The sequence below is a fragment of the Pseudomonas sp. NPDC089547 genome (assembly GCF_050280665.1).
Classification (GTDB): domain Bacteria; phylum Pseudomonadota; class Gammaproteobacteria; order Pseudomonadales; family Pseudomonadaceae; genus Aquipseudomonas.
This window is the reverse complement of the sequence record NZ_JBNNVS010000010.1, coordinates 55,344-111,109: the sequence shown is the minus strand read 5'-3', so window position 1 is coordinate 111,109 and position 55,766 is coordinate 55,344. Positions and strand designations below refer to the sequence as shown.

Genomic DNA, 55,766 nt, shown 5'->3' with positions numbered 1-55,766 from the left:
CCCAACCCCACATGATGGCAATGGTGCCCAGGCCCAGCGCACCGGCCATCCAGCCGGAGCCTGTGCTTTCCTGTGGCAGGGCTGCGGCAACGGTGGAGGGGAATTCCAGCAGGTTCTGCAACCCGGAAGGCTGCGGCGCCGTATCGAACATCACATGCACCTGCGACAGCACGATCAGCACGCCAATGCCCGCCAGCATGCCATACACCACCGCTGGCGCAGTGACGCGGAACCAGCACCCCAGGCGCAGGCGCCCGGCCAGCAACTGCAAAAGCCCCGCCAGCAGCAAGATCGGCCCGAGCATGGCCATGCCATGCTGGCGCACCAACTCGAACACCAGTACCGCCAGGCCGGCAGCGGGGCCGCTGACCTGTAGCGGCGACCCGGCAAGGAAACCCACCACAATGCCGCCGATAATGCCGGTGATCAGGCCCTTCGCCGGCGGCATGCCCGAGGCAATCGCGATACCCATGCACAACGGCAGGGCCACCAGAAAGACCACCACCGACGCCAGCAACTCGCGCGGCAGGGCCGCTTTCAACTGTGTAATGTTCACCGTGTTTCTCCTTTCTTAGTCGCACGGCCATTCCCCTGGCCGTGGGCACGTTTGCCCCTGACAAACGCGCAGGCGCGGGCCGCCAGCAGGCGTGCCGGCAAGGCAGTCAGGGAATTCAAGGCAGCAGAAGGCCGCGCCACACCCCTACAGGGTGCAGCCGGCTATCAAGGTTCTAGCGGTGGATGGGTCGCTTAGTAGCGGCCTCTCGGGGTGGCGCAGGGGACTGGCTCGCCAGCAGCCAAAGGCATGAAGCTGTCGCTGGCGGCGTCGTAGGCTTCGATTTTGCTGGTCTCGATGTCGTACACCCAACCATGGATGAACAGTTCGCCAGCGGCCAGGCGCGAGGCCACCGAAGGGTGGGTGCGCAGGTGGTGCAGCTGGGCGATGACGTTTTCCTTGGTCAGCACCTGCATCGTTTCGTGTTCGCTGCCGCACGAGCAGTTGTTCTCGACAACGGTGCGGGCCACTTCGGCGTGGCGCAGCCAGGCTCCGACGGTCGGCATCTTGTCCAGCGAATGCGGGTTGAGCACCGCGCGCATCGCGCCACAGTCAGAGTGGCCGCAGATGATGATGTGGTGCACTTTCAGTGCCAGTACGGCGTACTCGATGGCGCTGGAAACGCCGCCGTTCATCTGGCCGTATGGCGGTACCACGTTACCTACGTTACGGGTTACGAACAGGTCGCCTGGCGAGCTCTGGGTGATCAGCTCGGGGACAATGCGCGAGTCGGCGCAGGTGATGAACATGGCGCGCGGTGTTTGCGCAGTGGCGAGCTTCTTGAACAGCTCTTGCTGATCGGGGAAGACGTCATGGTGAAAGCGCAGAAAGCCATCGACAATGTGCTTCAGGGCGGCATCGGCGCTCTCCGCGGGGACCTGCGGAACGACCTTGGATGGGTCCTTGACGGGCATGATTCATCCTCTTGACGGTGTGTAGGTAAATCCATTTTACCGGTGAAAGATTCTGGCTATGCAGGGATTTAGATGACACGCACGGGCCATAGATCACAGTCGGTGTGGACTGATTTCCTACGCTAGCGGGGAAAACTTAACTGAAACTTAATTCGAAGGCTCTAGAACGGGTGTTCCAGATGCAAAAGGCGGGAAATGGATAATAGCAAAAAAACATCAAACGCCAATATGTATTAGCGCAATTATTAACTTGGATTAGTCAGATTCCGGGCTGGCAACAGGCCCCCTGTAGGAGCGGCCTTGTGTCGCGATGGGCTGCGCAGCAGCCCCCTCGATCTCACTGTATCCGAGATGTTGGGGCTGCTACGCAGCCCATCGCGACACGAGGCCGCTCCTACAGAGGTCGCGTAAGTATTGAATTTAAAACAGGGGCATCTGCCCGCCGGGCGGGCAGAAGGCCGAGCAGTCCAGCCCCTGCGCTTCCCGCCCTTCAAAGTCCAGGCGCTTCATGGCTTTGGCAAAACGCTGCGCCAGCAAATCGGCAAACACCCCTTCACCGCGCATGCGCGCACCAAAGCGGCTGTCATACAGCTCCCCCCCGCGGCTTTGGCGGATCAGGCTCAACACATGCGTCGCCCGTTGAGGGTAGTGGTCTTGCAGCCACTGTTCGAACAGCGGCGCCACCTCCAGCGGCAGGCGTAGCATCATGTAAGCCGCGCTCTGTGCACCCGCATCCTTGGCCGCTTCCAGCAGGCGCTCCAGCTCGCTGTCGTTAACCATCGGAATCATCGGTGAACACAAGACGCCCACGGGCACACCTGCCTCACGCAACACCCGGATGGCCCGCAAACGGGCCTTGGGCGAAGCCGCACGTGGTTCCAGCACTCGCTTGAGGTCGTCGTCCAGTGTGGTCAGGCTGATCATCACCCGCGCCAGGCGTTGCCGGGCCATCTCAGCCAGCAGGTCAAGGTCGCGCAGCACCAGTGCACCCTTGGTGACGATGGTCACCGGGTGTCGAAACCGCAGCAACACTTCAAGCAGGCGCCGGGTCAGCAACTGCTCGCGCTCGATCGGCTGGTAGGGGTCGGTGTTAGAGCCCAAATTGATCGGCGCGCACACGTAGCCAGGTTTGCTCAACTGCTGCGCCAGCACCTCGGCGGCGTTGGTCTTGGCAATCAGCTTGGTCTCGAAATCCAGGCCGGGTGAAAGGTCCCAATAAGCGTGGGAGGGCCGGGCATAGCAGTAAATACAGCCATGCTCGCAGCCGCGGTACGGGTTGATGGAGCGATCGAAGGGCAGATCAGGTGAGGTGTTGCGGCTGATTACCGTCTTGGCCGTCTCGATCCGTACCTCGGTGCCTTGGGTTTGAGGCACTTCTTGATACCAGCCGTCGTCCTCCACCACAGAATGGCTCGGGGCAAAGCGATTGTGCGGATTGTTCGCTGTTCCACGGCCTTTTAACGGTGCTGGAGAAATCATGACCCACCCCGGATACTGGTTTTATATACAGTATCGTGTGCATCGCTATCTTTCCAGCACCTCCGGTCAGCGGGGGTCATTTCAGCCCATGCCAGCGCAGGTAGGGTTCCTGGCTCGCTGGCCTGCCAAGAAATGCTTCAATGCTTTTGTTCAGTGGGCGGGATGCTCCGGGGGCGAACAGCGTCTCCTGAAGTGCCCGGCCTGCAGCCCGGTCAAGCAAGCCTTCAGACTCGAAGCGGGTGAACAGGTCGAAGGCGTACACATCGGACCACAGGTACGCGTAGTAGCCCGCATCATAGCCCTCCACCAGGTAGTCGAAGGCATGCGCCGGGTGTTCGAAGTCGTGCACAGGCCAATAGCCACAGCGCTTACGGGCTTCATTCAAGCGCTGCTCCAACGACCGGCCATCATCAGGCGTGCCGTGCAGATCCAGGTCGAACAGCGCCAGGCTCAGCTTGCGCGCGATCTCCTCCACGCCCAGTTGGCGCAAGTCATCCAGGGATTGTTTGGCCGAACGCCGGGTGAGCAGGCTGCCATCGCGCAGGGGCGAAGAAATCGACACAAGGTAATCTGCATCCCAGACCCAGCGCTCGAACAGCTTGCCAAACAGCTCCACACCATCGCTACCCAGTTCGGTAACACTGGACATTACATGGGTGGTGGTGCGTACCAGCAAATGGTGCAAGGCATGGCCAAACTCATGGAACAGCTTGCGCAGTGACTGGTGATCCAGCAATGGCTGACCATCAGCCAGTGTTTGCGGCAAATCACAGTAGACCACCACCGACGCTGCCTGGTAGATCCCCTCTGCATCCACCCGGCGGTTGCGTATGTACGTGGTGAACACCGAGTCTGGCTGCTTACCGGGATGCTGCATGGCGTCCAGATACAGGAAACCTATGAAGGCATGGTCCTGCCATACCTCGAAAGCTTGCACACTGTCGTGCCAGGTTCCCAGCGGCTTGGCCACTAGAGCTACGCCCAAGAGCTGTTGCGCCAGCTGCTGTAAAGCAGTGATGACAGCATTCAGCGGAAAGTACTCGCGCAAACTTTCGGTGGCCCGGCCGCTGCGCGCCGAGGCCTGCAGGTAGAGCATATCCCAAGGCTGGAGATCCCCCAGCCTATCGGCAGTGCTCTGGCGCTGCAAATCCGCACGCCACTGCAACATCACCGGCCGCACATGGCCGGCCAGGTCGTGTAGAAAACTGTGCACCTGGGCAACCGACCCCGCACTCTTGCGCTGCAAGCTCAATTCCAGGTGGCTGGCAAAACCAAGCAGTCGGGCTTTTTCCTCAAGCAGCCGGGCCAATTGCTCCAGGTAGGTGCGGTTATCCAGTTGAGGCTCCAGGCTGACGCCGCGAGCGTGATACGCACGGTACGCCCGCTCGCGCAATACGCGGTTGTCGGCATGCTTGAGCACTGCTTCAGTAGCCACGCTTTCGCACGCTATCAGCCAGCCCTGCTCACCTTCTTCCTGAGCCCTGGCGGCCAATTCATCGCGAACCCGTTGCGGGATACCACCAAGCTCGGCCTCATCGGTAATCACAAACCCCGGCCGGTTGATATTGGCGCGAAACGCCTGGCGTGCCGCGCCGATCAGCGCTTGAAGTTCTGTGAGCCGTGCCTTGCCCGTGCTGTCGAGCAATGCCCCGCTGGACGCGAACTTATCGAGATGCCAACGCAAGATTGCGCGTTTTCCGGCATCCAGATGCTTGCCAACTTCGCTTTTGGCCAAGCGCTCGTACAAATGCTGCAACTTGCTGTTGATCAGCTTCTGCTCCAGCTGCGCCATGGCCTGGCCATAGAACCCAATGATCGCGTTGGCCCAGTCCACGCCCCTGCCTATCAAAGGTGTGGTTGCAAAAAAAACCGCCAGCAGTTGGCTATCCAACTCATCAACCGCCAGCACCAGTTCATCCCAGGTAGGCATGGCCTGCTGCCCGGCAACGATTCGCTCGATACCTTGCGCATGCTGCAGCAGCACGTGGTCGAACGCAGCCGCCATGTTTTCGAGGGTGATTGCCGGGTAATCGACAGGGGTATGGCTTTTTTGCAGAAGCGGGTTGCCCATGGTGAAACACCTTGCTCGCAGGAAGAGCAGGTGAGCGTGCATGGCCAGTGGGCGGAGGGTGGCCTGACTATCTACCACCCGGGCATGGCGCCCGGGCGGCACAACAGACTTACTCGGTCGGTTTCTTCAGCTTCGGGTTGGGGAAAAACTGCACCGTCTGCACCTTGGCCGGCGCCGCTTTGGGCGCAAGGTGGTTAACCCGCGTACCCAGCTCTTTAGGCACCGACAAGCCCTGCTCGTTGAGGGTGTCGGTAAAGCCGCAAGCCACGCACTCGCGGTGCGGTACACCGTCCTCGTTCCACATCATCAGCTTGTCAGGCTCGCTGCACGCCGGGCATACCGCCCCGGCAATGAAGCGCTTCTTGGTCTTGTTCACAGCAACCTCGCTCATGCCGCAGCGCTCTCGGTGAGGCCACTGTGGCGCAGCAACGCATCGATGGAAGGCTCACGCCCACGGAAGTCGACAAACAGCTCCATTGGCTCGCGCGAACCACCGCGGGCCAGGATCGCCTCACGGAACGCGCGGCCGGTTTCGGCATTCAGCACGCCTTCTTCCTCAAAGCGCGAGAAGGCGTCTGCCGAGAGCACTTCGGCCCACTTGTAGCTGTAGTAGCCAGCTGCGTAACCGCCCGCAAAAATGTGCGCAAAGCTGTTAGGGAAGCGGTTATAGGCCGGTGGACGCATGACCGACACTTCGTCACGCACGCCTTCAAGCACTTGCAGCACGCTGCGGCCATCGCCATGGGTGGCATGCAGTTCGAAGTCGAACAGCGAGAACTCCAGCTGGCGCACCATCATCATGCCCGACTGGAAGTTCTTTGCCGCCAGCATCTTGTCCAGCAGGTCCTGGGGCAAGGGAGCACCGGTTTCGTAATGGCCGGAGATCAGCGCCAGGCCTTCCGGTTCCCAGCACCAGTTTTCCATGAACTGGCTCGGCAACTCGACCGCATCCCACGCCACGCCGTTGATACCGGATACACCGGCATGCTCGATGCGGGTCAGCATGTGGTGCAAGCCATGGCCGAACTCGTGGAACAGGGTGGTGACTTCGTCGTGGGTCAGCAGCGCCGGCTTGCCGGGTGAGGCCGGGGTGAAGTTGCACACCAGGTTGGCCACCGGGCTTTGCAGTTGGCCGGCAGCAGTGCGGCGGCGGTCACGGGCGCCGTCCATCCATGCACCGCCGCGCTTGTTGGCACGGGCGTAAAGGTCGAAGAAGAAGCGGCCGACGTGCTGGCCGTTTTCCTTGATCTCGAACAGGCGTACGTCCGGGTGCCAGCTGTCGAAGCCCTTGAGCTCGGCGATTTCGATGCCGTACAGGCGCTGCACGATGTTGAACAGGCCACCCAGCACCTTGTCGATCGGGAAGTAGGCGCGCAGGGCTTCCTGCGACACGCTGTAGCGCTGCTCGCGCAGCTTCTCGCCAAAGTACCCGGCGTCCCAGCTGGCCAGCTCAGGGCAGCCTTGTTCGGCGGCGTAGGCCTTCAGCTGCTCCAGGTCCTGGGCGGCAAACGGCTTGGAACGTTTGGCCAGGTCACGCAGGAAGCTCAACACCTGGTCGCTGGACTCGGCCATCTTGGTGGCCAGGCTCAGCTCGGCGTAGTTCTTGTAGCCCAGCAGTTCGGCCAGCTCCTGGCGCAGGCCAAGGATTTCCTGCATCACCGGGCCGTTGTCGTTCTGGCCGGCGTTCGGGCCCTGGTCCGAGGCACGAGTGCAGTAGGCGGCGTACAGCTCTTCGCGCAGGGCGCGGTCGCTGGCGTAGGTCATGACCGCGTAGTAGCTGGGGAATTCCAGTGTGATCAGCCAACCGTCGAGGCCTTTGGCCTGGGCAGCGGCAGCCATCTGCGCTTTGGCCGAGTCGGTCAGGCCGGCCAGCGCGGCTTCGTCGGTAACGTGCTTGGTCCAGGCCTGGGTGGCGTCGAGCAACTGGTTGGAGAATCGGCTGCCCAGCTCACTGAGCTTGCTTTGCACTTCGGCGTAGCGCTGCTGCTTGTCTGCCGACAGGTCGATACCCGACAGGCGGAAGTCACGCAGCGCATGCTCGAGAATAGTCTTTTGCGCCACGTCGAAACCGGCGGCTTCGGGGCTGTTGATCAAAGCCTGGTAGGCATCGAACAGCGCACGGTTCTGGCCCAGTTCGGTAGAGTAGGCGCTCAACGCCGGCAGGCACGACTCGTAGGCCTCGCGCAGTTCTGCGCTGTTGCACACCGCATTCAGGTGGCTGACCGGGCTCCAGGCAGCGCCCAGGCGGTCGTTCAGTTCGTCCATGGCCAGCACCAGGCCAGCCCAGGTAGGGGCCTTGCCCTGCTTGTCGAGGATCTCGGCAATGGCTTTACGGTTGTCGGCCAGGATCGCTTCGATCGCCGGCAACACGTGTTCGGCACGGATTTGCGAGAAGGGCGGCAGATCGTGGGATTGCAGAAGCGGGTTGTTCGCAGTCACGGTTTGGATACCTTGGCAGAAGAAACACTGCCCCATCTTAATTACAATCGACGCCGACCGCAGCAGGCAGCCTGCCTATCGGCACAGATGAGAGACGCTATCATGGCCATCCGAAGCTTCCAGCAACACACTCCGAAAGTTGGACTACGTGCCTTCGTCGACCGTTCGGCGGTGGTGCTGGGCGACGTGGAGATCGGTGAAGACAGCTCGATCTGGCCCATGACCGTGGTGCGCGGCGACATGCACCGCATCCGCATCGGTGCGCGCACCAGCGTGCAGGACGCCAGCGTGCTGCACATCACCCACGCCGGCCCGTTCAACCCGGACGGTTTCCCGCTGATCATCGGTGACGAGGTGACCATCGGCCACAAAGTGATGCTGCATGGCTGCACGCTGGGTAACCGCATTCTGGTCGGCATGGGCAGCACCATCATGGATGGCGCCATCGTCGAGGACGAAGTGATCATCGGTGCCGGCAGCCTGGTACCCCCAGGCAAGCGCTTGGTCAGTGGTTACCTGTACATGGGCAGCCCGGTGAAACAGGCCCGGCTGCTGAACGACAAGGAGCGCGCGTTCTTCTCCTACAGCGCCGGCAACTACGTGAAGCTCAAGGACCAGCACCTGGCCGAAGGCTACGACCAACCTGAATGACCGCATTCGCGGGCACGCCCGCTCCCACAGGGATAGCACAAGGCCTGAGGCCGGCGCTGTACCTGTGGGAGCAGGCGTGCCCGCGAAGAAGGCCACAACGCACTCAAGTGGACCCCGTACATGCACCAGCAAAACATCCTGTTCGACCTAGACGGCACCCTGACCGACCCGCGCCTGGGCATTACCCGCTCGATCCAGTATGCATTGGCCAAGCTGGGCATCGACGAGCCGGACCTGGCCCGCCTCGAGCACTTCATCGGCCCACCCCTGCTGCAAGCCTTCATGCAGTTCTACAGCTTCGACGAAGCGAAGGCCTGGGAGGCGGTCAACTTCTACCGGGAGCGCTTCCGCGTCACCGGCCTTTACGAAAACCTGGTGTTCCAGGGCGTGCCGGAGTTGCTCGAAGCCCTGAACGGGCAGGGCCGCACGCTGTACATCGCTACCTCCAAGCCCTGGGAATTCGCCCGCGAAATCGCCCGGCACTTTGCCTTCGACCATCATTTCAAGGTGATCTACGGCAGCGAGCTGGACGGCACGCGCACCAACAAGGTCGAGCTGATTCGCCATTTGCTGGATGAAGAAGGGCTGGACCCGGCGCAGACGCTGATGATCGGTGACCGCAAGCATGACCTGATCGGGGCCCGCAGCAATGGCTTGCAGGCAGTGGCGGTGGGGTATGGGTTTGGTAGCCGGGAAGAGTTGATGGCCGAAGAACCGGCTTTCCACTTTGCGACCCTGGCCGAGATGCATCAGGCATTTATCAAGGCTTGATGGCCCTGGGGGCTGCTTTGCAGCCCATCGCGACGCAAGGCCGCTCCTACAGGGAATCGCGTCAACCCATGCTACCCGGCCCCTTGTAGGAGCGGCCTTGCGTCGCGATGGGCCGCAACGCGGCCCCAAAATCTCACTGGCTAACCATCAACCGCTGCAACGCGACTTTCCTTTGCGCAATTGGCAACCGCCCCAATTGCTCGACCCGCTCATAAAACCGCGCCCAGTCTCCGTCAACCTCACGAAACACCGTCGCAAACGCCGGCACCCACTGGTCATACAGCCCAAACGGCAACAACTTGGCGTTGTTCAAAGGCCCATACATCCAAGCGTCATAGCGCTTGTCACCGCCCCACTGGCCATCGCGCACCTGCCGGTACTCCCGCCTCAAACGCTCAAACTCCGCCTGCTTGGCCTGCCGCTTGTGCGCATCATCCAGCGGCCCGGCATAAATCGCCTGCAACCGCTCGCGGCTGGCCAGCACCAGCCGTATGAACTGGTCACGCTGCTGCCCCTGATTCTCGCCAACCGCTGCAAGCCCACGCACCACGCGCCATTGCCGCGTGCCCTCCTGCTCGACGAAGGAGGCAAACGACTCGTTGAACTCGGTATCGTCCTGCACATAAAAGCGCTGGTGAGCCAGCTCATGGAAAATCAGCGTGGCCAGGCGCTCGTCGCCCCAGCCAACCATCGACGACAGGATCGGGTCATCGAACCAGCCCAGGGTCGAATAAGCCTCAACACCACTCACATAAACATCCAGCCCATCTTGCCGCATCAGCGCCGCCGCCCCGCGTGCAGCGCCTTGCTGGTAGTAACCGCGATAGGCCACGCACCCCGCGATCGGGAAGCAGTGCGTCAGCGGCTGCAACGACAACTCAGGGGTCGCGAATACATTCCACACCACATAAGGCCGACCCAGTTCGGCGTAAACCCGATAACTGCGGTTGTCCGGTAGCTTGAGTTGCTGGCTGGCAAATACACGCGCCTGCTCGGCATGTTCCAAGCGCGCGCGCAATTGCGCGGGCGTGGCCGGGTCGGCCACCACCTGCGCCACCGGCTGCCGTGCACGCAGCAGTTGCCATTGGCCCTCGGCCAACTGCCCGTAATAGCCAACGCTGCTGCAACCGTTCAGCAGGAACGCCGCCAGCAGGGGAACAAAACGGGTGAAAACGCGGTCGAGTGCCCCAGGGCCTGAGCGCTGTATAAGAAAAAGTCGAAGCATCCGGAACTGTCTGACTCGCTCAAGGCCGATTCGCTCCAAGACTATCTCGCCAAGGGGGAGTTTCGCCATGCGTGCATTGTTGGTCGCCGGCTCACTGTTGCTGCTATCTGCCTGTTCGACCTTGCCAGACCCGGACCCGAACCAGGCCTGGATCGACCTCACACCCTACGACAACACATCGCTGGACGCCGTGCAGGTCGATGAGCGCGACTGGGTCGATAACCGTTATTTCGAAGTGCAGCCCGGCAGCCATGAACTGACCGTGCGCTATCAGTTTCCGGTTACCCCCAGCAATATCGGCGCGGTGGACCAACCGCTGTGGCGCGATTGCCAGGTCAAGCTGACCTTCAAGGACTTCATGGCCGGGCAGCGCTATCAACTGCAAGCGGGCAGCATTGGTTTCCGTCCCTGGATCAAACTCTACGACCAACAGCAAAAACTGCTCGGGCAGGGCATGCCCGCAGGCTGCCAACGCACCTGAACCCCGCAAACGGCGCTATGCTTGTACCTTGTAAATCGCAAGTGGGAGTCTTGCCATGCGCCAGCCCATGATGCTGATCGCCCTCAGTGCGCTGGGGGCTTGCGCCAGCCCCTTGCCGCCCGTCGACCCCAAGCAGGCCTGGGTCGACCTCTACACCATGACCCCCGGCCGGGTGATCATGGCCGACCGCCTCGACGGTAAACGCCTGGAAGATGGCCGTTACTTCCAGGTCACACCCGGCAAGCACGAACTGGTGGTGCGCTTCGATTATGAAATCTACTCGGGCGGCATCATGAGCGAGCCACGAGACCGTACCTGCTACCTGACCGTGCGCTTTGATGACTTCAAGGCCGGTGAGCGTTATCGCCTGGAGGCGCGGGCGCCGGTGATGGAGCCGCAGGTGTTGCTGTATGACGCCAGCCGCAAGGTGTTGGTGAACGAGCCTAGCAACGTGTTCTGTATTCCGTGAATGGGGCTGCTTTGCAGCCCATCGCGACACAAGGCCGCTCCTACAAGGGATACGCGATCTCCTGTAGGAGCGGCCTTGTGTCGCGATGGGCCGCGAAGCGGCCCCAAAATCTCAAACCCTAACGATCATTCTTCTGGTAAATAATCTTCTTGGTTCCGCCATCACAAGTCCCGACCACCATGTTCTGGTCCTTGACCTCACTGTTGGGCACGATCTCCAGGGTGTAGGACGCCACACCCTGAGCCTGGATCTTGGCCTCGATCTCGGCTTTAAGCTCCTCGCACGGCTTGACCGCCGCCAAGGCAGACGTGCCGACCAGGGAAGCCAATACAGCGATTGCTACGCGAATCATGAAACGGCTCCTGAAGAGGCAGCATGCTGCCGACGCTGTTTAGACTACAGCAAAGCGCCACTGTTGCGCCGCTTCAGCCCACCAGCGCGGCATCCAGGCTGATTTTCGCGTTCAACACCTTGGACACCGGGCACCCTTCCTTGGCTTTGTTGGCAATCTCCAGGAATTGCGCATCGCTGGCGCCGGGAACCTTGGCCCTTAGCACCAGATGCACGGCAGTAATGGCAAAGCCATCAGGCAGCTTGTCGAGCGTTACTTCAGCGGCGGTGTCGATCCGGTCGGCAGTGAGCCCGGCTTCGCCCAGCATCATCGACAGTGCCATCGAGAAACAGCCCGCATGCGCCGCACCAATCAGCTCTTCCGGGTTGGTCCCCGGCGAGCCTTCAAAACGGGTATTGAAGCCGTAAGGGTTCTGCTTGAGCGCGCCGCTTTCGGTAGAAAGCAGGCCGGTGCCATCCTTCAGGCCACCTTGCCAGATCGCCGATGCTGTCTTTTTCATGATGCCTCCTGGTCATTCGGTTACGGGCTTATCGGTTCAGAGGGCAGCCACCCACCGCAAGTTCAGACCAATCGCACCGTAAGCATTGAATCCCCCGAATGTGCCCATACAGAGATGAAAAGGCCTCTGGCCAACCACCCTTGCGGAGGCTCCAATGACGCTACTGCGCGACCTGAAGATTTCCACCCTCGACCTGGTGCCCGTGCGCGCTGATGCCGGCCCTGCGCAGTCACTGCGCAACTCGCTGGACCTGGCGCAGCACGTCGAGCGTTCTGGCTACAACCGCTTCTGGGTGGCCGAGCACCACAACATGGACGGTATCGCCAGCTCGGCAACGTCGGTGCTGATCGGTTATCTGGCCGGCGGCACCTCGACCATTCGCGTAGGCTCTGGTGGGGTGATGCTGCCCAACCACGCGCCGCTGGTGATTGCCGAACAGTTCGGCACCCTGGCCAGCCTGTACCCGGGGCGCATCGACCTGGGCCTGGGCCGCGCGCCGGGTTCCGACCAGATGACGGCCTACGCCCTGCGTCGCGACCGCGCAGGCGGCCCGGACGACTTCCCGGACGATGTCGAAGAACTGTCGCGCTACCTCGGCCCACGCACTGATGATCAGAAAGTGATCGCCGTGCCGGGGCACGACACCGACGTACCCATGTGGTTGCTGGGCTCCAGCCTGTTCAGCGCTCAGCTGGCGGGCATGCGCGGCATGCCCTATGCCTTCGCTTCGCACTTTGCGCCGCGCTACATGCACGAGGCGATCCGCGTTTACCGCAACCACTTCAAGCCGTCGACCACGCTGGACAAGCCTTATGTGATGCTGGGCATCCCCATGGTGGTGGCCGAAACCGACGAAAAGGCCGAATACCTGGCCACCTCGGTGTACCAGCGCATCCTGGCGCTGATTCGGGGGCAGAGCCTGATGCAAAAGCCGCCGGTCGAGAGCATGGATGGCTTGTGGCTGCCGCATGAGCGGGATGCTGTGGGCAGCTTCCTGGGCCTGGCGATGATTGGCAGCCCGCAGAAGGTACGGGCCAAGGTGGAGGTGCTGCTGGAGCAGACCGGGGCGGATGAGCTGATCTTTACCTGTGACCTGTATGAGCATGCGGACCGGGTGCGGTCCTATGAATTGCTGGCGCAGGCCCTCAAGACCGAGTGAGCTTCTTCGCGGGCTCGCCCGCTCCCACAGGGATATCACACGGCCTGAGGCCAGTGCCGAACCTGTGGGAGCGGGCAAGCCCGCGAAGGGTCCAGCACATCAGCCGCGACGGTACACAATCTCCTTGGTACCCGCCTCACAGCTACCGATCACCTTGCCGGCCGGCTCGCCCTTGTTGACGATCTCCAGCTTGTATCCGGTGACGCCCTTGGCATCCAGCTTGGCCGCAATCTCTGCCTTCAGTTCCTCACACGGCTTGCCTGCTGCCAGCGCACCACCGGCCAAGGTCATCAGGCCCAGCGCCAGAATCAGTTTGTTCATCGATCGCTTTCCTTGTGCAGATGAAATGAGAAAGGGCGCCCGCCAAGGCGCCCCCTTTGTAATAACCCATCACGCCAGGCTATTCCAGCCCGGCAATGTGTCAGCTATTGGCGATGCGGAAGCCAACCTTCAGCGTGACCTGAAAGTGTGCCGCCTTGTTGTCGCGGATATGGCCACGGGTATCGACCACCTCGAACCACTCCAGGTGCTTGATGCTCTTGCCGGCTTCGGCCAGGGCATTGTTGATCGCCTCTTCGATGCTGGTGGGCGAAGACCCCACCAGTTCGATCTTCTTGTAGGTGTGATGATCGGTCATGAGCACTCTCCTTGGGTGACGGTGATTTTTTAGCCTAGCAGCGCAGGCCTGGTTTACCTGCGAGCCGTCACCCGTGGCCAAAGTTCGATCGCACTTTCGGGCAGGCCAACGGTCGCACTTCTTACAACCGATACTGCAAAGGAGAGTCAACATGCACCGCAACTCGCTGCGTAAAACATCCCTGGAAAGCATGGAAGCGGAGATCGAGAGCCTTCTGAAAAGCCTGGAGAACCTCAAGCATGACGCCTCGGAAGAGTCCCAGAAGTCGGTGAAGGCAATCCGCAGCAACGCCGAGAGCGCCCTTCGCCATTCGCGCAGCCTGCTGAGCGATGCCTATGAGGAAGTTAAACAGCGCACCCGCCAGACTGGCATCGCAACCCGCGACTATGCCCAGGAACACCCGTACACCACCGCAGGTGTAGCCATTGGCGCACTGGGGCTGCTGGCAGCCTACTTACTGACCAAACGTAACTAAGCGCTCTGCCGCGCAAGCTCGGCGCGTAGCCATTGCGCCAACTGCTCGGCGCGCCCATCTGCGGCGCGCCGGGGCACCCACAACGCCAACGCTGCCCGGGTAGGGGAAAAGCCCCACGGTGCGCTGAGGCGCCCGGCTCGCAAGTCATCAGCCACCAGCGGCTGCGGCGCGATGGCGACACCAAGGCCTGCAACCGCAGCCTCCAGCAAATAATACAAATGCTCGAACGCCTGGCCGTACTGCAACCTGGCCGGGTCCAATCCCTGCTGCTCACCCCAGGTTGGCCATGCTTGCGGACGTGACGTGGTGTGCAGCAGAGCCTCCTGCAGCAGGGCGCTGGCAGGTGCGCCACGCAAGCGTTCGAAGCCGGCAAAGTGCGGGCTGAGCACCGGGCCGATGCGCTCTTCGGCCAGCACATGCACCTGCATGTCGGCAGGCCAGGGCGGCTCAGCGTACACCAGCAATGCATCAAGGCCCGGGCGACGCGGGTCAAGGTCACCTTCACCGGCTGACAGATGCAGGCGCAACTCCGGCAAATCCGCCTTCAGGCGCCCCAGCCTCGGAATGAACCAGCGTGCCAGCAGGCTGCCTGAGCAGCCCAGCACGAACGGCGCCTCGCTGACATCGCGACTGAGTTCGGCACACACGCTGCGCAGCCGGTCGAAGGCCTCGCCACTGGCATCACGCAGGCGTACACCGGCATCTGTGAGTTTGATGCCGCGCCCGTCCTTGACGAACAGCGCTACGCCCAAGTGCTCCTCCAGTACCTTGATCTGCCGGCTGACGGCACCATGGGTGACATGCAGCGCTTCGGCCGCCTGGCTGACGCTGTTGAGCCTGGCGGTGGCCTCGAAGGCGCGCAGGGCATTCAGGGGAGGGAGGTCGTGGGCCATGTTACCTGTGAGTTTTTCTGACAAGTTTACGCAATCTTATCGGTTTTCAGCCGGGCTTGGCGTGGTTAGAGTAAAGCCCATCACTCATTCATTACGCCCTGGAGCGCCCCATGACCCAGTCCCAATACCGCCCCGGCCCCGACGCCAACGGCCTGTTCGGCTCGTTCGGCGGCCGCTACGTGGCTGAAACCCTGATGCCACTGGTGCTGGACCTGGCCCGCGAATACGAAGCGGCCAAGGCAGACCCGAAATTCCTCGAAGACCTCGCCTACTTCCAGCGCGACTACATCGGCCGCCCAAACCCGCTGTACTTCGCCGAGCGCCTGACCGAGCACTGTGGCGGCGCAAAAATCTTCTTCAAGCGTGAAGAGCTCAACCACACTGGCGCGCACAAGGTGAACAACTGCATCGGCCAGGTGCTGCTGGCCAAGCGCATGGGCAAGAAGCGCCTGATCGCCGAAACCGGCGCCGGCATGCACGGCGTGGCCACCGCCACCGTTGCCGCCCGCTTTGGCCTGCCTTGCGTGATCTACATGGGCGCCACCGACATCGAGCGCCAGCAGGCCAACGTGTTCCGCATGAAACTGCTGGGCGCCGAAATCGTGCCGGTCACTGCCGGCACCGGCACCCTGAAAGACGCCATGAACGAGGCCCTGCGCGACTGGGTTACCAATGTCGAAGACACCTTCTACCTGATCGGCACCGTGGCCGGCCCGCACCCGTACCCGGCCATGGTCCGCGACTTCCAGTCGATCATCGGCAAGGAAACCCGCGCCCAGTTGCACGAGAAGGAAGGCCGCCTGCCAGACAGCCTGGTTGCCTGCGTGGGCGGTGGCTCCAACGCCATGGGCCTGTTCCATGAGTTCCTTGAAGAGCCAAGCGTGCAGATCATCGGCGTCGAAGCCGGTGGCCACGGTGTGCATACCGACAAGCATGCCGCCAGCCTGAACGGTGGCGTACCGGGCGTGCTGCACGGCAACCGCACCTACCTGCTGCAGGACGAAGACGGCCAGATCACCGACGCCCACTCGATTTCCGCAGGCCTGGACTACCCGGGCATCGGCCCGGAGCACGCCTACCTGCACGAAGTGAAGCGCGTCGAATACGTCAGCATCACCGACGACGAAGCGCTGGATGCGTTCCACGCCACTTGCCGGCTGGAAGGCATCATCCCGGCCCTGGAAAGCTCCCACGCCCTGGCCGAAGCGATCAAGCGCGCACCGAAGCTGCCCAAGGACCACCTGATGGTCGTGTGCCTGTCGGGCCGCGGCGACAAAGACATGCAAACCGTCATGAACCACATGGCCGCCCAGGAGAAACAGGCATGAGCCGTCTTGAACAACGCTTCGCCGAACTGAAGGCCGAAGGCCGTTCGGCACTGGTCACCTTCGTTACCGCAGGCGACCCGGGCTACGACGCCTCGCTGCAGATCCTCAAGGGCCTGCCAGCCGCTGGTGCCGACGTGATCGAGCTGGGCATGCCGTTCACCGACCCGATGGCCGACGGCGTGGCCATCCAGCTGGCAACCCTGCGCGCCCTGGAAGCGGGCCAGACCCTGGCCAAGACCCTGCTGATGGTTCGCGAATTCCGTGTGGATAACCACACCACGCCAATCGTGCTGATGGGCTACTACAACCCGATCCACCGCTTTGGTGTGGACAAGTTCGTGGCAGAAGCCAAAGCGGCGGGCGTCGATGGCCTGATCATCGTTGACCTGCCGCCCGAGCATGATGCCGAACTGGCCACCCCGGCCCAGGCCGCAGGCATCGACTTCATCCGCCTGACCACCCCGACCACCGACGATGCGCGCCTGCCGCGCGTACTGGAGCGCAGCTCCGGGTTCGTCTACTACGTGTCGGTGGCCGGCGTGACCGGTGCTGGCTCGGCAACCACCGAGCACGTGACCGAGGCCATTGCCCGCCTGCGTCGGCATACCGATCTGCCGATCAGCGTTGGTTTTGGCATTCGCACGCCAGAACAGGCTGCCAACATCGCCCGCCTGGCGGATGGTGTGGTAGTGGGCTCGGCGCTGGTCGACAAGATTGCCCAGGCCAAAACTGGCGAGCAGGCGGTGAGCGATGTATTGAGCCTGTGCTCGGCATTGGCTGAAGGGGTGCGCGGCGCTCGTCGCTGAACCGCACCGCCTGATTCGCGGGCATGCCCGCTCCCACAGGTTCCCCCACAGTTTTCAGCATCTGTGTGGTCCCTGTGGGAGCGGGCGTGCCCGCGAAGAGGCCCTCAAAGGCGACAGATACTTACCCACCAAAAATCGACAGATCCAAGGGCCGCACAGCCCCCATCCAGATCGCATGGTCGCGGTGGTCCGCCAGTTCATCCCCGGTCAGCGGGTGCATGAACACCACCAACCCCTTGCGGTACAGCGCCAACCAAGGCAGCACCACCCCGACATATTCCGGCTCGAACGCCAGCTGGCAACTCCAGTCCGGGTGCGGCCCCACCGGTTTCTGGTGCATGCGCCCCATGGTCACCGGGAACAGCCTCGCCGCTTCCTCGCACAACTCACGTGCCTGCTCAATCGTTGCCGCGTTGTAATAGACGTGGGCGTGGTAACCCTTGATTCTTTGCACGATAACTCCCGATTGCACCGCCATCAGCCGCTGCGCTCCTGCTCCAGCCAGCTGACGAACCGCTCGATCAACGCCCCGCGCCGCTTGCGCGGTGGCAAAACCAGATAATAGCCCCGACTCGATGTCAGGCTCCCCTCTAATGGCCGGCATAGCAACCCTTGTTCCACCAGGCTGTCCACAAGATGCCGCCAACCAATAGCCACGCCCTGGCCAGCAATCGCCGCCTGGATCAGCAAGGTGTAGTTGTCGAAGCGCAGCTGCCCCGGCGGCGGCGGGCTGGCCACGCCAAACCCGCGAAAAACCCCCGCCCAGTCAAACCAGCGGCTGGCCTGCTCGCCCTTCAAATGCAGCAAGGGCAAACGCTGCAAAGCCACGGCTGACGTGGGTTTGCCATGAATCAGCCGCGGGCTGCAGACCGGGAATACTTCCTCATCGAACAACCAGCGGCTCTCGCCCTGGTGAAAGCGCCCATCGCCAAACAGCACCGCCACATCAATGTCCGGCCGCAACATGCCCTGGCTGCGCTCACCGGTTACCAGGCTCACATCCACCTGTGGATAGGCTTCATGAAAACGCTGCAACCTGGGCATCAGCCAGAACGCGGCAAAAGCAAAGTCGGTGGCCACCTGCAGCACCTCGCGCTGGCCGCGCCCGCTGGCTTGGGCAATGCCGTCATCCATGGCCTGCAAGCCCTGATGCACCTGCTCGAACAGCACCTGGCCAGCCTCGGTCAGCTCTATGCCCCGGTAAATACGGTCGAACAGCCGCGTACCTACCTGTGCCTCCAGGCGTTTCACCTGCTGGCTCACCGCCGGTTGCGTGGTGCCCAGTTCCAGCGCCGCAGCGGTAAAACCACGCAAGCGCGCTGCCGCCTCGAACACGCGCAAGGTATCCAGCGACAGCTCGGCGAGGTGATCAAACATAAGCTCAGCTAATCCCAGTCATTGCCCGCCATGGGCTTTACCCATGTTATCCATAGTCGCATCTTGGTAGGCAAGCGGTTCGCATAACCCTCAACGATGGAAGCCACCATGACGCGCCCGAATATCCTGTTCATCATGGCCGACCAGATGGCCGCACCCTTGCTGCCGATCTACGCCCCTTCGCCCATCCAGATGCCGCACCTCAGCCGCCTGGCCGAGCAAGCGGTGGTGTTCGATTCGGCCTACTGCAACAGCCCGCTGTGCGCGCCGTCGCGCTTCACCCTGGTCAGCGGCCAATTGCCCAGCCGCATCGGTGCCTACGACAACGCCGCCGATTTCCCTGCCGACATACCGACTTATGCACACTATCTGCGCCGCCTGGGCTATCGCACCGCGCTCTCAGGCAAGATGCATTTCTGTGGCCCTGACCAGCTACACGGCTACGAAGAGCGCCTGACCAGCGACATCTACCCGGCCGACTACGGCTGGGCGGTGAACTGGGATGAACCGGACGTGCGCCCGAGCTGGTACCACAACATGTCCTCGGTGTTGCAGGCCGGGCCATGCGTGCGCACCAACCAGCTGGATTTCGATGAAGAGGTGGTGTTCAAGGCGCGTCAGTACCTGTACGACCATGTGCGCGAGAACGACGGCCGGCCGTTCTGCCTGACGGTGTCGATGACCCACCCGCACGACCCGTACACCATCCCCAAGCGTTACTGGGATCGCTACGAAGGTGTGGATATCCCTATGCCCCGCGCCGAATTCAGCCAGGTGGACCTCGACCCGCACTCGCAGCGCCTGCTCAAGGTCTACGACTTGTGGAACAAGCCGCTGCCTGTGGACAAGATCCGCGATGCCCGCCGCGCCTATTTCGGCGCTTGCAGCTATATCGACGACAACATCGGCCAACTGCTGCAAACCCTGGAGGAATGCAACCTGGCCGACGACACCCTGATCGTGTTTTCCGGCGACCACGGCGACATGCTTGGCGAGCGTGGCCTCTGGTACAAGATGCACTGGTTCGAGATGTCGGCGCGGGTACCGCTGCTGGTCCATGCACCCAAGCGCTTTGCAGCCGGCCGGGTCAGCGCCTCGGTATCCACCTGCGACCTGCTGCCAACCCTGGTGGAGCTTGCCGGCGGCACTGTGGATAACCACCTGCACCTGGACGGCCGTTCGCTGCTCGGCCATTTGCAAGGGCAGGGTGGCCACGACGAGGTGATCGGCGAATACATGGCCGAAGGCACCGTCGGCCCGCTGATGATGATCCGGCGAGGGCCGTACAAGTTCGTGTACAGCGAAGACGACCCATGCCTACTCTATGACCTGAGCCGCGACCCGCACGAGCGGGAGAACCTCACCGGCAGCCCGGACCACCAGGCGCTGCTGCAGGCATTTGTCGATGAAGCACAGCAGCGTTGGGATATCCCCAACCTGCGCCAGCAGGTGCTGGCCAGCCAGCGCCGCCGCCGCCTGGTGGCCGAGGCGCTGGCCGTCGGCAAGCTGAAAAGCTGGGATCACCAACCCTTGGTAGATGCCAGCCAACAGTACATGCGCAACCACATCGATCTCGACGACCTCGAGCGCAAGGCACGTTATCCACAGCCCGCACCCATGGATTGAGAAGAGAGGCCGCCATGCACAAGTTCTCCGCCGCCGTGTTCGCCCTGGCCCTGGGCGCCACCACGGCCCACGCCGCCGACAGCGACACGCAATGCAGTACCGTGAAAATGGCCGACCCCGGCTGGAGCGATATCGCCTCCACCAATGCCGTGGCCCGTCTGTTACTGGAAAGCCTGGGTTACCAGGTGAAAATCGACAGCCTGGCCGTACCGATCATCTACGGCGGTTTGAAGGACGGCCGGGTCGACGCCTTCCTTGGCAACTGGATGCCGGCCCAGCAAGGCTTCCATGACAAGTTCATCGCCAACGGCGATGTGCAGCAGCTGTCACGCAACCTGGAGGGAACCGAGTTCACCCTTGCGGTGCCCGACTATGTGTGGAATGCCGGGGTGAAGGACTTTGCCGACCTGCAAAAGCATGCCGACCAGTTCGACAAGAAGCTGTACGGGATTGGCTCCGGTGCACCGGCCAACCTGTCGCTGAAGGAAATCATCGACAAGAATGAATTCAACCTTGGCCAGTGGAAGCTGGTGGAGTCCAGCGAGCAGGCGATGCTGGCGCAGGTCGACCGGGCGGTGAAAAAGCAGCAGTTCATCACCTTCCTCGGCTGGACACCGCACCCGATGAACGTGAAGCTGAAGATGCATTACCTGACCGGTGGGGAAAAGTGGTTCGGTAGCACGGGCGAGGTGTACACGCTGACGCGCAAGGGTTATCCACAAGCCTGCCCGAATGCGGCGAAGCTGTTGGGTAACCTGAAGTTCACACTGGACATGGAAAACAGCATCATGGCCCAGGTTGTGGACAAGAAGATCAGCTTCGACGACGCGGCGAGGGCGTGGGTAAAAACGCACCCCGAGTTGCTGGAGGGGTGGTTGACTGGGGTGACTACCAAAGCCGATGGCGATGCCCTGGAGGCCGTCAAAGCCAAACTGTAATCTCGCAAGCAACACACCTCCCCTGTGGGAGCGGGCATGTCGAGGCGTCGAACCGCCGCGAACACCGGCAAAGCCGGTGCCATCTACCGCGGGGGCTTCTTCGCGGGCATGCCCGCTCCCACAGGGTTTGGCGAAACTTTCAGGATTGTGGATAACCCATGCATCGCTTCACTCAACTGCTGCCCTTCCTCACCTGGCTCCCCCGCCAATCGGGCCGCAGCCTACGCCAGGACCTGCTGGTCGGCCTGAGCGGTGCCATCCTTGCCCTGCCACAATCCATCGCCTACGCCCTGATCGCCGGCCTGCCCGCCGAGTACGGCCTGTACGCCGCCATCGTACCGGTGCTGATCGCCTGCCTGTGGGGCTCGTCCTGGCACCTGATCTGCGGCCCGACCGCTGCCATTTCTATCGTGCTCTATGCCAGCATCAGCCCGCTGGCCGTGGCGGGCAGCGGCGATTACATCACGCTGGTACTGCTGCTGACCTTTCTTGGCGGCATCTTCCAGCTATTGCTGGGGCTTTTACGGTTTGGCGCGCTGGTCAACTTCGTCTCCCATTCCGTGGTGCTCGGCTTCACGCTGGGCGCAGCCATCGTCATTGCCCTGGGCCAACTGCCCAACCTGCTAGGCATGGACCTGCCCAGCCAGGCTACTGCGCTGAGGACCGTGCAGGACCTGGCCAGCCATGCCGGTGACATCGACCCGCCATCGCTGATACTGGGCCTGGCCACCGTGGTGATCGGCGTGGCGCTTAAACTCTGGCGTCCCCGCTGGCCGAGCCTGTTGATAAGCCTGATGCTGGTCAGCCTGGCTGCCTGGCTGCTGCCGGGCTTTTTTGCCCATGTACCGCGAGTGACCGCGTTCACCGGGCAGCTTCCCCCGGTCAGCCCGCTGCCCTTGCTGGACGTGGAACTCATGCTGCGCCTGCTACCCAGTGCCGTGGCAGTGGGCATGCTGGGGCTGGTCACCAGCCTGTCGATTGCCCGCTCGTTGTCCGCGCGCTCGGAACAACTGATCGACCCTGACCAGGAAATACGCGCACAGGGCATATCGAACATCGCCGGTGCATTTTTCTCCGGCTACCTGTCTGCCGGTTCTTTCACCCGCTCGGGCCTAAGCTACGAGGCGGGTGCCCGTTCGCCCATGGCCGGGGTGTTCTCGGCGCTGTGGGTGGCGTTGTTCGCCGTTACCGGCGCAGGCTTGATCGCGCACCTGCCGATACCTGCCATGGCCGGCAGCATCCTGCTAATCTGCTGGGGATTGGTGGACCATCGGGGAATTCGCGCGCTGTTTCGGGTCAGCCGCTCGGAGTTTCTGGTGATGGCGCTGACAGCGGCGGCGACCTTGTTGCTGGAATTGCAGACAGCGATTTATGCCGGGGTGCTGGCGTCGCTGTTCTTCTACCTCAAGCGCACGTCGCGGCCACGGGTACAGCAAAGCCGCGAAGGCGACGCGGATGTGTTGCGGGTGGGCGGGTCAATTTTCTTTGGTGCCGCGCATTACCTGCAAGTACGCTTGCAGCGTTGCCAAGGGCCGCATGTAGTGATCGATGCGCGGCAGGTGAATTTTATCGATTACTCGGGTGTGGATATGTTGCACCGCGAGGCACGGCGGCTGGGGCGGATGGGGGGGAGCTTGACGCTGCACCGGGCCAGGCCGCAGGTGATCGAGGAATTGCAGAAGCTGGAAGGGGTGGAGCTGTGCCCGATCCGGTTTGAGGAGTGAGCTCTGGATCCTGGGGCTGCTTTGCAGCCCATCGCGACGCAAGGCCGCTCCTACAGGAGACCGCGCCAGCAGGCATCCCTCGGTCTTTGTAGGAGCGGCCTTGTGTCGCGATGGGCCGCAAAGCGGCCCCAAATTCTCAGCCCCGAGCCAATTGCCGGCGCAATTCAGCCAACACCGGCGCCGTATCCGGCCGTACCCCACGCCAGATAAAGAACGCCTCAGCCGCCTGCTCAGCCAGCATCCCCAGCCCATCCAGCACCTTGGCCGCGCCCAGATTCGTGGCCCACTGGCAAAACGGCGTAGGCGCCTTGCCATACATCATGTCGTAGCAAACCGTGCGCCCAGCCTCTACCAGGCTATCGGCAATCGGCGGCATCTCACCGGCCAAACTCGCCGAAGTGGCATTGATGATCACATCCACCGGTTCCTGCAACCAGGCAAACCCACTGGCCACCACCGGCCCCAGCTCATCGAACTCACGCGCCAGTTGCTCGGCCTTTTCCACGGTACGGTTTGCAACCACCAGCGACTGCGGCTTGTGCGCCAGAATCGGCTCCAATACGCCACGCACGGCGCCACCAGCCCCGAGGATGAGAATACGCTTGCCGGTCAGTTCAACCCCGGCATTCACCGTGAGGTCGCGCACCAGCCCGGCACCATCGGTGTTGTCGCCCTGCAACGTGCCGTCGGCCAGCTTGCTCAGCGTATTCACCGCGCCCGCACGCCGGGCACGCGGGGTCAGGCTGTCGCACAGGCGGTAAGCCTCTTCCTTGAACGGTACGGTAACGTTGCCGCCGCTGCCTTGCTTGAAGAAGCCACGCGCGCAGTCGCTGAACTCGTCCAGCGGCGCCAGCAGGGTGGCGTATTCCAGGTCCTGGCCGGTTTGCTCGGCGAACAGGCGGTGGATCAGCGGCGACTTGCTGTGGCCGATGGGGTTACCGAAAACGACGTACTGGTCCATGACGGCTCCTTGGTTGTCCACAGGCTTACTGGCCGAGCCAGTCGCGGTCTTGCAGGAAGTATTCGGTCAGGCGCGCTTCTTCGCTGCCGGGCACAGCCTTCCAGTCGTAGCCCCAACGTACCTGCGGCGGCAGCGACATGAGGATGGACTCGGTGCGGCCACCGGATTGCAGGCCGAACAGGGTGCCACGGTCGTAGACCAGGTTGAACTCCACGTAGCGGCCGCGACGGTACTCCTGGAACTCGCGTTGCTCTGCGGTATAGGGCGTGTCTTTGCGGCGCTGGATGATCGGCAGGTAGGCGTTTACGTAGGCATCGCCGATGGCACGGATGAAGGCGAAGCAGGTGTCGAAGTCCCACTCGTTCAGGTCATCGAAGAACAGGCCGCCGACGCCGCGTGGCTCGCCACGGTGCTTGAGATGGAAGTAGCGGTCGCACCAGGCCTTGTAGCGGGGGTACACGTCGGCGCCGAAGGGTGCGCAGGCCTGTTCGGCCACGCGGTGCCAGTGCACGCAGTCTTCTTCATTGCCGTAGTACGGGGTCAGGTCGAAACCGCCGCCGAACCACCACACGGCCTCTTCACCTTCCTTCTCGGCGATGAAGAAGCGCACGTTGGCGTGAGAGGTGGGCACATGCGGGTTGTGCGGGTGGATCACCAGCGACACGCCCAATGCCTCAAAGCCACGGCCCGCCAGTTCTGGGCGGTGAGCACTGGCCGATGGCGGCAGGCCTGCACCGAATACATGGGAGAAGTTGACCCCACCTTTTTCGATCACCTTGCCGTCGCCGATCACCCGCGTGCGGCCCCCGCCACCGGCTTCGCGCACCCAGGCGTCCTCGACGAAGCGGGCACCGCCGTCTTCGGCTTCGAGGGCAGAGCAGATGCGGTCTTGCAGGTCGAGCAGGTAGGCTTTCACGGCCTCGGTGCGGCTAGTCATCGGGTCACCAGGAACGGGCAGGGAAGAATTCGCCGCGTAGCATACCACCGCCAGCGCGCGCGCCGCAGTTGACGGCGATCAAGCAAAGGCGTCCGATAGAAGGCCTTTTCCCGATCCCGACAACAGGAGTGCGAGATGGCCAAGCGTATCCAGTTCAGCCAGCATGGCGGCCCGGAAGTGCTGCAGTTTGTGGAATTCGAACCTGCCCCACCGGGGCCACAGCAGGTGCGTGTGCGTAACCATGCTATCGGCCTGAACTTCATCGACACGTACTTTCGCAGCGGGCTGTATGCACCGCCGTCCCTGCCTTCTGGCCTGGGCACCGAAGCGGCCGGCGTGGTCGAGGCCGTGGGCGAGGGTGTAACCCGCCTGAAGGTGGGCGACCGCGTAGCCCATGCCGGCGGCCCGCTGGGGGCTTACAGCGAGGTGCATACGCTGCCAGAGGCCAACCTGGTCAAGCTGCCGGACAACATCAGCTTCGAGCAGGCGGCGGCGGTGATGCTCAAGGGTTTGACCGTGCAATACCTGCTGAAGCAGACCTATGAGGTGAAGGCGGGTGATGTGATCCTGTTTCATGCCGCTGCTGGTGGCGTGGGTTCGTTGGCGTGCCAGTGGGCGAAGGCTTTGGGCGCCAAGCTGATCGGCACCGTGAGTTCTGCCGAGAAGGCCGAGCGGGCCAAGGCGCTGGGGGCATGGGAAACCATCGACTACAGCCATGAAGATGTTGCCAAGCGGGTGCTGGAGCTGACCGACGGCAAAAAGTGCCCGGTGGTGTATGACGGCGTAGGCGCCGACACTTGGCTGACCTCGCTGGACTGCCTGCAACCGCGTGGGTTGATGGTGAGCTTTGGCAATGCCTCTGGTGCGGTAAGCGGGGTGAACCTGGGGATTCTGGCGCAGAAGGGCTCGCTGTATGTCACCCGACCGACCTTGGCGACCTATGCCAACAATGCCGAGAACACCCAGGCCATGGTCGATGACCTGTTTGCGATGATTGGCAGTGGCAAGCTGGCTGTGGATATTCAGCAAAGGTATCCGCTGAGCGAGGCAGCCAAGGCGCAGGCGGAGCTGTCGGCGCGGCGGACTGTGGGGTCGACTGTACTAATCCCCTGAGCCACACACGTTCCCTGTGGGAGCGGGCATGCCCGCGAAGCAGTCACCGCGGTGGAGGGCACCGGCTCTGCCGGTGTTCGCGGGTAAACCCGCTCCCTTACTGCATCGGCTTCGATAGCTGTGCTATGCCTGTGAGGGTCGGTTTGTCGTTGGTGGAGTCGACTCGATGCCATCGAGTATTGCCTCAACCACTCCCTCTGCCATTTCAATCGCATGCAGGTTCGACCAGAACATGCCACGGCCTTCCTCGCGCATGTAGTCCAGGGCTTTGTAGCCGGTTTCGTAGGCGCTGCGCAGGTACAGGGCTACGTGGACCAGAGCGTCCTCGGCGGAAATGTTCGGGTTGACGGTGAAGAGCGGGTCATGGCCGGCGTCGCAGCGGCCGAAGGGGCGGGTGGAGGTGCATGGAAGGGGTGGATCGGGCACTATCTTTTTCATTGGAAACCCTCACTTCAATGCCCCACCTATTCGTTACCACACGATTAGGTGGCAGCTGTACACGGGGTGGTAAACCGGAGAGAGTCTCAAAACCCGGCAGGCGCAAAGCCTCCCGCGTACAGCCGCCATAGACTGCCAGAAACTCTCCCTGGTTCGGGTTACCACACCCGATCGCCAAGTTATTCGGCGACGGTTTAAGCCTAAGGGCAGAGGTTCCCACTGAGAAGGTGATGGCAGGGGACGCGGCTCGTAGGATATTTCCCAATCCGCAAGCTGGACAGCTATTCGAGACAAAATCAGAAAAACCTGAGGCAGTGCACGGCCTTTGTAGGAGCGGCCTTGTGTCGCGAAAGGGCCGCAACGCGGCCCCCGGACTTCAGAGTTGATGCATAAATTGCTGGGGCTGCTGCGCAGCCCTTTCGCGACACAAGGCCGCTCCTACAATGATCTGTGCTTAACCTGGACGAACGACCTCACCGGTTGCCAGGTTGCGAATCACACTCGGGTTCTTCCGCCCGCCCAGCGCCCCGCCAAGCACCAGATCCAGCTGCCCATGGAAGTACTGCTCCACCCGCAACCGGGTCTTCGCCGCCGGGCGCCCGCCGGGGTTGCACGAGGTTGAAATCAACGGCCCGACCAGCGCACACAGCTCACGCACCACCGGGTGATCACTGACCCGCAGCGCCACGGTGTCATGCTGCCCGGTTACCCATTCGGGCAACAGGTCCTGGTGCGGCACCAGCCAGGTGTTCGGCCCCGGCCAGGTGCTGCCCATGCGGTCAATCCAGTCCTCCGGGAAGTCCTCGAACAGGAAGTCGAACTGGCGGATGTTGTCGGCAATCAGGATCAGCCCTTTATCCACAGGCCGCGACTTCAGCGCCAGCAGGCGATACACCGCATCCTCGTTCCACGGGTCGCAGCCCAGGCCCCAGACCGCTTCCGTCGGGTAGGCGATCACCGCGCCCGCCCGTACCTCACGTGCGGCTTGTTGCACACGAAAACTGCTCACCATTGCTGTTACTCCGCCTATATACCTTGCTTGTGTGCAGTGTACTTAGCCCGCACGGGCAAACCAACGCCCGGCTTCATTGCTGACCCGGCCCTCCAGCTCAAGCTCGGTCAGCTGCGCCAGCACTTCGGCCAGCGACAGCTCACTGCAATGGGCCAGGCTTTCGCTGGTCTGTGGCGCTGCATGCAGCAGGGCGAGCAGGGGATGCTCGAATCTCTCCACAATTGCCGGCGGCAGGTTCTGCCAGCCCTGCAAGGTTTCCATTATCTGTTCCACGGTTTCCACCAGTAGCGCGCCATCACGAATCAGCTGGTGACAGCCCTTGGTCCCTGGATGGTGAATGGAGCCCGGTATGGCATACACCTCGCGACCTTGCTCGGCCGCTAGCCGCGCAGTGATCAGCGAACCACTGGCCAGGCTGGCCTCGACCACCAGCACACCCAACGACAAGCCGCTGATGATGCGATTGCGTCGTGGAAAGTTGCCAGGCAGGGGCCCGGCATCCAGCGGGTACTCGGAAACCAGGGCGCTCCCGCTATCGATCATCGCCTTGGCCAGTTCGCGATGGCGCTGTGGATAAAGTTTTTGCAACCCAGTGCCAAGGACGCCGATCGTGCCCCCTCCAGCCAGCATCGCAGCCCGATGAGCGGCACCATCGATGCCCACGGCCAACCCACTGGTAATGATGAACCCTGCCTGTGCGAGGTAACGGGAAAATGCGCCAGCCGTATCCAGCGCCGGTGGTGTGGCACGCCTGCTACCCACAATTGCCAGCTGTGGACGGTTTAATAGCGCCGGTTCACCGGCAACAAAAAGCAGCGGCGGGGCATCGTCGATTTCCGCCAGCAGCGCAGGGTAGTCAGGGTCGTCCCACATCAGTAAATGCTGGCCCGGGCGCTCTAACCAGGCCATTGCAGTCAGGGCGCCATCGCGTACCTCGGCACTGCGCCGGGCATCGATGGCAGCCTGGTTGATACCCAGCGCTCGCCAGGCCGAAGCTGGCGCGCTTAGCGCCGAGGAGGCACTGCCAAACGCATCAATCAGGTTGCGAAAGCGTCTCAACCCGGTATCGGGAAGGCGGTGAAGGCGTAACCGGGCCTCTAGCTCGGCCGGATGGCAAGGCGACGAACGGTGAATCGGCATGGCGATCATCCTTGATCAAAACAGGGCCATTTACGTGGCACAATCTGTGGATAACTTTGTGGGTAATACTTTGAAAAGCTGTCCATTGGCTGGGGGCTATTGCGCCCATAGACACCCTAGATGACCTTGCCAGGTGCCGAAATCCCCGTTTCCCTTTATTATGTGTGCTCAGGTGCGACACGCGTAGCGTGTCTCCTCCACCAAGCTGTATGGCCAGCTTGATGGGATTTCTGCAAGGAAATCGAATACTTGGGTATCCATCCCCAAGAAACAAAACCATCCCAGAAGTCCACTGCCTTCAAGGACTTACCGCTGCGGCGGATGGCAAACCCCAAGGTCGTTCAGCTCTCGGTAGCACGACCGCAGAACCGGTACTCCCGGTTTTGGAGAGCCTCTTAGACTTAACCCACGCGGGAGTGTAGATCCCCGCAGGGGTCTCCTCCTGCTCCTTTTAATTGCAGGAGGTAACAAGTAACCGACCAACGGTCATTACCGTCTTGGCTCGGATTTTCCTCAGGAGACATGAGCGGAAGCTCTGTCTGTCATTGTCCAACTGCCGCCCACATGGAGCAGTAGCGGACTCGTTGTACGACCAACGGTAGCCTACGACGGCATGCACTACTGGCAACGGTGGTGTGTGAAGCCCGTCTGACAATGTAGCCCCCATCTCGGGTGCATTCTCTCCGCGAGGAGGTGTGCAGAGACTCGGAGCAGTGCCGGGTTAAGGCGCTAGGCTGACTGGTATGGGCAACATATGTGAACTACTGATAAACACCGTAAACATAGCCAAGCCAAAGCTGCTGACAGGCTTGAACCAAAAGGTACGTGATCGGTTATTCCCGTCTGAGCTGGGGATACGTCGTCTTCCGAGATCACCGGTGAAAAAGGTAGGTCCTAACCCAGTCGTGTGACAGACAGGGAACGTGGTAAGCCCGTATCGCTGCCCTTTGGGCAGGTGAACCGTAAGGAACACTGTTGGCGGTGCGGGTATGGGATCGCAGAGAAAGCGAACGCCAGGTTGTAATGGCTTGGATAGGGGTTGGAACATCACCCCACGGGAAACCGGGCAGACTTCTGCGTGGTCTTCTGCCGCAATGACTCTGACTGAGACCGTCTCATCAACTTCAGGGCTGGCTTCATTGGCCCTTGATCTTCCAACCCTGACGGGGTGCATACGCCCCTCAGGGGTACGTGCGCCTTCCGCTCGGGTGGTATCACTTTGAGAGGAAAGCAGCATGAAAGAGCTCAGCCAGCAAGGTGAGCCTGCGCTTTCCGGCACTCCGCAACAATGGCACGACGTCGATTGGCGTCGGGTTCAACGGAATGTCCGGGAAATGCAGGTGCGAATTGCGAAGGCTTGTCGGGAAGGCAAATGGCGCAGGGTTAAATCCCTGCAACGAATGCTTACTCGCTCGAAGTCGGCCAGATACTTGGCTGTACGGAGAGTCACGGAAAATCAGGGAAGCCGTACGGCGGGAGTCGATAGGCAACTCTGGGACACACCCATCGCGAAATGGAACGCGGTTGGTCAGTTGAAGACGCGGGGTTACCGGGCTCGGCCACTACGGCGAGTCTACATCCCGAAGTCGGATGGACGGGAACGCCCATTGGGCATACCGACCATGACGGATAGGGCTATGCAAGCGCTGTACATGCTGGCCCTGTCTCCCATCGCCGAAACCCATGGTGATCCTAATAGCTACGGCTTCAGGATCGAACGTTGTACGGCGGATGCGATGGCGCAGCTCTTCCTGTGTCTTTCCAAACAGGCTTCCGCCTGTTGGGTTTTGGACGCAGACATCGAAGGGTTCTTCGACAACATCAACCACGAATGGCTGCTAAGGAACGCCCCTACGGATACCCGGATGCTTCAGCAGTGGTTAAAGGCTGGAGTCATCCACAAGGGGCAGTTGCACGCAACGGACGCAGGCACGCCACAAGGGGGAATTATCTCCCCGGTGTTGGCAAATCTGGCACTGGATGGTCTGGAAACACTCCTCAAGCAATACCTAGGAGTGGCAAGGGCGAAGAAACTGAAGGTGAATGTGGTGCGATACGCAGATGACTTCGTGATTACTGGCACCTCCTCGGAGGTGCTTGAGAACGAAGTAAAACCTTGGGTAGAACAGTTCCTCGCGACGCGAGGGCTGCGGTTGTCACTCAAGAAAACGCGTGTTGCTCACATCGACGAAGGTTTCGACTTCCTTGGATGGAGTTTCCGGAAATACGAAGGAACGTTACTGATCAAGCCGAGCAAGAAGAACGTTAAGGCGTTCTATAGCAAGGTTCGAGAGGTGATCGACTCTCACAAGACGGTGAGGCAGGGCGACTTGATCCAAATGCTAAACCCGATGCTGAGAGGGTGGGCTCTGTACCACCAGCCAGTAGTTGCCAAACAAGCGTACAGCCGTATGGACAACAGAGTGTTTATCAAACTCTGGCGGTGGGCAAAGAGGCGGCACCCAAACAAGTCCCTCGACTGGGTCAGGAAGAAGTATTTTCGGGCCTCAGGGGACAGGAAATGGGTGTTCGCGACCACAGTATTGGAGGAAAATGGGACGAAACGGGAGTTCGAGTTGTACTCGCTTGCGAGTACTCCGATCGAGCGGCACAGAAAGGTGAGTGGGGAATATAACCCCTACGATCCAGCCATGGAGGCCATGGGCGAGAAACTCCGGATGGACCGGATGCTGAATAAGCTGAAGTACCGGAAACAAATCGGAAATTTATTCGCCAGCCAGAACGGCCTGTGCCTGCTTTGCAAACAACCGATCACCAAGGAAACAGGGTGGCACGACCACCACATCATCCACCGGGCCGTAGACGGTGGTGACGCTTTGGCCAATCGGGTACTCTTGCATCCTAATTGTCACAACCAGCTCCACACGCGTGGTCTGCACGTGAGCAAACCGGCTTCCATTGGAAGCTTGGTGAAGGCTTGAGCCGTATGCGCTGAAAGGCGCACGTACGGTTCTTAGGGGGGAACTGGCCAGTAATGGCCGGTTCCCACCCGACTTTTCAACCGAACGCACAGTGACTGCCTGACCTTATGGCCATCTTGAACATTCTCGAATTCCCGGACCCGCGCCTGCGCACCATCGCCAAGCCGGTGACGGTGTTCGACGACGCCCTGCGTCAGCTCATCGACGACATGTTTGAAACCATGTACGAAGCGCCTGGCATCGGCCTGGCCGCGACCCAGGTCAACGTGCACCAGCAGGTTGTGGTCATGGACCTCAGCGAAGACCGCAGCGAGCCGCGTGTTTTCATCAACCCGACGGTTGAAGAGCTGACCCACGACATGGGCCAGTACCAGGAAGGCTGCCTGTCGGTACCGGGCTTCTACGAGAACGTCGACCGCCCACTGCGTGTACGGGTCAAGGCCCAGGACCGCGACGGCAAACCGTACGAGCTGGAATGCGAAGGCCTGCTGGCGGTATGCGTGCAGCACGAATTCGACCACCTCAACGGCAAGCTGTTCGTTGACTACCTGTCGCAGCTCAAGCGCGACCGGATCAAGAAGAAGCTGGAAAAGCAGCACCGCCAGCAAGCCTGATCCCCACCTTCCAGAAGGCTTGCTCCGGCAAGCCTTTTTCTTTTTTGAAGCGAGAACTCCATGCGCATCGTCTTTGCAGGCACTCCAGAGTTTGCCGCCGAACACCTCAAGGCCCTGCTCGACAGCCCGTACGAGATCGTGGCCGTCTACACCCAGCCCGACCGCCCAGCCGGCCGCGGCCAGAAGCTGATGCCGAGCGCGGTCAAGGCGCTGGCCGTGGCCCATGACATTCCGGTGTTCCAGCCACAGACGCTGCGCAATGCCGACGCTCAGGCTGAACTGGCCGCGCTCAAGCCAGACCTGATGGTGGTGGTCGCCTACGGCCTGATCCTGCCGCAGGTGGTGCTGGATATCCCGCGCCTGGGCTGCATCAACAGCCACGCCTCGCTGCTGCCACGCTGGCGCGGTGCGGCGCCGATCCAGCGCGCCGTGGAAGCCGGCGACGCCGAGAGCGGCGTGACGGTGATGCGCATGGAAGCTGGCCTGGATACCGGCCCGATGCTGCTCAAGGTAGTCACCCCGATCAGCGCCGACGATACCGGCGGCAGCCTGCACGACCGCCTCGCGCAAATGGGCCCGCCCGCAGTGGTGCAGGCCATCGCCAGCCTGGCCGACGGCTCGCTGCAAGGCGAGGTACAGGACGATGCCCTGGCCACCTATGCACACAAGCTGAACAAGGACGAAGCACGCATCGACTGGAGCCGTCCGGCCGTCGAGCTGGAGCGCCTGATCCGCGCCTTCAACCCATGGCCGGTGTGCCACAGCACCCTCGATGGCGAAAGCGTGAAAGTGCTGGCCGCCAACTTGTCCACAGGCAAAGGCGCGCCGGGCGAAATCCTTTCCGCCAGCAAGGACGGCCTGGTCGTCGCCTGCGGTGACCAGGCGTTGAGCCTGACCCGCCTGCAACTGCCTGGCGGCAAGGCGCTGAACTTCAGCGACCTGTTCAACAGCCGCCGCGAGAAATTCGCCGCTGGCAAGGTACTGGGCCAATGAACCCGCGCCTCGCCGCCGCCCGTGCCCTTGCCGCTGTACTCAGTGGCAAGGCCTCGCTGAACAGCTCGCTGCCGGCACAACTGGACAAGGTTGATGAGCGCGACCGTGGCCTGACCCAGGACCTGGCGTTCGGTACCGCACGCTGGCAGCCACGCCTCGACCTGCTGGCCGCGCAATTGCTGCAGAAGCCATTCAAGGCTGCCGATGCCGATGTGCAGGCGCTGCTGTTGGTGGGCCTGTACCAGCTGTTCTACACCCGTATTCCCGCCCACGCTGCCATCGGCGAAACCGTCGGCTGCGCCGACAAGCTGAAGAAGCCGTGGGCCAAAGGCTTGCTCAATGCCGTGCTGCGCCGCGCCCAGCGCGAAGGCGAAGCGTTGCTGGCCGGCATGGAGCGCGACCCGGTGGTGCGCACCGCCCACCCGCGCTGGCTGCAAAAATCGCTGAAGGCCTTCTGGCCGGAGCAGTGGGAAGCCATCTGCGCCGCCAACAACGCCCACCCGCCGATGATCTTGCGGGTCAACCGCCGCCACCACAGCCGCGATGCCTACCTGGCACTACTGGCTGAGGCGGGGGTTAGCGCCAGCGCTTGCCAATACAGCCGTGACGGCATCGTGCTGGCCGAAGCCTGCGACGTGCGCGGCCTGCCAGGCTTCGCCGAAGGCTGGGTCAGCGTGCAGGACGAAGCCGCGCAGCTGTCTGCCGACCTGCTCGAACTGGCCCCCGGCCAACGCGTGCTCGACGCCTGCTGTGCCCCCGGCGGCAAAACCTGCCACCTGCTGGAGGCCGAACCCGGCCTGGCCCACATGACGGCCATCGACCTCGAAGCCAAGCGCCTGACCCGTGTGCGGGAAAACCTCGACCGCCTGCAACTGGACGCCGAACTGATCGCCTGCGATGCCCGCGACACCGCCAGCTGGTGGGACGGCAAGCCGTTCCAGCGCATCCTGCTCGATGCCCCGTGCTCGGCCACCGGCGTGATCCGCCGCCACCCGGACATCAAGCTGACCCGCCAGGCCGACGACATTCCGGCCCTGGCCGCGCTGCAAGGCGAGCTGCTGGATGCCTTGTGGCCGACCTTGGAAGTGGGCGGCATGCTGCTGTACGCCACCTGCTCCAGCCTGCCAACCGAGAACACCGAAGTGATCGACGCCTTCCTGGCCCGCACCCCGGGCGCCCGTGAGCTGGACCTGGCCACCGAAGCCGGCCTGCGCCAGCCCCACGGCCGCCAGTTGCTGGCCCAGGAAGGCGGCCACGACGGTTTCTACTATGCCAAGCTGATCAAGATCGCCGCCTCACGCGGATAAGAAGAAAAGTAGGGAGTAGCGGATGAAGATCATCATCCTCGGCGCAGGCCAGGTAGGCGGCACGCTGGCAGAGCACCTGGCCAGCGAAGCCAACGACATCACCGTGGTAGACACCGACGGCGACCGCCTCCGCGACCTGGGCGACCGCCTGGACATCCGCACCGTGCAGGGCCGCGGCTCGTTGCCGACGGTGCTGCGCCAGGCCGGCGCCGACGACGCCGACATGCTGGTGGCGGTAACCAACAGCGATGAAACCAACATGGTTGCCTGCCAGGTGGCCTACTCGCTGTTCCACACCCCGACCAAGATCGCCCGGGTGCGCGAGTCTGCCTACCTCACCCGCGAAGAGCTGTTCGACAACGACCATATCCCGGTGGATGTGCTGATCAGCCCTGAGCAAGTGGTGACCAATTACATCAAGCGCCTGATCGAACACCCGGGCTCGCTGCAGGTGATCGACTTTGCCGAAGGCAAGGTGCAGCTGGTGGCAGTGAAGGCTTACTACGGCGGCCCGCTGGTCGGCCAGCAGCTGCGCCAGATACGTGCGCACATGCCCAACGTCGACACCCGCGTGGCGGCGATCTTCCGCCGCGACCGGCCGATCACCCCGCGTGGCGACACGGTGATCGAAGCTGACGACGAAGTGTTCTTCATCGCCGCAAAGAAGGACATACGCGCCGTGATGGGCGAACTGCGCCGCATTGACGAGACCAATAAACGCATCGTCATTGCCGGAGGCGGGCAGATCGGCGAGCGCTTGGCCGAAGCCATCGAAAGTCGCTACCAGGTAAAGATCATCGAAATGAGCCCGGCCCGTTGCCGGCACCTCTCCGATACCCTGGAAAGCACCGTGGTATTGCAGGGCAGCGCTTCGGACAAAGACCTGATGCTCGAAGAGAACATCGCCGATGCCGATATTTTCCTGGCCCTGACCAACGACGACGAAGCCAACATCATGTCGTCGCTGCTGGCCAAGCGCCTGGGCGCGGGCAAGGTGATGACCATCATCAACAACCCGGCCTATGTCGACCTGGTGCAGGGCGGTGATATCGACATCGCCATCAGCCCCCAGCTGGCCACCATCGGCACCCTGCTGGCGCACGTGCGCCGGGGCGACATCGTCAGTGTGCACTCGCTGCGCCGTGGCGCGGCCGAGGCTATCGAGGCGGTGGCGCACGGGGATTCGAAGTCGAGCAAGGTGGTGGGCAAAGCCATCGAGGACATCGCCCTGCCACCGGGCACCACCATTGGCGCGATCATCCGTGATGAAGAGGTGATGATCGCCCACGACGACACCATGATCGAGTCGGGTGACCATGTGATCCTGTTCGTTGTGGATAAAAAGCAAATTCGCGATGTGGAAAAGCTGTTCCACGTCGGCTTGAGTTTCTTCTAGGAGAAGAGGGCATGCGCGAATCGCTGGAAAAGATGCTGGCTAAGGGTGTAGATAACCCGCTGCTGCGGTTTGGCCTGGGTAAAGCCTGGCTGGATGAAGGCAATGGCACTGAAGCGGCGGTGCACCTGGCTCGGTGTGTTGAGCAGGACCCGAAGTATTCGGCGGCCTGGAAGCTGCTGGGCAAGGCGTATCAGTTGGTCGGTGACCTGGCGGCGGCGCGCAAGGCCTGGGAGGACGGGATCGTTGCGGCGCAGGCTCATGGGGACAAGCAGGCCGAGAAAGAGATGACTGTGTTCCTGAAGAAACTCAACAAAGCGTCAGGTTAACGAGGCCCCCTGTGGGAGCGGGCATGCCCGCGAATCAGGCGACGCGGTGGATGGCACCGGCTGCGCCGGTGTTCGCGGGCGCGCCCGCTCCCACAGGATAGGGTGAAAGGCTTAGTACCAGCGCGGCTCGCCAGCCGGGCGCTTCTTGAAGCGCTTCATGCTCCACATGTACTGGCTCGGGTATTCACGCACATAGCGCTCGACCACCTTGCTCATCGCCGCCGCCGACACGTTCACGTCGGTGCTGTACATCTCTTCTGGCGCAGCTTCCAGGAACACCTTGAAGCCCGAGCCATCCGGCAGCCGCAGGGCATGCAGGAACACCCCCACCGCCTTGCCGCCTGCCAGCATGTTCGGCACGAACTTGCTGGTCAGCGCCTGGGTACCGAGAAATGGCACGAACACGCCAGCCGATTCCGCCGGCTCCGGGTCGGCTGGAATACCCACCTGGCCACCCCGGCGCACTTCCTTGATCACGCTGAGAATGCCTTCCTTGGTCGAAGGCGCCACACGGTTGCCCATCTGCACGCGCTGCTCGCGCAGCAGGTCATCCACCGCCTTCAGCTTTGGCGGGCGGTAGAAGATGATCGGCTTGCACTGGTTGCAGTAGAAGTGGTTCAGCACTTCCCAGTTGCCCAGGTGGCTGGTGATCCCCACCACGCCCTTGCCCGAGGCCAAGGCCTGCTCCAGCACTTCCAGGCCGTGTACTTCCTTGACCAGCTCCAGCGAACGCTGCGGCGGCCAGATCCAGGCGCAGGCGCTTTCGACAAAGGATTTGCCGATATCCCGCAACGCCTGGCCCACCAGTTGCTCACGGGCAACCGGGTCCATTTCGGGGAAGCACTTGGCCAGGTTGATCCGCACCACGTTGCGCGAACCGTTAGGGATCTTCCACATCAGCCAGCCAATACCCGCACCGACGCGCTGCACAGCGCCCCAGGGCAGCTTGGCAAACAGGCGCAGCACCCCGACCATCAGGGCGCCCTTGAACTTTTCCACAGGCGAATTCCTTATTTCAGCAAGGCGCGCATTGTAACCCCTCAGCGCAACAAGGCGGCGTAGCGATCGCAATCGGTGGTGTGGTCCATGACCATGCCGGTGGCCTGCATGAAGGCGTAGCAGATGGTCGGGCCAACAAAGGTGAAGCCGGCTTTCTGCAGGGCCTTGCTCATGGCCTTGGCCTCGTCGGTGACTGCCGGCACCTCGCCACGCCCTTTGAAGTGGTTGATCTTCGGCTCACCACCGACGAACGACCACAACCATTCGGCAGGGTTATCCACAGCCAGCCAGGCCTGAGCATTGCGCCTGGCAGCCTTGAGCTTGAGACGGTTGCGGATAATGCCGGCATCTTGCATGAGTTCTTCGATACGTTCGTCACTCATGACGGCAAGTTGCGCCGGGTCAAAGCCGTACATGACCTGGCGGTAACGCTCGCGTTTGCGCAAAACAGTGATCCACGACAGCCCTGCCTGGAACCCTTCGAGCAAAAGCATCTCGAAGAGCAACGCCGGGTCGCGCTGTGGCGTTCCCCATTCCTGGTCATGGTAGGCCTGGTACAACGGATCGTCGGTACACCAAAAGCAGCGTGGCATAAGGCTCCAATGAGTAGAGGGCGAGGCGAATCAGGTTATACTCCCGCTCTTTACATCCGCATCCCCAGATACAGGTGAATTTCGTGAGCCAGCCTACGCCTGCCGTGCGTACCTTCCAAGACCTGATCCTCGCCCTGCAAAACTACTGGGCAGCTCAAGGTTGTGTGGTGCTTCAGCCCTACGATATGGAAGTAGGCGCCGGCACTTTCCACACCGCTACATTCCTGCGCGCCGTGGGTCCAGAAACCTGGAACGCCGCCTACGTGCAGCCTAGCCGTCGCCCTGCCGACGGGCGGTATGGCGAAAACCCCAACCGCCTGCAGCACTACTACCAGTTCCAGGTAGTGCTCAAACCAAACCCGGCCAACTTCCAGGAGCTGTACCTCGGCTCGCTGAAAGCCATTGGCCTGGACCCGCTGGTCCACGACATTCGCTTTGTCGAAGACAACTGGGAATCGCCAACCCTGGGTGCCTGGGGCCTGGGCTGGGAAATCTGGCTGAACGGCATGGAAGTGACCCAGTTCACCTACTTCCAGCAGGTAGGCGGCATCGAGTGCTACCCGGTCACCGGTGAAATCACCTATGGCCTGGAGCGCCTGGCCATGTATATCCAGGGCGTCGACTCGGTGTACGACCTGGTGTGGGCCGACGGCCCGTTCGGCAAAGTCACCTACGGCGATGTGTTCCACCAGAACGAAGTGGAGCAGTCGACCTACAACTTCGAACACGCCAATGTCGACAAGCTGTTCGAACTGTTCGATTTCTACGAAAGCGAAGCCAACCGCCTGATCAAGCTGGAGCTGCCGCTTCCGACCTACGAAATGGTCCTGAAGGCCTCGCACACCTTCAACCTGCTGGACGCCCGCCGCGCCATCTCGGTAACCGAGCGCCAGCGTTACATCCTGCGTGTACGTACCCTGGCCCGGGACGTGGCGCAAAGCTATCTGCAAGCCCGCGCACGCCTGGGCTTCCCGATGGCCACCCCTGAACTGCGTGACGAAGTGTTGGCTAAGCTGGAGGCTGCACAATGAGTGCTCAAGATTTCCTGGTAGAACTGGGCACCGAAGAGCTGCCACCTAAAGCCCTCGCCAGCCTTGGCGACGCCTTCCTGGCCGGTATCGAGAAAGGCCTGCAAGCCGCTGGCCTGAACTACACCGGCAAGCAGGTCTATGCCGCGCCGCGCCGCCTGGCCGTGCTGATTCGCCAACTGGACGTGCAGCAGCCTGACCGCAGCATCAACATCGACGGGCCACCCCTGCAGGCTGCTTTCAAAGACGGCGAGCCAACCCAGGCGGCCCTGGGCTTTGCCAAGAAGTGCGGCGTGGAGCTGGCCGAAATCGACCAGAGCGGCCCCAAGCTGCGCTTCTCCCAGCACATCCCAGGCAAGGCCACTGCCGGCCTGCTGCCAACCATCGTCGAAGACTCGCTCAATGACCTGCCGATTCCCAAGCGCATGCGCTGGGCGGCCAGCCGTGAAGAGTTCGTGCGCCCGACCCAATGGCTGGTGATGCTGCTGGGCGACCAGGTGGTCGACTGCACCATCCTGTCGCAACAAGCCGGCCGTGAATCCCGTGGCCACCGCTTCCACCACCCGGAAAACGTCACCATCACCACCCCGGCCAACTATGTCGAAGACTTGCGCAAAGCCTACGTGCTGGCCGACTTCGCCGAGCGCCGCGAGCTGATCAGCAAGCGCACCGCCGAGCTGGCCATGCAGCAGGAAGGCACCGCCATCGTGCCGCCGGCGCTGCTGGACGAAGTGACTGCCCTGGTCGAATGGCCGGTGCCGCTGGTGTGCTCGTTCGAGGAGCGTTTCCTCGAAGTGCCGCAAGAAGCCCTGATTACCACCATGCAGGACAACCAGAAGTACTTCTGCCTGCTGGACAGCGAAGGCAAGCTGCTGCCGCGCTTCATCACCGTGGCCAACGTCGAAAGCCGCGACCCGAAGCAGATCGTGCAAGGCAACGAGAAGGTCGTGCGCCCACGCCTGACCGACGCCGAGTTCTTCTTCAAGCAGGACAAGAAGCAGCCGCTGGAAACCTTCAACGAGCGCCTGAAGAACGTGGTGTTCCAGGCTCAGCTGGGCACTGTGTACGACAAGGCCGAGCGCGTTTCCAAACTGGCCGCCTTCATCGCCCCGCTGATTGGCGGCGACGCCCAGCGCGCCGGCCGTGCCGGCCTGCTGTCCAAGTGCGACCTGGCCACCGAGATGGTCGGCGAATTCCCTGAAATGCAGGGTGTTGCCGGTTACTACTACGCGCTCAACGACGGTGAGCCGCAAGACGTCGCCCTGGCCCTGAACGAGCAGTACATGCCGCGCGGTGCTGGCGCCGAGCTGCCGCAGACCCTGACGGGTGCTGCCGTGGCCATCGCCGACAAGCTCGATACCCTGGTTGGCATCTTCGGCATCGGCATGCTGCCTACCGGCAGCAAAGACCCGTACGCCCTGCGCCGTGCCGCCCTGGGCGTGCTGCGCATCCTGATCGAGAAGCAGCTGGACCTGAACCTGACCGGTGCGGTCGAGTTCGCGGTCAAGCAGTTTGGTGCCAAGGTCAAGGCCGCTGGCCTGGCCGAGCAGGTGCTGGAGTTCATCTTCGACCGCCTGCGTGCACGTTACGAAGACGAAGGCATCGACGTGGCAACCTACCTGTCGGTGCGTGCCCTGCAGCCAGGTTCTGCCCTGGACTTCGACCAGCGCGTACAGGCCGTGCAGGCCTTCCGCAAGCTGCCAGAAGCCGAAGCGCTGGCTGCGGTGAACAAGCGTGTGTCGAACCTGCTGAGCAAAGCCGAAGGCGCCATCGCCGAACAGGTCGAGCCAAAGTACTTCGATAACGCCAACGAGTTCTCCCTGTACTCGGCCATCCAGCAGGCCGACCAGGCCGTGCAACCGATGGCTGCTGCCCGCCAGTACAGTGAGTCGCTGGCGCGCCTGGCCGCCTTGCGTGACCCGGTCGATGCCTTCTTCGAGGCGGTGATGGTGAACGCCGAAGACGCCAAGGTACGTGCCAACCGTTATGCCCTGCTCAGCCGCCTGCGCGGCCTGTTCCTGGGCGTGGCCGACATTTCGCTGCTGGGGTAAGCCTTGAAACTGCTGATTCTCGACCGTGACGGGGTGATCAACCATGACTCCGACGCCTACATCAAGACGCTGGAAGAATGGGTACCGATCCCTGGCTCGGTCGAGGCCATCGCGCAGTTGAGCAAAGCGGGCTGGACCGTGGCCGTGGCCACCAACCAGTCCGGCATTGCCCGTGGCTATTACACACTGGCAACCCTCGAGGCCATGCACGCGCGCCTGCGCGCGCTGGTGGCCGAGCAGGGCGGCGAAGTGGGCCATATCGTGTATTGCCCGCATGGGCCGGATGAAGGCTGTGATTGCCGCAAGCCCAAGCCTGGCATGCTGCGGGCGATCGCCGAGCATTACCAGGTTGGCCTTGAGGGCGTCTGGTTTATCGGCGACAGCAAAGGTGACCTGGAGGCCGCCCTGGCCGTCGGTGCACAACCCGTGTTGGTAAAAACCGGCAAGGGCGAGCGGACCCTGGAAAAAGGTGTCCCTGAAACTACACTGATTTTCGACGATCTGGCTGCTATCGCCAGAGAACTAATTTAAACAGTGCGCCTTGGGGCGCACTTTTCTCAGGCGGGCATGCCCCGCAATGGTACAAGCCACTATGTCGATCCTGCAGGCGATCAGAATCTTTCTTTTTTACCTGCTGCTGGGCACCAGTTCGCTGCTGTGGTGCTCGCTGAGCTTCTTCGTCGCGCCATTCCTGTCGTTCCCCAAGCGCTACACGTTCATCAACGTGTACTGGTGCCGCTGCGCGCTGTTCCTGGTGCGTACCATCCTCGGCATCAACTACAAGGTCACTGGCGCCGAGAACGTGCCCAATGAGCCCTGCGTGATCCTGTCCAACCACCAGAGCACCTGGGAAACGTTCTTCCTTTCCCAGTACTTTTCGCCGCTGAGCCAGGTGCTCAAGCGCGAGCTGCTTTACGTGCCGTTCTTCGGTTGGGCCATGGCCATGCTGCGGCCGATCGCGATCAACCGCGACAACCCCAAGGAAGCGCTGCGCCAGGTGGCGAGCAAGGGTGACGAACTGCTCAAGCAGAAGACCTGGGTGCTGATCTTCCCGGAGGGCACCCGCGTGCCGTTCGGCACCGTGGGCAAGTTCTCCCGCGGTGGTACTGCGCTGGCCGTGAATGCGGGGTTGCCGGTGCTGCCGATTGCCCATAATGCCGGCAAATTCTGGCCGAAGACCGGCTGGGGCAAGCGCTCCGGCACCATCGAGGTGGTGATTGGCGAGCCGATGTACGCCAACGGCACCGGGCCACGGGCCATCGCCGAGCTGAACGACCGCGCTCAGGCGTGGAACGAAGCGACCCAGCGGGCCATGGGTTCGCTGCCGCCAGCAGAAGAAAAGCCGCAGGAGCAAATGGCCTGAGCATCTGTGGATAACTTGTGAGCAGTTTTTCGATAGAATGCTTGAAGTGATCGCTAAGTAATTGAATTAGCTGTTTATTTCAGCGTGTTACATTTTTCTGAAAAACGTGCATAAGTTTTTTTGTGGCATAAAAAAACCGGCTTTTACAGCCGGTTTTTTTGCGCCATGTGAACGGCCTCAGACCTTGTCGAGATCCACATCCTTGGTTTCTTTCAGGCAGAAGATCCCCACCACCAGGCTTATCCCGGTGACCAGCACCGGATACCACAGCCCGTAGAAGATATCACCCGTGTAAACCACCAACGCGAACGACACCGTTGGCAGGAAGCCACCAAACCAGCCATTGCCAATATGGTAGGGCAGGGACATCGAGGTATAGCGGATGCGCGTCGGGAACAACTCGACCATCACCGCAGCCAACGGGCCATAGGTCATGGTGGCGATCAGGATCATGGCCACGATCAATGCCACCACCATCACTTGGTTGACTTGCGCCGGGTCAGCTTTTGCCGGGTAGCCAGCCTTCTCGATTGCCGCTCGCATGGCGGTTTCGTCGAAACCATTGATGGCCTTGTCACCGATGTTTACCACCACATCACTGCCAGCCACGCTCACTGAACTGTACGGCAGGCCCTGCTTGACCAGGAAGGTCTTGACCTTGTCGCACGGGCTGTCGAAACGAGCCTTACCCACCGGGTCGAACTGGAAGGTACAGCCTTGCGGGTCGGCGGTAACCACGATCGGCGCCTGCCGGCTGGCAGCGTCGATCTGCGGGTTGGCGTAATGGCTCAGCGCCTTGAACAGCGGGAAGTACAGCACAGTGGCCAGCAACAGGCCGAGCATCAGGATCGGCTTGCGGCCGACACGGTCAGACAGCCAGCCGAAGAACACGAAGAACGGGGCACCGATCACCACGCTGATAATCAGCAGTGTGTTGGCCTGGGCCGGGTCCATCTTCAACATCTGGGTCATGAAGAACAACACGTAGAACTGCGCCGTGTAGAAGGTCACGGCTTGCCCGGCGTTGATGCTGAACAGGGCGGTAAGCACCACTTTCAGGTTCGGCCAGGAGGTGAACGACTCACGGATCGGCGACTTGCTGACCTTGCCTTGGGCCTTCATTTTCACGAACGCTGGCGACTCGTGCATGCTCATGCGGATCCAGGTGGAAATGGCCAGCAGTACGATCGACAGCAGGAACGGCAAGCGCCAGCCCCAGGTTTCAAACTGGTCGCCACTGATATAGCGGCTACCCAGCACCACCAGCAGCGACAGCAACAGGCCAAGGGTGGCGGTGGACTGGATGAAACCGGTGTAGAAGCCCCGTTTGCCCTGGGGCGCATGTTCGGCCACATAAGTGGCGGCACCGCCGTACTCACCGCCCAGCGCCAGCCCCTGCAGCATGCGCAGGATCACCAGAATGATCGGTGCAGCAATGCCGATGCTGGCATAAGTGGGCAACAGCCCCACGGCGAAGGTGGACAGGCCCATCAGCACGATGGTGACCAGGAAGGTGTACTTGCGGCCAATCATGTCGCCCAGGCGGCCAAACACCAATGCACCGAACGGCCGCACCAGGAAGCCGGCGGCAAAGGCCATGAGGGCGAAAATGAAGGCGGTGGTGTCGTTCACCCCAGCAAAGAACTGCTTGCTGATGACTGCTGCCAATGCACCATAGAGAAAAAAGTCATACCACTCGAAAACCGTCCCGAGCGATGACGCGAAAATGATCTTGCGTTCTTCACGGCTGCTGGAGCTGCTGGCTGCCGCACCCTGCTCTTGGATGTAATCCGACATCGTTGCTGTCCTCGGCCCGCAGGCCACAGTGATTATTCTTTTTGTTCCACTGTCGGCGGCTTTCGACCGCGAGCCGCCGGTGTTGCACGCACCCGGGTCAGGGGGTCGGTATTGCGTCTTCGTTCAAATAGGTCTGGGTAGCAGCTCCTTTGAGGATCAGTTGCGCCGCCTTCTCGGCGATCATCAGGGTGGGTGAACAGGTATTGCCGGAGGTGATCTGCGGCATGATCGAGGCATCGGCCACGCGCAGGCCGGGGATGCCGTGTACGCGCAGCTGGTTATCCACAACGTCCATGGCACCGTTGCCCATGCGGCAAGTACCGACGGGGTGGAAGATAGTGGTGCCGATCTGGCCGGCTGCTTCGAACAATTGTTCTTCGGTTTGCAGGGCCGGCCCGGGCAGGTACTCCTTGGGCGCGAATGCGGCGAGGGCCGGGGCCTGGACGATACGCCGGGTGAGACGAATGGAATCGGCAGCGACGCGCAGGTCCTGTGGGTCACTGAGGTAATTGGGATCGATCAGCGGCGTGCTGTTCATGTCGGTGCTGCGGATATCGATACGCCCCCGGCTGGCTGGGCGCAAGTTGCACACCGAGGCGGTGAACGCCGGGAACTGATGCAGCGGCTCGCCAAAACGCTCCAGTGACAGCGGCTGCACGTGGTACTGCACGTTGGCGGTGGCGTGCTCCGGGCTTGAAGGCACGAACGCACCCAGTTGGCTTGGCGCCATTGCCAGCGGGCCGCTGCGGTCATAAAGGTAACGCAGGCCCATGCCCATCTTGCCCCACAGGCTGTTGGCCATCTGGTTCAAGGTGCGGGTGTTGCGAATCTGGTAGATCAGGCGCAGTTGCAGGTGGTCCTGAAGGTTGCCACCAACGCCCGGCATGTCGTGGCGAACGGCGATGCCCAGGCTTTCCAGCAGTTGGCGCGGGCCGATGCCGGAGCGCTGCAGAATACCGGGTGAACCCACGGCACCCGCGCAGAGGATGATCTCGCGGCGCGTCGCGAACTCGTGCCAGGCGCCTTGCCAAAATGCTTTCACCGCCCGCGCCCGGGTATTGTTGAGTAGTACCTGATCTACCTGAACGCCGGTCAGCACGGTGAGGTTGGCGCGGTGCTTGATAGGTCGCAGGAAGGCTTTGGAGGCATTCCAGCGCACGCCACTACGCTGGTTGACCTGAAAGTATCCACAGCCTTGGTTGTCGCCGGTGTTGAAGTCGTCCACCTTGCCGATGCCGCTTTGCTCGGCAGCATCACGGAACGCATCAAGGATCGGCCAGCTGTAGCGCTGGCGCTCGACCCGCCATTCGCCTTCGCTGCCGTGGTGGTCGCTGGCGCCGGCAAAGTGGTTCTCGCTGGCCTTGAACAGCGGCAGTACATCTTTCCATGCCCAGCCGTCGTTGCCTTGCTCGGCCCAACGGTCGTAATCCGCTGCCTGGCCGCGCATGTAGATCATGCCGTTGATCGAGGAACAGCCGCCGAGCACCTTGCCGCGCGGGTAGCCCAGTGCGCGACCGCCAAGGCCAGCCTGGGCCTCGGTCTTGAAGCACCAGTCGGTGCGCGGGTTGCCGATGCAGTAGAGATAACCCACGGGAATGTGGATCCAGGGGTAGTTGTCGCGACCACCCGCTTCCAGCAACAAGACGCGGCAGGAGGGGTCGGCGGACAAACGATTGGCAAGCAGGCAACCGGCAGGACCGGCCCCTACGACCACGTAGTCAAAGACAGAATCGGCTGATGGCATGTGCAACCTCGGGCCTGATTATTATTCTTGTCCCGATCCATCTTAGTGAGTAATTTCGTGGAGGGAACACGAGATTTCACGCAGCCGCTGTGCGTTTTAGCACAGCGGTAAGCCTGTACCGGCCTCTTCGCGGGCTCGCCCGCTCCCACAGGGTTTCGCTGTACCTGTGGGAGCGGGCGTGCCCGCGAATGGGCTGGAACGAACTGCCACAAAGGATCAGCATGTTCGACTGGAACGATCTGCGGTTTTTCCTCGAGTTGCAGCGCAGCGGCCGCCTGCTTACCGCCGCCAAGCGCCTCAATACCACCCACAGCACCGTGGCCCGGCATATCGAGAGCATCGAGCAAAGCCTGGGCACCGCGCTGTTCGTGCAGCATGCCCAGGGCTACGAGCTGACCCCCTCGGGCCAGGCCCTGCTCAAACATGCCGAGGCCATGGAAAACGTCGCGCTACTGGCGCAGGAAGAAATCACCCAGGCAATCACTCCGCTGGGCAAGATTCGCCTTGGGGTGACCGAAGGCATCGGCATCATGTTCTTCACCCCGCGCATGAACGCATTGTTCGAGCGCTACCCCGGCCTTGAAGTGGAGCTGGTCGCCGTACCGCGCTTCGTCAGCATCCTCAACCGCGAAGCCGAAATCAGCATCCACCTGGAGCGCCCCAACGCCGACCTGCTGATTACCCGCAAACTCACCGACTATCGCTTGGCCTTGTACGCCAGCCCGGGCTACCTGGACCGCGCACCGCCCCTGCGCAACCGCGAGGACCTGGCCCGGCACAGCTGGATCGGCTACGTCGACGACCTGTTGTTCAGCCAGGAACTGCTGTTTCTCAACAGCTTCTGCCGGGCCCCGAGCGTGGTGTTTCGCAGTACCAGCGTAATTGCCCAACAGGCCGCTGCCCGCGCCGGGCTTGGCATCGCCGTACTGCCCAACTACATGGCCCGCCACGACCCGGCGCTGGTGCGCGTGCTGCCTGGCGAAACCATCCAGCGCAGCTACTGGATCTGCACCCGCCGCGAACTGCACAAATCGGTACGCCTGCGGGTGGTGTGGGACTACCTGCTGGCGCTTTGCGCGGCGGAACAGGACGAGCTGTTAGCTCAATAGCGCCTTGCCAGCCAGTAGCAACGCGGCCGCCCAACCGGCCATCGCAAACAGCTGTTGCAAACGCGGCCCGGCCAGCCTTACAGCCAATGGCCGCGCCAGCAGCAGGCCGATCACTGCGCCGACGGCGAACGGCGTGCCGACTTGCCAGTGCATCACACCCGCCAGGCTGGCACTGACCACGCTGCCGGTCGACACCAGGGCGATCACCGCCAACGAGGTGGAAACGATGCTGGCCATGCGCAGGTTGGTATAGCGGTTCAGGGCCGGGATGATGACAAACCCTCCACCCACCCCTAACAGGCCGGATAGCAGCCCGGACAAAGCACCCGTGAATGCCAGGGCGCGAGCGCAGGGTAGGGTCCAGCGCAAGCGGCCCTGCAAGGGGTTGAGTACACAGGGTTCGATGTAGCGATGGGCGTCATTGGCTTCGCCGCGCAATTCCTTGGCAGCCTTGCGCCAAATGCGCAGGCAGGCATATACCAGCACACCGGCGAACACCAACTGCAAGGGCGTATTCGGCAGCTGGTGAGCCAGCATCAATCCAAACGGCGCAGCTACTACGCCGATCAACGCAATGAACAGCGCCGCTCGATAACGCACCAGCCCCTGGCGCAAGCCCAGCACTGCACCAACCGCCGCTGCCATGCCTACTGCCAGCAGCCCGACCGGTGCAGCCTCGACCATCGACAGCCCCAAACCGAACACCAGCAACGGCACTGCAAGAATGCCTCCGCCAGCACCGGTCAACGCAAGCACCGCACCGATAACCGCGCCCAGTCCGGCGCCCAACAATTGATGTTCGATCACTGCCTACCCTCAGCTACCAGCGGCTGCGGGCGGGCCAGCCACTCGCGCCCCTTCAGCATGCCTTGCCAATACAACGGCGGCAGCGCCTGCGCCTTGAGCAACCAGGCCAGACGGGTCGGCTTGCGACCATCCAGCAACCAATTGGGGAAGCTCGGTGCCAGCTTGCCGCCATAGGTGAATTCGGCCAGCACAATCCTGCCGCGCTCAACTGTCAGCGGGCATGAGCCATAGCCATCGTACTGAGCCAGGGTTGGCAGCCTGCCCAGCGCCACCAGCACGTTGTTTGCCACTACCGGTGCCTGCTTGCGAGCAGCCGCAGCGGTCTTGGCATTGCTGGTATTGGCCACGTCACCCAAGGCATGGATATTGGTGTACTTGCGATGGCGCAGGGTATGCGGGTCGACATCGACCCAGCCGGTGCTGTCGGCCAATGGGCTTTCGCGAATGAAATCCGGTGCCACCTGTGGCGGTACCACATGCAGCATGTCGAAGGCTTCAGTGCGTGATTCGCTGCTGCCATCAGCCAAGGTGTGCACGAAGGTGGCACGCTTTCCAGAGCCATCCACGGCTACCAGTCGGTGGGAAAAGTTGAGATCCACGGCGTATTTTTCAATGTACTTCATCAGCGCGGGCACGTAGTCCGCCACACCGAACAAAACTGCACCGGCATTGAAAAAGCTGGCTTTCACCGCCCCCAGGTGGCCGTGACGCAGCCAGTGGTCGCACGACAGGTACAGCGCCTTCTGCGGCGCACCCGCACATTTGATCGGCATGGGCGGTTGGCTGAACACGGCGCGGCCTTGCTTGAGTTTCTGCACCAGCTCCCAGGTGTAGGGCGCCAGGTCGTAGCGATAGTTGGAGGTGACACCGTTACGGCCCAGGGTCTCACTGAGGCCATCGATGGCAGCCCAGTCCAGTTTGAGCCCGGGGCAGACGACCAGCTGTTCATAGCTGATGGCGGAGCCGTCTTCGAGGACCACCAACTGGCCCAGCGGGTCGAACCCCTGCACCCGCGCCTTGACCCAGCGCACACCGCGCGGGATGGTCGAGGCCATGGTGCGGGCAGTACTCGGGGCGCTGAACACACCGGCGCCGACCATGGTCCAGCCGGGTTGGTAGTAATGCACTTCGGCGGGGTCGATCAAGGCAACGTCCAGCGACGGGTCACGGCTGACCAGGCTGGAAGCAGTGGCGATACCGGCGGCACCGGCACCGACGATGACCACCTTGTGGTGGTCGGTATTGGCAGGGGACAACAAGGCAGGCATGGCGGTAAATCCTGGAAATCTGGTTATGGGGCAGGGCGGTTACAGCTTGTTCAGCGGAATCTTCAAATAGCTCACGCCGTTCTCTTCGGGCGCAGGAAGCTGGCCGCTGCGCATGTTCACCTGTACCGAAGGCAGGATCAGGACGGGCATGTCGAGGGTCTTGTCGCGGGCTTCACGCATGGCGACGAAACTGTCCTCGTCGATGCCCTGGCGAATGTGGATGTTGCTGGCGCGCTGCTCGGCCACGGTAGTGACGTACTGCATGTCGCGGCCACCTGGCAGGTAGTCGTGGCACATGAACAGCCGGGTCTGGTCGGGAAACGCCAGCAGACGACGGATCGAACGGTACAGGGTGCGGGCATCGGCCCCCGGGAAGTCGCAGCGGGCAGTGCCGTAGTCGGGCATGAACAGGGTATCGCCGACGAACACAGCGATCTCACCGGCGTCCTGGATCATGAAACTCATGCACGCTGGGGTATGCCCTGGGGTGTGCAGTGCACGGGCATGCAGGTTGCCAATATGGAAACCTTCCTCATCTTCAAACAACACGTCGAACTGGCTGCCATCACGGGCAAAGCCGGGCTCGGCGTTGAACAAGGCCCCGAACACTTTCTGCACCTGGGTGATATGCGCGCCGATGGCGGTATGGCCGCCCAGCTGTTCTTTCAGGTATGCCGCCGCGGAGAGGTGGTCGGCATGTACATGGGTTTCCAGCACCCACTGTACGTCAGCCCCCAAGGCCTTCACCCGGTCGATCAACTGGTCCGCCGAGGCGGTACAGGTACGCCCTGACTTGGGGTCATAGTCGAGGACGCTGTCGATCAATGCACACTTGCGGGTTTCGCCGTCCATGACCAGGTAGCTGATGGTCGAGGTCGCCTTGTCGAAGAAGGCTTCCACGTGAAGGTTGTTGCCGATGATCATCACGTTCTCCAATTTATTCCGCCACGCCCTAGTAGAGGCGTAGGCAGTGAATGGAGGTTTATCAAGATGCATGCCAGGCTTTTTCCAGTAGACGGGCCAACAAAGCCTGCCTTTTCTGGTGCCTGCCTGGCGAGTTGGCAGCGGTGTTGGCAGTCGACTGTCAGCCAATGGCAGTGTTTGGCAGTCCTTGTTACCCTGCGCCGGTCATCCAAACGGTGCCGTCATGCCTCAAGCCCAACCCCTCATCCTGGCTCTGGTGTCCTACCTTGAGCACGATGCCTTGCCCACCATCGTACTGGACACCGACTACAACATCCTGGCCGCCAACGCCGCCTACCGCCGCCAGTTCGGTCACCACGAACAAGCGCCGTTGGGCGAGAAGTGCCACAAGGTCTCGCATCACTACGCCGTGCCCTGCGACCAGGCCGGTGAGCATTGCCCGATGCGCAAGGCCTGGGACAGCAAATTGCCGGAGCGGGTATTGCACATTCATCACACCCCACGCGGCCCCGAGCATGTGGATGTCGAGCTACGCCCGATCCTGGATGAGCAGGGCAGGGTGGTGGCGTATGTCGAGCGCCTGACCACCATCACCCTCGCTTCGGCACAGCCTCAGGAACAAGGGCTGGTCGGCCGGGCGCCAGCGTTCAAGGTTGCACTGGCCAGCCTGCAACGTGCGGCACCAGCGCAGATTCCTGTGTTGTTGCAGGGGGAATCGGGAACGGGCAAGGAGCTGTTCGCCCGGGCAGTGCACATGGGTAGCCCCAGGGCCAATGGTCCGCTGGTAGTAGTCGACTGCACCGGCCTGACCGAGTCGTTGTTCGAGAGTGAATTGTTCGGTTACGAGAAGGGCGCGTTCACTGGCGCCAACCAGCGCAAGATCGGCCTGGCTGAGGCCGCGCATGGCGGCACCCTGTTCCTCGACGAAATTGGCGAAGTACCGCTGGGGATGCAGGTGAAGCTGTTACGCCTGATCGAGTCCGGTAGCTTCCGCCCGGTGGGCAGCCTGCGCACGGTGCATTCCGATTTTCGCCTGGTATCGGCGACGCACAAACCGCTCAGGCAGATGGTTGCGGAAGGTAGCTTCCGCGAAGACCTCTACTACCGCATCAGCGGTTTCCCGATTCGTCTGCCGGCGCTGCGCGAGCGAGTCGAAGACTTGCCGTTGCTGGCGCAGAGCCTGCTGCAACGCATGGCCGGCAAATCGACGCCCAGCTTGAGCGACGATGCCTTGCGGCAACTTGGGTTGCATGCGTTCCCGGGCAATATTCGCGAGCTGCGCAATATTCTGGAGAGGGCGCGGTTGTTTGCTGATGACGGGATGATTCGCCCGGAGCATTTGCCGGAAGACATTGGGCCAGCGTCAGTGGTGAATTCAGGCCGACGGCGCAATGACCTAGGGGAGTTGGCGCAGGCCCTTGAACAGTTCAAGGGCTCGCGCAGTGAGCTGGCGCTTCATTTAGGAATGAGCGAACGCACGCTGTATCGCCGCTTGAAGGCGCTCGGCCTTAACTAGGTACTGCCGACTGGCGCAGTCTTTTGTGGGAGCGGGCATGCCCGCGAACACCGGCAAAGCCGGTGCCATCCACCGTGTTGCCTGTTTCGCGGCGGTTCGACGCCTCGACACGCCCGCTCCCACAGGGACCGTGCCAACTTTTAGAACTGAGCAAGGGTCCACCTTTACCGGACCTTTACCTCTGTCCTGACATTAAACCGCCAAAACAGTGGTCTGATTGGTTAACCGTACAGAGGACCGCACCAAATGAAGAAAACCCTAACCGTGATCTGCGCCGCGCTCATGCTCAGCGCACCACTGGCCAGCTTCGCGCAGCCGGGCCCACCCGACCGTCATGATGGTGGCCCTTCGCACCAAGGCAACCCGCCGCATGGTCAACCGCAACAACAAGGCAGGCATGACAACGGCCGCGGTCCCGCTTACCGTGACCCGAACTTCCGCCCACAACAAGGCATGCCGGTACCCCACCAGCAATGGCAGCGTGGGCATGCTGTGGACCCGCACTACCGTGGTGACCGCTACTGGGTGACCGACTGGAAAGCGCGCCACCTTTACGCGCCACCGCGGGATCATCGTTGGTTGTACGTGAACGGCGACTATGTGCTGGTGGCAATTGCCAGTGGTGTGATCGTGAATATTCTCACCGGCTACTGAAGGCCTGTTCCACGTGGAACGTTGGCTCATTGCTAGGGGATTTCGCCAAATCTTGCATGCAGTCCCACGTTGGGACTACACTGCAAACCATGAAGATTATCGCCATCAGCCAGTTGAAGTTGTTTTGGGAAACATACCCAAAAGCCGAACAGCCATTACGCGCATGGGTGGACGAAACCAGGAATGCTGCATGGACAAGCCCTGATGCCATCAAGAGCCAGTACCGTAATGCAAGCATTCTGAAAGGTAGGCGCGTCGTCTTCAATATCAAAGGGAACGATTACAGGCTGGTGGTAGCCGTTGCCTACCGCTTTGGAGCGGTCTACATCAAATTTGTCGGCACGCACGAGGATTACGACAAAATCGACGCAAACACTGTGGAGATGGAGTGACCATTTATGAACATCCGCCCAATCCGCAACGATGACGACTACCGGGCCGCTCTCAAGGAGATTTCTCCGCTGTTTGAGAGTGAGCCAGAATCTGGCACGCCAGAGGGAGATGCTTTTGAGGTCATGATCACCTTGATCGAGGCTTACGAGAGCAAGCATTTTCCAGTGGAGTTGCCAGACCCGATCGAGGCCATCAAGTTTCGCATGGAACAGTCCGGCCTCACCGCTGCCGATCTGGCTCCTGCCATCGGTAAGACAAACCGGGTCTATGAAGTGCTGAACCGTAAGCGCTCTTTGACGCTGCCCATGATATGGAAGCTGCACGATCTGTTTGGTATTCCGGCAGAAAGCCTGATCAAGCCCGTGAAGATGGCTTAAAGGCCACCAGAATCTATCTTTGGAGGCTGTGGTGGACGCATTTCATGTGCAGGACATCCACGAGGTCAAGCATCAACAACCGGACGCGCTGCCCTGGGCGCAAAGCATGCACTCTCTGATCACCCAAGCGAGGTTTTTGCAGGCTGCCTACAGGGCTTTGTTGATACCGTCCTGATTGATCCCAGCGTTCGGTACTCATTGCTCTATGGAAAAGAAAAACCCCGGCACCAAGGCCGGGGTTTCTCCTATAAGGCGACAGTAACTCGGCCATTTGCGAAAATTAATACGCCCATCGACTTAAATCAGAAGTCCAAGTTAGAAACCGACAGCGCGTTGCTTTCAATGAACTCACGACGCGGCTCGACTGCATCACCCATCAGGGTGTTGAAAATCTGGTCAGCAGCGATCGCATCCTCAATGGTGACCTTGAGCATACGGCGCACGGTTGGGTCCATGGTGGTTTCCCACAGCTGGTCCGGGTTCATCTCACCCAGCCCTTTGTATCGCTGGATGGTATGACGCTTGGTGGTCTCGTTCATCAGCCAGTCGAGGCCTTCCTTGAACTCGACGATTGCCTTGCGACGCTCACCGCGCTGCACGTAAGCACCTTCACCCAGCAGGCTCGACAGCTTGGCACCAATGTTCACCACCGTGCGGTAGTCATTGCTGCCGAAGAAGTCGCGGTTGAAGGTGACGTAGCTGGCCAGGCCGTGGGAGGTGACTTCCACTTCCGGCAGCCATACGTTGCGTTCTTTGTCTTCACGCAGGCTGGCGTTGTAAACCAGGCCAGACTTCTGGCTGTTGTTCAGGCGCGCCTGGAACTGGGCCAGCCAGGCTTGCATCACAGCGTGGTCACCCAACTGCTCCAGCGTCACCTCTGGCAGGTAGATGAAGTGCTCGGTGATGTCTTCCGGGTACAGGCGCGAAAGGCGCTTGAGGGTTTTCATCACGCTGCGGAACTCGTTCACCAGGCTTTCCAGCTGCACACCGGAAACCGCTGGCGCCGACTCGTCCAGGTGCAGGCTGGCATCCTCCAGGGCCGACTGGGTCATGTACTCTTCCATGGCCTCGTCGTCCTTGATGTACTGCTCCTGCTTGCCTTTCTTCACCTTGTACAGTGGAGGCTGGGCAATGTAGATGTAGCCACGCTCGACCAGTTCTGGCAGCTGACGGAAGAAGAAGGTCAGCAGCAGGGTACGGATGTGCGAACCGTCGACGTCAGCATCGGTCATGATGATGATGTTGTGATAACGCAGCTTGTCGATGTTGTACTCTTCGCGGCCGATACCACAGCCCAGCGCGGTGATCAGCGTGCCCACTTCCTGGGACGAAATCATCTTGTCGAAGCGTGCTTTCTCGACGTTGAGGATTTTACCCTTCAACGGCAGGATCGCCTGGGTACGACGGTTACGGCCTTGCTTGGCCGAGCCACCAGCGGAGTCACCCTCCACCAGGTACAGTTCGGAAAGGGCAGGGTCCTTTTCCTGGCAGTCCGCCAGTTTGCCCGGCAGGCCAGCGATATCCAGCGCACCTTTGCGGCGGGTCATCTCACGGGCTTTTCGTGCTGCTTCACGTGCACGAGCGGCGTCGATCATCTTGCCAACAACCGCCTTGGCCTCGTTCGGGTTTTCCAGCAGGAAGTCAGCGAAGTACTTGTTCATTTCCTGCTCCACGGCGGTTTTCACCTCCGAGGAGACCAGCTTGTCTTTGGTCTGCGAACTGAACTTGGGGTCCGGCACCTTCACCGAGATGATCGCGGTCAAGCCTTCACGGGCGTCGTCACCCGTGGTTGCCACCTTGTTCTTCTTGGCCAGGCCTTCCTGCTCGATGTAGCTGTTCAGGCTACGGGTCAGCGAAGAACGGAAGCCAACAAGGTGCGTACCACCGTCGCGCTGTGGAATGTTGTTGGTGAAGCACAGCAGGTTTTCGTTGAAGCTGTCGTTCCACTGCAGAGCGACTTCCACACCCACGCCATCGTCACGCTGAACGTTGAAGTGGAACACCTGGGAGTTTACCGGCGTCTTATTGGTGTTCAGGTACTCGACGAACGCACGCAGGCCGCCTTCGTACTTGAAGAACTCTTCCTTACCGCTGCGCTCATCCTTCAACAGAATGCCAACGCCCGAGTTCAGGAACGACAACTCGCGAATACGCTTGGCCAGGATGTCCCAGCTGAAGTGGATATTCTTGAAGGTCTCAGCCGACGGTTTGAAGTGGATGTGAGTACCAGTGGTTTCGCTCTCACCCACAACTGCCATCGGCGCTTGGGGTACGCCGTGAACGTAGGTCTGTTCCCAGATCTTGCCGCTACGGCGAACGGTCAGCACCAACTTCTCGGACAGGGCGTTCACCACGGAAACACCCACGCCGTGCAGGCCGCCGGATACCTTGTAGGAGTTATCGTCGAACTTACCGCCAGCGTGCAGTACGGTCATGATGACCTCGGCTGCGGAAACGCCTTCTTCTTTATGCACGTCAACCGGAATGCCGCGACCGTTGTCGCGCACACTGATGGATTCGTCAGGGTGGATGATGACGGTGATGTCATCGCAGTGACCGGCGAGGGCTTCGTCGATCGAGTTGTCGACCACCTCGAAGACCATGTGGTGCAGGCCGCTACCATCATCGGTGTCGCCAATGTACATGCCGGGACGCTTGCGTACGGCATCCAAACCTTTCAGCACCTTGATGCTGGAGGAGTCGTACGTTTGATTTTCGCTCATGCCTTCACTCCCGATGGTCGTGGGTCTGGGTGATACGGCCTTGTTCCACGTGGAACAAAGCAACTGGCGTTTCCGTCTGCCAGCCTTCCCTCAGTAATTCGTGGTCTACACAGGTGATGAACACCTGGCAGCGTAATTCTTCAAGCAAGCGGCACAGCGCGCGGCGATGCTTATCGTCCAGTTCGGACGGCAAGTCATCCACGAGATAAATACAGTGACCGCGGCGAGCCTGACTAACGAGGTGGCCTTGGGCAATACGCAATGCGCACACCACCAGCTTTTGCTGACCACGCGACAGGATGTCGGCTGCGTTGTTGGCAGCCAGACGAAGACGCAGATCAGCACGCTGCGGACCGGCCTGGGTATGGCCCATC

General features: G+C 61.6%; 55 protein-coding genes (2 of these 55 cut by a window edge). 27 read left to right on the top strand and 28 right to left on the bottom strand.

The window, feature by feature from the left end; genetic code table 11:
* The 6 genes from ACQKPZ_RS09860 to prlC all read right to left on the bottom strand — a co-directional run.
* Positions 1–556: the 5' end (the start) of a SulP family inorganic anion transporter gene (locus tag ACQKPZ_RS09860; RefSeq protein ID WP_427537282.1), read on the bottom strand. The gene continues 977 nt to the left of window position 1, outside the view; the window shows 556 of its 1,533 coding nt (coding positions 1–556); it begins with the start codon at positions 554–556; its stop codon lies off the left edge, out of view.
* 191 nt (positions 557–747) lie between these two features.
* On the bottom strand, positions 748–1,467 hold the full coding sequence (locus tag ACQKPZ_RS09855; RefSeq protein ID WP_201206648.1) for a carbonic anhydrase: 720 nt from the start codon (positions 1,465–1,467) through the stop codon (positions 748–750).
* Between the two features lie 420 nt (positions 1,468–1,887).
* Positions 1,888–2,946 (bottom strand): PA0069 family radical SAM protein, encoded by a 1,059-nt coding sequence (locus tag ACQKPZ_RS09850; protein WP_427537279.1) that lies wholly within the window; start codon positions 2,944–2,946, stop codon positions 1,888–1,890.
* A 76-nt stretch (positions 2,947–3,022) separates the two neighbouring features.
* A complete protein-coding gene (locus ACQKPZ_RS09845) occupies positions 3,023–5,017 on the bottom strand; it encodes a M3 family metallopeptidase (RefSeq protein ID WP_427537276.1) in 1,995 nt (664 codons plus the stop codon).
* A gap of 109 nt (positions 5,018–5,126) precedes the next feature.
* Positions 5,127–5,408 carry a YheV family putative zinc ribbon protein gene (locus tag ACQKPZ_RS09840; protein WP_391131933.1) on the bottom strand — a complete coding sequence of 94 codons (282 nt, stop codon included), beginning with the start codon at positions 5,406–5,408 and terminating at the stop codon, positions 5,127–5,129.
* The gene (gene prlC, locus ACQKPZ_RS09835; RefSeq protein ID WP_427537273.1) at positions 5,405–7,492 is read right to left on the bottom strand and encodes an oligopeptidase A; all 2,088 of its coding nucleotides are present in this window, start codon (positions 7,490–7,492) and stop codon (positions 5,405–5,407) included. The genes ACQKPZ_RS09840 and prlC overlap by 4 nt, the downstream gene beginning before the upstream one ends.
* A gap of 66 nt (positions 7,493–7,558) precedes the next feature.
* Between prlC and ACQKPZ_RS09830 the strand changes: the two genes are divergently transcribed.
* A complete protein-coding gene (locus ACQKPZ_RS09830) occupies positions 7,559–8,107 on the top strand; it encodes a gamma carbonic anhydrase family protein (protein ID WP_016497395.1) in 549 nt (182 codons plus the stop codon).
* A 120-nt stretch (positions 8,108–8,227) separates the two neighbouring features.
* Positions 8,228–8,878 (top strand): HAD family hydrolase, encoded by a 651-nt coding sequence (locus tag ACQKPZ_RS09825; protein ID WP_403203046.1) that lies wholly within the window; start codon positions 8,228–8,230, stop codon positions 8,876–8,878.
* 133 nt (positions 8,879–9,011) lie between these two features.
* Here the strand turns inward: ACQKPZ_RS09825 and ACQKPZ_RS09820 are convergent, their stop codons facing one another.
* Positions 9,012–10,085, bottom strand: coding sequence for an aminopeptidase (locus ACQKPZ_RS09820; protein ID WP_427537379.1), 1,074 nt, complete (start codon positions 10,083–10,085; stop codon positions 9,012–9,014).
* 85 nt (positions 10,086–10,170) lie between these two features.
* On the opposite strand from ACQKPZ_RS09820, the gene ACQKPZ_RS09815 reads away from it, so the two are divergent.
* Positions 10,171–10,584 carry a hypothetical protein gene (locus ACQKPZ_RS09815; protein ID WP_427537270.1) on the top strand — a complete coding sequence of 138 codons (414 nt, stop codon included), beginning with the start codon at positions 10,171–10,173 and terminating at the stop codon, positions 10,582–10,584.
* 55 nt (positions 10,585–10,639) lie between these two features.
* Positions 10,640–11,053, top strand: coding sequence for a hypothetical protein (locus ACQKPZ_RS09810; RefSeq protein WP_016484244.1), 414 nt, complete (start codon positions 10,640–10,642; stop codon positions 11,051–11,053).
* Between the two features lie 118 nt (positions 11,054–11,171).
* On the opposite strand, the gene ACQKPZ_RS09805 is transcribed toward ACQKPZ_RS09810, so the two are convergent.
* Positions 11,172–11,405 (bottom strand): DUF1161 domain-containing protein, encoded by a 234-nt coding sequence (locus tag ACQKPZ_RS09805; RefSeq protein ID WP_427537267.1) that lies wholly within the window; start codon positions 11,403–11,405, stop codon positions 11,172–11,174.
* Between the two features lie 73 nt (positions 11,406–11,478).
* Positions 11,479–11,904, bottom strand: coding sequence for an OsmC family protein (locus ACQKPZ_RS09800; protein ID WP_391131920.1), 426 nt, complete (start codon positions 11,902–11,904; stop codon positions 11,479–11,481).
* A gap of 154 nt (positions 11,905–12,058) precedes the next feature.
* Between ACQKPZ_RS09800 and ACQKPZ_RS09795 the strand changes: the two genes are divergently transcribed.
* The gene (locus ACQKPZ_RS09795; RefSeq protein ID WP_427537264.1) at positions 12,059–13,063 is read left to right on the top strand and encodes an LLM class flavin-dependent oxidoreductase; all 1,005 of its coding nucleotides are present in this window, start codon (positions 12,059–12,061) and stop codon (positions 13,061–13,063) included.
* Positions 13,064–13,162: 99 nt separating this feature from the next.
* On the opposite strand, the gene ACQKPZ_RS09790 is transcribed toward ACQKPZ_RS09795, so the two are convergent.
* Both ACQKPZ_RS09790 and ACQKPZ_RS09785 read right to left on the bottom strand, forming a co-directional pair.
* A complete protein-coding gene (locus ACQKPZ_RS09790; protein WP_016484240.1) occupies positions 13,163–13,384 on the bottom strand; it encodes a DUF1161 domain-containing protein in 222 nt (73 codons plus the stop codon).
* A gap of 100 nt (positions 13,385–13,484) precedes the next feature.
* The gene (locus ACQKPZ_RS09785) at positions 13,485–13,700 is read right to left on the bottom strand and encodes a dodecin (RefSeq protein WP_003253076.1); all 216 of its coding nucleotides are present in this window, start codon (positions 13,698–13,700) and stop codon (positions 13,485–13,487) included.
* 151 nt (positions 13,701–13,851) lie between these two features.
* Here ACQKPZ_RS09785 and ACQKPZ_RS09780 point away from each other — a divergent pair, with 151 nt between their 5' ends.
* Positions 13,852–14,175, top strand: a complete 324-nt coding sequence (locus ACQKPZ_RS09780; RefSeq protein WP_172228925.1) for a DUF883 family protein — start codon at positions 13,852–13,854, stop codon at positions 14,173–14,175.
* Here the strand turns inward: ACQKPZ_RS09780 and ACQKPZ_RS09775 are convergent.
* Positions 14,172–15,068 (bottom strand): LysR family transcriptional regulator, encoded by an 897-nt coding sequence (locus tag ACQKPZ_RS09775; RefSeq protein WP_427537261.1) that lies wholly within the window; start codon positions 15,066–15,068, stop codon positions 14,172–14,174. The two genes, ACQKPZ_RS09780 and ACQKPZ_RS09775, sit on opposite strands and share 4 nt — an antisense overlap.
* A 110-nt stretch (positions 15,069–15,178) precedes the next feature.
* Between ACQKPZ_RS09775 and trpB the strand changes: the two genes are divergently transcribed.
* Together trpB and trpA are read left to right on the top strand one after the other, a co-directional pair.
* Entirely contained in the window at positions 15,179–16,396 is a 1,218-nt protein-coding gene (trpB, locus tag ACQKPZ_RS09770) for a tryptophan synthase subunit beta (protein ID WP_391131911.1), read from the top strand.
* Positions 16,393–17,202 carry a tryptophan synthase subunit alpha gene (trpA, locus tag ACQKPZ_RS09765; RefSeq protein WP_427537258.1) on the top strand — a complete coding sequence of 270 codons (810 nt, stop codon included), beginning with the start codon at positions 16,393–16,395 and terminating at the stop codon, positions 17,200–17,202. The genes trpB and trpA overlap by 4 nt, the downstream gene beginning before the upstream one ends.
* Before the next feature lie 121 nt (positions 17,203–17,323).
* On the opposite strand, the gene ACQKPZ_RS09760 is transcribed toward trpA, so the two are convergent.
* Positions 17,324–17,656: a DOPA 4,5-dioxygenase family protein gene (locus ACQKPZ_RS09760; protein WP_427537255.1), complete on the bottom strand. Its 333-nt coding sequence runs from the start codon at positions 17,654–17,656 to the stop codon at positions 17,324–17,326.
* Between the two features lie 23 nt (positions 17,657–17,679).
* Complete coding sequence (locus ACQKPZ_RS09755; RefSeq protein WP_427537252.1) at positions 17,680–18,579, bottom strand: choline sulfate utilization transcriptional regulator; 900 nt, start codon at positions 18,577–18,579, stop codon at positions 17,680–17,682.
* A gap of 108 nt (positions 18,580–18,687) precedes the next feature.
* Here ACQKPZ_RS09755 and betC point away from each other — a divergent pair, with 108 nt between their 5' ends.
* The 3 genes from betC to ACQKPZ_RS09740 all read left to right on the top strand — a co-directional run bounded on the left by betC (position 18,688) and on the right by ACQKPZ_RS09740 (position 22,867).
* Entirely contained in the window at positions 18,688–20,205 is a 1,518-nt protein-coding gene (gene betC, locus ACQKPZ_RS09750; protein ID WP_427537249.1) for a choline-sulfatase, read from the top strand.
* 14 nt (positions 20,206–20,219) lie between these two features.
* The gene (choX, locus tag ACQKPZ_RS09745; RefSeq protein WP_427537246.1) at positions 20,220–21,143 is read left to right on the top strand and encodes a choline ABC transporter substrate-binding protein; all 924 of its coding nucleotides are present in this window, start codon (positions 20,220–20,222) and stop codon (positions 21,141–21,143) included.
* 158 nt (positions 21,144–21,301) lie between these two features.
* Positions 21,302–22,867 (top strand): SulP family inorganic anion transporter, encoded by a 1,566-nt coding sequence (locus ACQKPZ_RS09740; RefSeq protein WP_427537243.1) that lies wholly within the window; start codon positions 21,302–21,304, stop codon positions 22,865–22,867.
* 136 nt (positions 22,868–23,003) lie between these two features.
* Here the strand turns inward: ACQKPZ_RS09740 and aroE are convergent, their stop codons facing one another.
* On the bottom strand, positions 23,004–23,828 hold the full coding sequence (gene aroE, locus ACQKPZ_RS09735; RefSeq protein WP_427537240.1) for a shikimate dehydrogenase: 825 nt from the start codon (positions 23,826–23,828) through the stop codon (positions 23,004–23,006).
* Between the two features lie 25 nt (positions 23,829–23,853).
* Positions 23,854–24,765 carry an oxygen-dependent coproporphyrinogen oxidase gene (gene hemF / locus ACQKPZ_RS09730; protein ID WP_427537237.1) on the bottom strand — a complete coding sequence of 304 codons (912 nt, stop codon included), beginning with the start codon at positions 24,763–24,765 and terminating at the stop codon, positions 23,854–23,856.
* A 135-nt stretch (positions 24,766–24,900) separates the two neighbouring features.
* Between hemF and ACQKPZ_RS09725 the strand changes: the two genes are divergently transcribed.
* Positions 24,901–25,878: an NADPH:quinone reductase gene (locus tag ACQKPZ_RS09725; protein WP_427537234.1), complete on the top strand. Its 978-nt coding sequence runs from the start codon at positions 24,901–24,903 to the stop codon at positions 25,876–25,878.
* A 123-nt stretch (positions 25,879–26,001) separates the two neighbouring features.
* Here the strand turns inward: ACQKPZ_RS09725 and ACQKPZ_RS09720 are convergent, their stop codons facing one another.
* The 3 genes from ACQKPZ_RS09720 to dprA all read right to left on the bottom strand — a co-directional run bounded on the left by ACQKPZ_RS09720 (position 26,002) and on the right by dprA (position 28,468).
* Complete coding sequence (locus tag ACQKPZ_RS09720; RefSeq protein ID WP_427537232.1) at positions 26,002–26,316, bottom strand: hypothetical protein; 315 nt, start codon at positions 26,314–26,316, stop codon at positions 26,002–26,004.
* A 454-nt stretch (positions 26,317–26,770) separates the two neighbouring features.
* Positions 26,771–27,328: an L-threonylcarbamoyladenylate synthase gene (locus ACQKPZ_RS09715; RefSeq protein ID WP_016712799.1), complete on the bottom strand. Its 558-nt coding sequence runs from the start codon at positions 27,326–27,328 to the stop codon at positions 26,771–26,773.
* Positions 27,329–27,370: 42 nt separating this feature from the next.
* Entirely contained in the window at positions 27,371–28,468 is a 1,098-nt protein-coding gene (gene dprA, locus ACQKPZ_RS09710) for a DNA-processing protein DprA (protein WP_427537229.1), read from the bottom strand.
* A 1,235-nt stretch (positions 28,469–29,703) separates the two neighbouring features.
* Between dprA and ltrA the strand changes: the two genes are divergently transcribed.
* The 6 genes from ltrA (at position 29,704) to ACQKPZ_RS09680 (ending at position 36,046) form a co-directional block, all read left to right on the top strand.
* Positions 29,704–31,410: a group II intron reverse transcriptase/maturase gene (gene ltrA, locus ACQKPZ_RS09705; protein WP_427537226.1), complete on the top strand. Its 1,707-nt coding sequence runs from the start codon at positions 29,704–29,706 to the stop codon at positions 31,408–31,410.
* A 107-nt stretch (positions 31,411–31,517) separates the two neighbouring features.
* Entirely contained in the window at positions 31,518–32,024 is a 507-nt protein-coding gene (gene def, locus ACQKPZ_RS09700; protein WP_003260000.1) for a peptide deformylase, read from the top strand.
* 60 nt (positions 32,025–32,084) lie between these two features.
* On the top strand, positions 32,085–33,017 hold the full coding sequence (fmt, locus tag ACQKPZ_RS09695; RefSeq protein WP_427537223.1) for a methionyl-tRNA formyltransferase: 933 nt from the start codon (positions 32,085–32,087) through the stop codon (positions 33,015–33,017).
* Positions 33,014–34,324, top strand: a complete 1,311-nt coding sequence (gene rsmB / locus ACQKPZ_RS09690) for a 16S rRNA (cytosine(967)-C(5))-methyltransferase RsmB (RefSeq protein WP_427537221.1) — start codon at positions 33,014–33,016, stop codon at positions 34,322–34,324. Before fmt ends, rsmB begins: the two co-directional genes overlap by 4 nt.
* Before the next feature lie 22 nt (positions 34,325–34,346).
* Entirely contained in the window at positions 34,347–35,720 is a 1,374-nt protein-coding gene (trkA, locus tag ACQKPZ_RS09685) for a Trk system potassium transporter TrkA (RefSeq protein ID WP_391131882.1), read from the top strand.
* Between the two features lie 11 nt (positions 35,721–35,731).
* Entirely contained in the window at positions 35,732–36,046 is a 315-nt protein-coding gene (locus tag ACQKPZ_RS09680) for a tetratricopeptide repeat protein (RefSeq protein ID WP_427537218.1), read from the top strand.
* 111 nt (positions 36,047–36,157) lie between these two features.
* On the opposite strand, the gene ACQKPZ_RS09675 is transcribed toward ACQKPZ_RS09680, so the two are convergent.
* Both ACQKPZ_RS09675 and ACQKPZ_RS09670 read right to left on the bottom strand, forming a co-directional pair.
* The gene (locus ACQKPZ_RS09675) at positions 36,158–37,045 is read right to left on the bottom strand and encodes a lysophospholipid acyltransferase (protein ID WP_201200344.1); all 888 of its coding nucleotides are present in this window, start codon (positions 37,043–37,045) and stop codon (positions 36,158–36,160) included.
* A 41-nt stretch (positions 37,046–37,086) separates the two neighbouring features.
* Entirely contained in the window at positions 37,087–37,638 is a 552-nt protein-coding gene (locus ACQKPZ_RS09670; RefSeq protein WP_427537215.1) for a DNA-3-methyladenine glycosylase I, read from the bottom strand.
* Positions 37,639–37,721: 83 nt separating this feature from the next.
* On the opposite strand from ACQKPZ_RS09670, the gene glyQ reads away from it, so the two are divergent.
* The 4 genes from glyQ to ACQKPZ_RS09650 are packed head-to-tail and all read left to right on the top strand — an operon-like array spanning position 37,722 to position 42,080.
* Positions 37,722–38,669, top strand: coding sequence for a glycine--tRNA ligase subunit alpha (gene glyQ, locus ACQKPZ_RS09665; RefSeq protein ID WP_003253126.1), 948 nt, complete (start codon positions 37,722–37,724; stop codon positions 38,667–38,669).
* Entirely contained in the window at positions 38,666–40,717 is a 2,052-nt protein-coding gene (gene glyS, locus ACQKPZ_RS09660) for a glycine--tRNA ligase subunit beta (RefSeq protein ID WP_427537212.1), read from the top strand. The genes glyQ and glyS overlap by 4 nt, the downstream gene beginning before the upstream one ends.
* 3 nt (positions 40,718–40,720) lie before the next feature.
* Positions 40,721–41,248 (top strand): D-glycero-beta-D-manno-heptose 1,7-bisphosphate 7-phosphatase, encoded by a 528-nt coding sequence (gene gmhB, locus ACQKPZ_RS09655; RefSeq protein WP_391131871.1) that lies wholly within the window; start codon positions 40,721–40,723, stop codon positions 41,246–41,248.
* A gap of 46 nt (positions 41,249–41,294) precedes the next feature.
* Positions 41,295–42,080 carry a lysophospholipid acyltransferase family protein gene (locus ACQKPZ_RS09650; RefSeq protein ID WP_427537209.1) on the top strand — a complete coding sequence of 262 codons (786 nt, stop codon included), beginning with the start codon at positions 41,295–41,297 and terminating at the stop codon, positions 42,078–42,080.
* Between the two features lie 177 nt (positions 42,081–42,257).
* Here ACQKPZ_RS09650 and ACQKPZ_RS09645 read toward each other — a convergent pair whose 3' ends face one another.
* Together ACQKPZ_RS09645 and ACQKPZ_RS09640 are read right to left on the bottom strand one after the other, a co-directional pair.
* Positions 42,258–43,877 (bottom strand): MFS transporter, encoded by a 1,620-nt coding sequence (locus ACQKPZ_RS09645; RefSeq protein ID WP_427537206.1) that lies wholly within the window; start codon positions 43,875–43,877, stop codon positions 42,258–42,260.
* A 97-nt stretch (positions 43,878–43,974) separates the two neighbouring features.
* On the bottom strand, positions 43,975–45,621 hold the full coding sequence (locus ACQKPZ_RS09640) for a GMC family oxidoreductase (RefSeq protein ID WP_427537203.1): 1,647 nt from the start codon (positions 45,619–45,621) through the stop codon (positions 43,975–43,977).
* Positions 45,622–45,842: 221 nt separating this feature from the next.
* Between ACQKPZ_RS09640 and ACQKPZ_RS09635 the strand changes: the two genes are divergently transcribed.
* Positions 45,843–46,730 carry a LysR family transcriptional regulator gene (locus tag ACQKPZ_RS09635; RefSeq protein ID WP_427537200.1) on the top strand — a complete coding sequence of 296 codons (888 nt, stop codon included), beginning with the start codon at positions 45,843–45,845 and terminating at the stop codon, positions 46,728–46,730.
* Here ACQKPZ_RS09635 and ACQKPZ_RS09630 read toward each other — a convergent pair.
* From ACQKPZ_RS09630 to ACQKPZ_RS09620, 3 genes are read right to left on the bottom strand one after another with little or no spacing between them, the layout of a single operon-like run.
* A complete protein-coding gene (locus ACQKPZ_RS09630; RefSeq protein WP_391131860.1) occupies positions 46,719–47,537 on the bottom strand; it encodes a sulfite exporter TauE/SafE family protein in 819 nt (272 codons plus the stop codon). The two genes, ACQKPZ_RS09635 and ACQKPZ_RS09630, sit on opposite strands and share 12 nt — an antisense overlap.
* Positions 47,534–48,805: an NAD(P)/FAD-dependent oxidoreductase gene (locus ACQKPZ_RS09625; protein WP_427537197.1), complete on the bottom strand. Its 1,272-nt coding sequence runs from the start codon at positions 48,803–48,805 to the stop codon at positions 47,534–47,536. Before ACQKPZ_RS09625 ends, ACQKPZ_RS09630 begins: the two co-directional genes overlap by 4 nt.
* A gap of 39 nt (positions 48,806–48,844) precedes the next feature.
* Positions 48,845–49,729 (bottom strand): MBL fold metallo-hydrolase, encoded by an 885-nt coding sequence (locus tag ACQKPZ_RS09620; RefSeq protein ID WP_391131856.1) that lies wholly within the window; start codon positions 49,727–49,729, stop codon positions 48,845–48,847.
* A 223-nt stretch (positions 49,730–49,952) separates the two neighbouring features.
* Between ACQKPZ_RS09620 and ACQKPZ_RS09615 the strand changes: the two genes are divergently transcribed.
* From ACQKPZ_RS09615 to ACQKPZ_RS09600, 4 genes are all read left to right on the top strand, one after another.
* On the top strand, positions 49,953–51,245 hold the full coding sequence (locus ACQKPZ_RS09615; protein WP_427537194.1) for a sigma-54 interaction domain-containing protein: 1,293 nt from the start codon (positions 49,953–49,955) through the stop codon (positions 51,243–51,245).
* A 246-nt stretch (positions 51,246–51,491) separates the two neighbouring features.
* Complete coding sequence (locus ACQKPZ_RS09610; protein ID WP_391131852.1) at positions 51,492–51,899, top strand: RcnB family protein; 408 nt, start codon at positions 51,492–51,494, stop codon at positions 51,897–51,899.
* An 89-nt stretch (positions 51,900–51,988) separates the two neighbouring features.
* On the top strand, positions 51,989–52,291 hold the full coding sequence (locus ACQKPZ_RS09605) for a type II toxin-antitoxin system HigB family toxin (protein WP_427537191.1): 303 nt from the start codon (positions 51,989–51,991) through the stop codon (positions 52,289–52,291).
* Between the two features lie 6 nt (positions 52,292–52,297).
* Positions 52,298–52,669, top strand: a complete 372-nt coding sequence (locus ACQKPZ_RS09600; protein WP_427537188.1) for a helix-turn-helix domain-containing protein — start codon at positions 52,298–52,300, stop codon at positions 52,667–52,669.
* Between the two features lie 302 nt (positions 52,670–52,971).
* On the opposite strand, the gene gyrB is transcribed toward ACQKPZ_RS09600, so the two are convergent.
* Together gyrB and recF are read right to left on the bottom strand one after the other, a co-directional pair.
* Positions 52,972–55,392, bottom strand: coding sequence for a DNA topoisomerase (ATP-hydrolyzing) subunit B (gene gyrB, locus ACQKPZ_RS09595; protein ID WP_427537185.1), 2,421 nt, complete (start codon positions 55,390–55,392; stop codon positions 52,972–52,974).
* Positions 55,393–55,396: 4 nt separating this feature from the next.
* Positions 55,397–55,766: the 3' portion of a DNA replication/repair protein RecF gene (recF, locus tag ACQKPZ_RS09590; RefSeq protein WP_403200383.1), read on the bottom strand. It continues 734 nt past the right edge of the window; only the last 370 of its 1,104 coding nucleotides appear in the window; its start codon lies off the right edge, out of view; its stop codon occupies positions 55,397–55,399.

Coding starts and splice junctions, on each gene's coding strand:
- ACQKPZ_RS09680 (WP_427537218.1), top strand. CDS start 35,732: ATGCGCGAATCGCTGGAAAAGATGCTGGCTAAGGGTGTAGATAACCCG.
- ACQKPZ_RS09805 (WP_427537267.1), bottom strand. CDS start 11,405: ATGATTCGCGTAGCAATCGCTGTATTGGCTTCCCTGGTCGGCACGTCT.
- ACQKPZ_RS09715 (WP_016712799.1), bottom strand. CDS start 27,328: ATGGTGAGCAGTTTTCGTGTGCAACAAGCCGCACGTGAGGTACGGGCG.
- betC (WP_427537249.1), top strand. CDS start 18,688: ATGACGCGCCCGAATATCCTGTTCATCATGGCCGACCAGATGGCCGCA.
- ACQKPZ_RS09620 (WP_391131856.1), bottom strand. CDS start 49,729: ATGATCATCGGCAACAACCTTCACGTGGAAGCCTTCTTCGACAAGGCG.
- ACQKPZ_RS09825 (WP_403203046.1), top strand. CDS start 8,228: ATGCACCAGCAAAACATCCTGTTCGACCTAGACGGCACCCTGACCGAC.
- ACQKPZ_RS09830 (WP_016497395.1), top strand. CDS start 7,559: ATGGCCATCCGAAGCTTCCAGCAACACACTCCGAAAGTTGGACTACGT.
- ltrA (WP_427537226.1), top strand. CDS start 29,704: ATGAAAGAGCTCAGCCAGCAAGGTGAGCCTGCGCTTTCCGGCACTCCG.
- prlC (WP_427537273.1), bottom strand. CDS start 7,492: ATGGGGCAGTGTTTCTTCTGCCAAGGTATCCAAACCGTGACTGCGAAC.
- fmt (WP_427537223.1), top strand. CDS start 32,085: ATGCGCATCGTCTTTGCAGGCACTCCAGAGTTTGCCGCCGAACACCTC.
- ACQKPZ_RS09625 (WP_427537197.1), bottom strand. CDS start 48,805: ATGCCTGCCTTGTTGTCCCCTGCCAATACCGACCACCACAAGGTGGTC.
- ACQKPZ_RS09645 (WP_427537206.1), bottom strand. CDS start 43,877: ATGTCGGATTACATCCAAGAGCAGGGTGCGGCAGCCAGCAGCTCCAGC.
- ACQKPZ_RS09610 (WP_391131852.1), top strand. CDS start 51,492: ATGAAGAAAACCCTAACCGTGATCTGCGCCGCGCTCATGCTCAGCGCA.
- choX (WP_427537246.1), top strand. CDS start 20,220: ATGCACAAGTTCTCCGCCGCCGTGTTCGCCCTGGCCCTGGGCGCCACC.
- ACQKPZ_RS09615 (WP_427537194.1), top strand. CDS start 49,953: ATGCCTCAAGCCCAACCCCTCATCCTGGCTCTGGTGTCCTACCTTGAG.
- trpB (WP_391131911.1), top strand. CDS start 15,179: ATGACCCAGTCCCAATACCGCCCCGGCCCCGACGCCAACGGCCTGTTC.
- gyrB (WP_427537185.1), bottom strand. CDS start 55,392: ATGAGCGAAAATCAAACGTACGACTCCTCCAGCATCAAGGTGCTGAAA.
- ACQKPZ_RS09720 (WP_427537232.1), bottom strand. CDS start 26,316: ATGAAAAAGATAGTGCCCGATCCACCCCTTCCATGCACCTCCACCCGC.
- ACQKPZ_RS09840 (WP_391131933.1), bottom strand. CDS start 5,408: ATGAGCGAGGTTGCTGTGAACAAGACCAAGAAGCGCTTCATTGCCGGG.
- ACQKPZ_RS09845 (WP_427537276.1), bottom strand. CDS start 5,017: ATGGGCAACCCGCTTCTGCAAAAAAGCCATACCCCTGTCGATTACCCG.
- ACQKPZ_RS09755 (WP_427537252.1), bottom strand. CDS start 18,579: ATGTTTGATCACCTCGCCGAGCTGTCGCTGGATACCTTGCGCGTGTTC.
- ACQKPZ_RS09815 (WP_427537270.1), top strand. CDS start 10,171: ATGCGTGCATTGTTGGTCGCCGGCTCACTGTTGCTGCTATCTGCCTGT.
- ACQKPZ_RS09795 (WP_427537264.1), top strand. CDS start 12,059: ATGACGCTACTGCGCGACCTGAAGATTTCCACCCTCGACCTGGTGCCC.
- ACQKPZ_RS09810 (WP_016484244.1), top strand. CDS start 10,640: ATGCGCCAGCCCATGATGCTGATCGCCCTCAGTGCGCTGGGGGCTTGC.
- rsmB (WP_427537221.1), top strand. CDS start 33,014: ATGAACCCGCGCCTCGCCGCCGCCCGTGCCCTTGCCGCTGTACTCAGT.
- ACQKPZ_RS09670 (WP_427537215.1), bottom strand. CDS start 37,638: ATGCCACGCTGCTTTTGGTGTACCGACGATCCGTTGTACCAGGCCTAC.
- ACQKPZ_RS09640 (WP_427537203.1), bottom strand. CDS start 45,621: ATGCCATCAGCCGATTCTGTCTTTGACTACGTGGTCGTAGGGGCCGGT.
- ACQKPZ_RS09725 (WP_427537234.1), top strand. CDS start 24,901: ATGGCCAAGCGTATCCAGTTCAGCCAGCATGGCGGCCCGGAAGTGCTG.
- ACQKPZ_RS09785 (WP_003253076.1), bottom strand. CDS start 13,700: ATGACCGATCATCACACCTACAAGAAGATCGAACTGGTGGGGTCTTCG.
- ACQKPZ_RS09780 (WP_172228925.1), top strand. CDS start 13,852: ATGCACCGCAACTCGCTGCGTAAAACATCCCTGGAAAGCATGGAAGCG.
- ACQKPZ_RS09855 (WP_201206648.1), bottom strand. CDS start 1,467: ATGCCCGTCAAGGACCCATCCAAGGTCGTTCCGCAGGTCCCCGCGGAG.
- ACQKPZ_RS09850 (WP_427537279.1), bottom strand. CDS start 2,946: ATGATTTCTCCAGCACCGTTAAAAGGCCGTGGAACAGCGAACAATCCG.
- ACQKPZ_RS09650 (WP_427537209.1), top strand. CDS start 41,295: ATGGTACAAGCCACTATGTCGATCCTGCAGGCGATCAGAATCTTTCTT.
- ACQKPZ_RS09740 (WP_427537243.1), top strand. CDS start 21,302: ATGCATCGCTTCACTCAACTGCTGCCCTTCCTCACCTGGCTCCCCCGC.
- ACQKPZ_RS09775 (WP_427537261.1), bottom strand. CDS start 15,068: ATGGCCCACGACCTCCCTCCCCTGAATGCCCTGCGCGCCTTCGAGGCC.
- trkA (WP_391131882.1), top strand. CDS start 34,347: ATGAAGATCATCATCCTCGGCGCAGGCCAGGTAGGCGGCACGCTGGCA.
- ACQKPZ_RS09635 (WP_427537200.1), top strand. CDS start 45,843: ATGTTCGACTGGAACGATCTGCGGTTTTTCCTCGAGTTGCAGCGCAGC.
- ACQKPZ_RS09600 (WP_427537188.1), top strand. CDS start 52,298: ATGAACATCCGCCCAATCCGCAACGATGACGACTACCGGGCCGCTCTC.
- trpA (WP_427537258.1), top strand. CDS start 16,393: ATGAGCCGTCTTGAACAACGCTTCGCCGAACTGAAGGCCGAAGGCCGT.
- ACQKPZ_RS09605 (WP_427537191.1), top strand. CDS start 51,989: ATGAAGATTATCGCCATCAGCCAGTTGAAGTTGTTTTGGGAAACATAC.
- ACQKPZ_RS09800 (WP_391131920.1), bottom strand. CDS start 11,904: ATGAAAAAGACAGCATCGGCGATCTGGCAAGGTGGCCTGAAGGATGGC.
- hemF (WP_427537237.1), bottom strand. CDS start 24,765: ATGACTAGCCGCACCGAGGCCGTGAAAGCCTACCTGCTCGACCTGCAA.
- aroE (WP_427537240.1), bottom strand. CDS start 23,828: ATGGACCAGTACGTCGTTTTCGGTAACCCCATCGGCCACAGCAAGTCG.
- dprA (WP_427537229.1), bottom strand. CDS start 28,468: ATGCCGATTCACCGTTCGTCGCCTTGCCATCCGGCCGAGCTAGAGGCC.
- glyS (WP_427537212.1), top strand. CDS start 38,666: ATGAGTGCTCAAGATTTCCTGGTAGAACTGGGCACCGAAGAGCTGCCA.
- def (WP_003260000.1), top strand. CDS start 31,518: ATGGCCATCTTGAACATTCTCGAATTCCCGGACCCGCGCCTGCGCACC.
- ACQKPZ_RS09790 (WP_016484240.1), bottom strand. CDS start 13,384: ATGAACAAACTGATTCTGGCGCTGGGCCTGATGACCTTGGCCGGTGGT.